This is a genomic window from Companilactobacillus sp. HBUAS56275 (assembly GCF_036913655.1).
Lineage (GTDB): Bacteria > Bacillota > Bacilli > Lactobacillales > Lactobacillaceae > Companilactobacillus > Companilactobacillus pullicola.
Genome location: NZ_JAYKKK010000006.1, coordinates 1 through 57671, shown reverse-complemented (window position 1 = coordinate 57671; position 57671 = coordinate 1). Strand labels below are relative to the sequence as shown.

Genomic DNA, 57671 nt, shown 5'->3' with positions numbered 1-57671 from the left:
TAACACGTTGATCAGCTGTGGCGGACTTCAATAATTCAATTACTGAATGTACACCGTAAACTAATTCGTTTTCGTCTAAATTGTTACTACTGTTATTACGTTTATTCGAATTTTCTGTCATCTGCTTCACCCACTTCTACTTCATTTATGCACCATTGTGCTAATTCTACAACCCGGTCTTTGTTGCCGGTAATATCTAAATAACCAAAAAGTGCTTCAAAACCAGTAGACATATGATAAGTGACGACACTTGTATTCTTAGCTTTAGTATATTTCTTAGCATTACGTCCGTTCTTATAAATTCTGATCTCTTCATCAGAAAGAATTCCTTTATCCATCATTAAAGTAATCAATGATGCTTGGGCTTTCGCGGAAACGTAGTGTTTGGCTTGTTTTTGTAATTCGTTGACCTTGGTAATATTTTTGCCTAAGAGATGTTCACGAATGAAGACTTCGTAGACAGCATCTCCTAAATATGCCAAAGTTACTCCGTTAAATTGTTTAACATCAGTCATTAATATGCCACCGTGTTCCTTGTGGTGTATCTTCGAGGATTACACCCATTTCTTTTAATTGATCACGTAATTTATCGCTTGTTGCAAAATCTTTATCTGCACGAGCTTGGTCACGTTGATCGACCATTTCTTGAATTTCTTTAGAAAGATCTTTTTGTTCGTCTAATTTAATTCCTAAGATACTTGTCAATTCAGCCAAAGTCTTAAGGATCAATTCAACACTAGTCTTGGCTACTTTATCTTGAGTCGAATAGTTATTAGCTAGACTAACTAAGTTAAAAATTTCTGTCAAACCATTTTGAACATTGAAATCGTCGTTCATTGCGGCTTTAAAGTCGGCTACAATTTGTTCAACTTGTGCTTGAATATCATCAGTCTCATCAGTTGCACCATCAAGTCTAAACTTCAAATTATTATAAGCTGTCTTGATCTTCTCAAGATTATCAGCTGCTTTTTGCAAGTTCTTTTGTGAATATTCAAGTGGACGACGATAATGTGTTGATGATAAGAAGAAGCGCAATACTTGTGGATTAGTCTTTTGAACCAGATCATGAACTGTTACAAAGTTACCAAGTGACTTACTCATCTTCTCGTTATTTTCAACTGTGACAAATCCGTTATGCATCCAGTAGTTAACAAATTTTTGACCAGTCTTAGCTTCACTTTGAGCAATTTCATTTTCGTGATGAGGGAATTCCAAATCTTGACCACCACCATGAATATCAAAAGTATCGCCTAAGTACTTAGTTGACATGACTGAACATTCAATATGCCAACCAGGGCGTCCTTCACCCCAAGGAGAATCCCATTTGATCTCGTTGGGGTTAGCTTTCTTCCACAAAACAAAGTCGATTGGATCTTGTTTCTTGTCGAATTCAGCTTCACCGATATGTTCACTGGCACCTTCGACTAGTTGGTCGATATTTTGATCGGACAACTCACCATAGTGTTGGAACTTTCTTGCACGGTAGAAAACATCCCCATCAGATTCATAAGCGTATCCTTTATCAACTAAAGCTTTGATAAAATCAATGATCTCTTGAATATTATCTGTAGCTCGTGGATTAATAGTAGCCTTTTGAACATTGATAGCTGCGATATCTTCATAGAAAGCTTTGATAAAACGATCCGCAACTTGAGGGACAGTGATTCCTTCACGGTTAGCTTCTTTGATCATCTTATCGTCAACATCAGTAAAGTTAGAAACAAATTTTACTTTGTATCCTAAGAATTCTAAATAACGACGCACTGTATCAAAAGCCACAATAGAACGAGCATTTCCGATATGAATATAGTTATACACAGTTGGTCCACAGACATACATTTTTACTTCATTAGGTGTTAATGGTTTAAATTCTTCTTTTTGGCGTGTTAATGTGTTGAATATTTTTAACATAATCTTCACCTATATAAAAAAGGGGTTGAGGCAAAACTAAGTTTTCCTTCAACCTCTTTTTGTTTTATTTATTTTGTATCTTAAAACTCTTGCTTATTTCATTTCAGCTAATGTCTTATCGATATTTGCTAAAGCTTGTTTCTTACCAAATAATTCGATTGTTTCGGCAATTGCTGGACCATGCATTGTTCTTGTAGTTGCAATTCTTGCTGGCATGTAAAGTTTTCTACCCTTAACGCCAGTATCAGCTCTAACTGATTGAATAGCAGCCATAATTTGAGCAGCTGTGAAACGAGGTAATTTTTCTAGCTTACCTTTCAAGTCTTCAATAGCTGTCTTAGCATCGTCATCTTCTAGTTCTTTTTGTTCGTCATCTGTTAGATGTTCTGGTTGATTGAAGAAGACATCTGCCAAATCAATGATTTGTTGTGTATAACTCATTTGTGGCATGTAAAGTTCTGTTAAATGTCTTACCCATTGGATTTCATCTGTTGTTGGATCTTCTGAAACTCGTTTAGCTTCAATCAAGTTGGCTAATACTAAGTCAGTGATTTCACTAACATCAGCATGCTTAACGTATTGGTTGTTGACCCATTCAAGTTTCTTTTGATCAAACTTAGCTGGTGACTTGCTTAGACGATGCTCGTCAAAGATCTTGATAAATTGTTTACGTGTGAACAACTCATCTTCACCAACTGGTGACCAGCCTAATAGAGCGATGAAGTTAAACATAGCTTCTGGTAAGTAACCTAATTCACGATATTGTTCGATGAATTGGAGAATTGATTCATCACGCTTACTTAATTTCTTACCAGTTTCTGTATTGATGATCAATGTCATATGACCGAACTTAGGTGCTTCCCAGCCTAAAGCTTCATAGATCATCAATTGTTTTGGTGTGTTGGCAACGTGGTCATCACCACGAAGAACATGACTGATTTCCATCAAATGGTCATCGACAACAACAGCGAAGTTGTATGTAGGCATACCATCACGTTTTTGAATAACCCAATCGCCACCGATAGTATCTGAACCGATTGAAACTTTACCCTTTACGATATCGTCCCATTCGTAGTTCTTACCAACTGGTACATGGAAACGAACAACTGGTTGTAAACCAGCATCTTCTGCTTCTTTGATCTTAGCAGCTTTTTCTTCATCACTCATACCTTCAAATTCGTATTCGTAATGTGGCATTTGTCCGTGAGCTTCTTGATCTTCACGCATCTGTTGTAGTTGTTCTTCAGTCAGATATGATTTGTAAGCCAAGCCTTTTTCTAGTAATTCATCAATATATTTTTGATAAATTTCTTTTCTTTCTGATTGACGATAAGGACCATAGTCTCCACCAACATCTGGACCTTCATCCCAATCAACGCCAAGCCATTTAAGGTTTTCTAGTTGACTCTTTGTACCACCTTCAACGTTACGCTTTGTATCTGTATCCTCGATACGGATTACAAAAGTACCTTTGTGACTACGTGCGAATAGGTAGTTAAAGATAGCTGTTCTAGCGTTCCCAATGTGTAAGTGACCTGTTGGACTTGGTGCATATCTTACACGAATTTTATTATCTGACTTTTTTGCCATTTCTCTGTTCTCCCCTTTTACTTCTTGAGTTATTCCTATTAGAATTCCTATTACCATTATTACGGTTGTTACGCTTGTTGCCGTTATTACGGTTATTAGAATTCTCTTTAGAATCGCTCTTTTCTTGGATACCATGCATTGAATGCTTAGGTTTTGCAAATATCATTTTACCAGCATCAGTTTGCAATGCACTAGTTACGACGACATCAACATCCTTGTCAATGAAGTATTTACCTTCTTCAACAACGACCATTGTCCCGTCTTCTAGGTATGCGACACCTTGCTCTCTTTCAGTACCCTCTTTTATAACTTTAACAGTCATCGTTTCTCCTGGCAAAACCATAGGTTTCAAAACTTTGGCTAATTCGTTAATGTTAAGTACTTGAACATTCTGAAATTCACTTACCTTACTTAAATTATAATCATTTGTGATGACAGCACCACCGATTTCTTTAGCTAATTTAAGTAATTTCATATCCACTTCTGGAATATTATCATAATCACGCGTTGTAGTTGTGTAGTTGATACCTTTATCCATTTTCATTTCATTCAAGATATCAAGTCCACGACGACCACGTTCACGTTTTTGATTATCACTGGAATCGGAAATCAATTGCAATTCATGAACAACAAAGTCAGGAATCATCAACTTACCTTCCAAAAATCCGGTATGAGCTAATTGATGAATTCGACCATCGATAACAACTGAAGTATCCAAAATTTTATATGGATAATAATCCTTCTTGACTGAACGACGTGTGACTTCACCTTCTGAAGCTAAAGCATCACTTTTTTCAGCCGTTGGAGCTGGATTTGAAGCTGTTTTGTTACTACGTTTAGTGATTGAGAAATTGCTCCAATCATTACGACGGCTTGTACCCATACGGAATCCGATCCAGCCGAAGACGATCATTAAGATGACGGGAATAACATTTGAAAACATGTTACTCATCATATAGAAAGGAATGGAAATGATATTAGCTAATACCAAACCACCGATCAAGAATCCTGCACCATAAATGATCCAACCTGGTGAACGAGAGTTCAAATATTTCTCGATTCTTTGATTTAATTCCAAAATTGGTTTAACAAACAAGAACGACAAGAAATAAAATACAATACATCCAATAAGTCCATCAAAATAACCGTTATTAACAAAAGCAATTCCTGCTAAACCTGAAACTTCCCACAAACTCGGTAAAACGGTAATTCCGACGGCGATACCAAGTAATGCAAAAATTATATTTACTACGATCTTTCGCATATATGCCTCCTATTTAAAATATTTTGTTCATTGCATCAGATACGGTACTGACACCAACAATTTGAATCTTATTATCTTTAGACCAATCTCCCATATTGTTCTTGGGAATAAAAATACGTTTGAAACCTAATTTTTCTGCCTCATTTACTCGTTGGTCGATTCGATTAACTCGACGAATTTCACCAGTCAAACCAACTTCACCTACAAAACAATCAGTTCCTGGGATACCCATATTCTTATAGCTAGATGCAATTGACATTGCCAAAGCAAGATCAATCGCCGGCTCGTCTAATTTAACGCCACCAGTTGATTTCAAATAAGCATCCTGATTTTGGAGCATCAAATTACCACGCTTTTCCAGAACAGCCATAATCACAGATACTCGATTATGATCCAGTCCTGTCGCGGTTCTTTTAGCATTACCAAAAATTGTAGGAGTGATCAAAGATTGAATCTCAACCAAAATAGGTCGAGTTCCTTCCATTGAAACTACTACTGCAGAACCATTAGCATCCGCTAAACGTTCCTCTAAGAAAATCTCAGATGGATTGGATACTTCCACCAGACCCTTAGTCCGCATTTCAAAAATACCAATTTCATTCGTTGAACCAAAACGGTTCTTAACCGAACGTAAGATTCGATAACTGTGATGCGTGTCCCCTTCAAAGTATAGAACAGTATCCACCATGTGTTCCAATATTTTAGGACCAGCAATGGCGCCACCTTTCGTTACATGTCCGACGACGAAAACAGTAATGTTATCCTGCTTAGCAATATTCATCAATTCAGCCGTAACTTCCCTGATTTGAGAAATACTACCGACGGCAGAAGTTATTTCTGGTTCATCCATGGTTTGCACAGAATCAATGATTAAATAATCTGGATGCATCTCGTTGATAGTCTGGCGGATATAGCTCATATCTGTCTGAGGGTACAAATAGAGATTCTTACCAGAAATTCCTAAACGATCAGCTCGCATCTTGATCTGTGAAGCACTTTCTTCACCGGAAACATATAATACTTTACCACCAGTATTCGCCAATTGTCCCGAAACTTGCGTTAACAAAGTCGATTTACCAATACCAGGGTCACCACCGATTAAGATCAAAGATCCGGGAACGATTCCGCCCCCGAGAACTCGATTCAATTCCGACAGTTCTGTCTTGATACGTGGTTCTTTTTCAAATGAAACATTATCAATACTAACTGGCTTTGACTCTAAGTCACTAACTCGACGACTAGGAGTTGCTTTAGCTTTAACAGATTCAGGTTGATCAACTTCTTCAACCATCTGATTCCAAGCACCACAGTTAGGACAACGTCCTAAATATCTAGGTGAGACGTAGCCACAATTTTGACATACGAATTTTGTTTTAGCTTTTGCCAATAAAATAGTTCCTTTCTTATTATATTCCTGAAGAACCAAATCCTCCATTGCGTTTCTTTAATCCACCCTCATCATCATCTGTTGTTAGATAGTTAATGAAGATACCTTGAGCTAAACGTTCGCCCTTTTTAACTTTGTAATCAACGGGGAAAAAGTTAATTAATTGAACAAACAATTCACCCTCGTTGCTCTCATTATTGTAATAATCAGCATCCACTACTCCAATACCATTAGGAATAGATAGGCCACGTTTTAGTGGATTACTGGAACGACTAGCGATGATTAGGACTTCATCTTCTTGCATATAAGCCTTAATTCCAGTTGGTACTAGTACTGGTTTGATTGACTTTTGAATTTCAGCCAACTTGTCATCATCCATCTTGCCTTTATTTAAAATGAACTTTAATACATTCAAAACACCAAATTTCCAAATTGAAGGAACCACGAAATCTTCGGCACTTTCAATATCATATCCAGCAGCATTTTTAGTTTGACGAACTGGTAAATTAATTCCTTTACCTTCGTATTTTTTCACAATTTCAAATCCACGTTTTTTAGTCAAATCGAAAACTCCTTAAGCATTAGATAACTAAAATAATAGCATTTTAACCCATATAAAACTATTCATTCCACTGACTTTCTTCTTATAATAGAGTAATATTAAAATAAATAATTCAGCAGGAGGTAATTTTATGGAATTGAATCATGAAGATGGACGCTTTTATCTTGAAGACAACGGTAAAACAGTTGGTGAATTAACTTATTCCAAAGTTGAGGATAACGTTATTTCACTTGATCACACTTATGTTGACGAAAATTATCGTGGACAAGGACTTGCTGCTAAACTCCTCAATGCCACAGTTGATTATTCAGATCTTAAGGGATTAAAAATCGTTCCTGTTTGTGAATATGCTAAAGCTGCTTTTGAGAAGAGACCAGAACTCAGATTTATATTAACTGATAATTACCAAAAGCTCTTAAAGGGGGAAAAATAGTGAATCAAGATGAATTAAAGAAAGCAGTCGGTGTTAAGTCAGTAGATTACTTCAAAAGCAATATGGTAGTTGGACTTGGTACTGGTTCCACTGTTTATTACATGATTGAAGAACTTGGACGTAGATATCAAGCTGGTGAAATTAAAAATATTGTTGCGGTAACTACTTCTTCTCGTTCTGAAAAACAAGCTAAAGAACTAGGCATCCCAACCAAAGACTTAAACGCCGTTGATCACATTGACCTTACTATCGATGGTGCTGATCAAATCGATAAAAACGGTCAAGGTATTAAAGGCGGCGGTGGTGCTCACCTACTTGAAAAGATGGTTGCTACCAACTCTGCTCGTAACATCTGGATCGTCGATCAATCTAAGATGGCTGATACTTTAGGCAGTTTCCCACTACCAACCGAAGTAATTCCTTTTGGTTGTGAGAAGACCTTTGCTGACCTTGAAAAAGAAGGTTTGAACCCTCAATACCGTCTTAACGAAGATGGCAGTCGTTTCCTAACACACAATAAAAATTACATCATTGATCTAAAAATTGGTGAGATCAAACATCCTCATTTATTAGCAGATTGGTTGGATCACCAAGTGGGAATAGTTGCACATGGACTATTTCTTGATATAGTTAATACTATTATCGTCGGTTACGAAGATGGACCAAAAGTAATCGATAATATCAGATAAAAAGGAGAATTTTTGTATGACAAACGAAATCACATCATCAGACTTAGATAAATTTCAAACTGCATTTGACAATACACCAGGTTCTTCAGCTATCAAAAACGCTGTTGCTAACAATGGTTTATTCAAATCAAGTGAAACTATTGCCTCTAAAGTAGCAATGGACCCTACTTTCTCAGTTGAATTGGATACAGGTTCAGTTGCTGATCAAAAACAATCAGGACTTTGCTGGGTATTTGCCGCATTGAATACAATGAGACACCCACTTCAAAACAATTTCAAGATCAAGGGCTTTGAATTATCACAAGGATACATGCTTTTCTGGGACAAACTAGAAAAATCAAATTACTTCTTTGAAAATGTTATCAACACAGCTGCCCTTCCAACTGGCGACCGTAAAGTCGACTTCCTTATGACTACACCTCAACAAGATGGTGGTCAATGGGATATGGTCATGGCACTTGTTCAAAAATATGGTGTCGTTCCAAAGAGTGTTATGCCCGATACATTCAGTCGTACAAATTCCTCTGAATTAAACAACGTTCTTAATAAGAAATTACGTAAAGATGCTATCATTCTTCGTGACTTTGTTAACAGCAACAAATCTGACGAAGATATCGAACGTAAGAAGAATGAACTTCTAAGCGAAATTTACAAGATTTTAGTTTACACTGTTGGTGTTCCACCTACTAAGTTTGACTGGGCTTACCGTGATGACGATAAGAATTACCACAAGGAAACTGGTATTACACCTCAAGAATTCTTCAAGAAATATGTTGGCTGGGATCTAGACAGCTACATCTCAACTATCAATGCCCCAACAGCTGACAAGCCTTACAATCATGTTTACACAGTTGAAATGCTTGGTAACGTTGTTGGTGGTCGTCAAGTACGTCACTTGAACCTCGAAATCAATGACTTCAAGAAATTAGCCGTTAAACAACTACAATCAGGTGAAACTGTTTGGTTTGGTAGTGATGTTGGTCAAAGTTCTGATCGTAAGATCGGTATTATGGACACAAACATCTACGACCTTGAAGGTTTACTAGATACTGACCTTAAGATGACAAAAGCAGAACGTCTTGATTACATTGAAAGTATGATGACACATGCCATGGTACTTACAGGTGTTGATTTGGATGAAAATGGCAACCCACTCAAGTGGAAAGTTGAAAACTCATGGGGTGAAAAAGTTGGTAACAAAGGTTACTTTGTTATGAGCGACTCATGGTTCGACGAATTCGTTTACCAATTAGTTATCAACAAGAAGTTCTTGAGCGATGACCTTAAGAATACTTTCGAAACAGAATCAAAAGAACCAAAAGTTCTAGCTCCTTGGGATCCAATGGGTGCTTTGGCTTAATTAAATATGCTAAATATGTCACCTTCCACAACAAGGCTGATTGGTCTGGAACGCGGTGGACACTGATTTGAGCCAATTAAAGTTCGTAATTGTCTCAAATACAGGTCTTATACTAAGCGATAAATCGCTAAGTATAATTTCACGGCTGAGACCAATCGGCCTTGTTGCTCCAGGTTAAATAATATTTCTATATTAATATTACTTTTCTAATTCTTTTGAATTAATAGCGTCTAATTGAAATTCCATGTAATTCCGTGGGACTTTAAATTAGGCGCTATTTTTGTATTCCTAATTATTTGGAGAAACAAATAATTAAGTAGGTGATGACGATATTCCCTAATATATAACAAATACTAAATAACAAAATTCTACGCCAATAAAACAATCAAACCACTATTCAGTCCGGAGCAAAAATTGGGAATGCGTTCAGCTATGAAATCATTGTTATCGGCTTTGCCGATTACAATGAGGCCGACTTCGAAGATCCATTATTTTGCACGAAGTGTAAAATAATTAGCTCCGAATCGTGCCCATAGCGTTCCAACAGCATTCCCAATTTTTGCGGAGGACGACATCCTAAGAAATAAAGCGTTAAAATTGCCTATCTTAAGCCATCTATGCTATTGAATTATTTGTAAGTTTAATATAGAGTGCTCTATAACGAAGTTAATATTTGTGAAGGGGTGTCAGTATGAAAAATAATCAATTTGCGATTCGCCCAACTCAATTCGGCGACCAAATTACAGAACTAAAGGAAATTAATTTTTTAGATAAAGATAATGGTAACGAAAATGAACCTATCAAATTATGGAAAAGCTTTTTAAGTAAGGCTTTTATAGAAGCCAAGACTTCTTCCAATTTTGAAGAAAAGTTACGCACTTATATGGCAACTCCAGATCAAAATTTGAGTGAGTATCTAGATTCTGCCATTAACGTCTCCGTCTCAACGTTTTATAACGTGGCATTACAATTATTAAAATTCAATCCTGACGTTGATTTCTCTTTTGAAGATCCATTGTCAGCAATGGAAAAAATTCAATTGCCAATCGCTGATCATCAAGGTGATAACTTTACGATTGATGAATTGAAATCTGCTTGGTACTGGCTATTAGCCACACACAATAAAGATGGTCAAACTTACTTGGATTCCTTAGCAGCAAAAGGGTATTTTACACAATTTTATGGTAAAGTATCAAATCCTATGCTCTTTAACGGAAAAACGCTTCCTGTATTTGATCCACATAAGTTGATCCGTGAAGTTGTTTACGTTGAATCACCTCAAGACAGCGACCATGATGGCAAACGTGATTTATTAAAAGCTGAAATTTTACGTCCTTACGAAACTGAAAATGGATTGAAGGTCCCTGTTCTTTACACTGCCAGCCCCTACAATCAAGGTACCAACGATGAGACTGGTGAAAAGTTAACTCATAACGTTAATGTACCTTTAAAACATAAAACTCCAAATAACTTAAGTTACGAAGACGTCGAATATCACGAATCAAACACAGACCTGCCAATGGCTCGTAATATTAATGGTGAAACTAAAAAGGCTGAGGAAACTTTTTCTAGAGAGAGTTCATATACTTTAAATGACTACTTCTTAGCCCGGGGATTTGCCGTCATCTACATGGCTGGTATTGGAACTAAGGATTCTGATGGCTTAAGAACCACTGGTGACCCTGACGAAACAATTTCTACTATTTCTATTATTAAGTGGTTAACTGGTGACTTACCTGCCTTTACTAATAGAACCGATAATATTGAAATCAAGGCTTGGTGGTCTAACAAAAAAGTCGCCATGACCGGACGCTCTTATTTAGGAACTTTAGCTACTGCCGCTGCCACAACTGGTGTCAAAGGGTTGAAGACAGTTATCAGTGAAGCTGCTATTTCCAGCTGGTATGACTACTATCGTGATGGTGGTTTAGTTATTGCTCCTGGTGGCTTCCCTGGTGAAGATGCTGATGTCTTAGCTGAAGAAACCTTTAGCCGTCGTTTACAACCTGGCGACTTTAATGAAGTTAAAGATAAATGGAATCAACAGATTCAAGACATTGAAAAAGGACAAGATCGTGATACCGGCGATTACAATACTTTCTGGGATGCTAGAAACTATCATAAGAATTTCAAAAACATCACCGCTGATGTCTTTATGGTTCATGGATTAAACGACTGGAATGTAAAGCCTAGAAATGTCGAACGTTTATGGAATGGTATCAAGCATAACGGCGTTACGCAAAAGATAATTCTTCATCAAGGTCAACATATCTATATCAATGCTTTCCGCTCAATTGATTACAGCGACATTATCAATCTATGGCTTACTAATGAGCTACTTGGTGTCGACAACCAAGCCAAAGGAATCATCCCTAATGTCATTGTGCAAGATAATGTCAAACCTGAAACGTGGACAGCTTACTCTGATTGGTCAAACGCTGAAAATAAGGCCATTAAGTACAACTTATCAAGTGATAAATTAACTACCGATAGTGTGGTTTCTGATTCATCGACTTTCGTGGATCAACTTCCTCAAAAGGATTTTGAAGCTTACCGCGATAACAACGTTACATGGGAACAAAATCTCATTAATAATGATGCCAAATTAGCTAACCATCAGTTAACTTTTAAAACGGCTCCTTTAGATAAGGACTTATTACTAGATGGCAAGATAAACGTCAATCTAAAAGTCTCTTCCAGTGAAGATATTGGTATGTTGAGTTTCCAAATAATTGATTATGGCAAGACAAAACGTCTTCATGTTTCACCTACTCTGCTATCCAAGAATAGCCTAGCTGGGACTTACGACTGGCGTGAAGATGATTTACGTGAGTTTACGCTCGATAAAGAATCCTCCGCTAAGATGATCACAAAGGGCCATATCAATTTACAAAATCGTGAAAATAACTATAAAGTTAATGAATTAAATCCGGATATCTTCTACAATATAAACGTTGAACTACAACCAACTTTCTACAAGTTGCAAGCCGGTCACCAATTAGGTTTGATTATTTATGCGACCGACTTTGGAATGACGGTTCGTGGGAACCAAAATATTAAGTATACAGTTCAATTAGATCAATCCTCATTAGTTATTCCACTTCATGAGGATTAATACCAAAAGTATTAGTTTATTGGAAAACATGGGGAATATAACTAGACCAAAATAAGTGGTTTCATACCCTAATACTTAATGTTACAATTGCCGTTGAACTGTTTATTTTTGGAGATTATTTATATGGAAAAGACACAACTGAATTCATTGAAAAATAACCCCCATTCAAAGATGAGCATTGCTGGATTCTTAATTGCTTTAGGAATCGTTTATGGGGACATTGGTACTTCTCCTCTATATGTTATGCACTCTTTAATGGTTGGGAATGGTGGACTTGCAAAAATGTCCACCAATTTTATCTTAGGAAGTGTTTCCTTAATTTTTTGGACACTAACTTTGGTAACAACAATTAAATATGTTTTGATTGCTTTACGTGCTGATAACAACGGTGAAGGTGGTATCTTCGCTCTTTACACGTTGGTCAGAAAACGAGCTAAATGGTTGATCATTCCAGCTATGATTGGTGGGGCAACCTTCTTAGCTGATGGTATGATGACACCAGCTGTTACCGTTACGGCTGCTATTGAAGGTCTTAAGGGTATTAAGATCAACAATGCTGTGCTTATCAGTACTCAAAACCAAGTAATTATCGTAACGCTGATTATTTTGTCCACCCTCTTCTTTATCCAAAGATTTGGTACACAGATGATTGGTCGGGCTTTTGGTCCGATAATGTTGGTTTGGTTCTCATTCTTAGGTTTGATCGGTATTCTGAATATTTCTTCAGACTGGACTATCATTAGAGCCTTGAACCCTTACTACGCAATCGAATTATTACGGAGTCCTGTTAATATCCGTGGTATTTTCATTTTAGGTAGTATCTTCTTGGCTACAACTGGTGCTGAAGCACTATATTCAGATATGGGACATGTTGGTCGTCCTAACATTTATACAAGTTGGCCTTTTGTTAAAATTTGCCTATTGCTGAGTTACTTAGGTCAAGCTGCTTGGATCATTAATGTTAGAGACAATCACACTCTACAACAAATGGGTTCAGCCATGAATCCGTTCTACCAATCCATTCCTGATAACTTTAGACTTTTCGGAATTTTCCTATCTGCTATGGCTGCTATCATTGCTTCCCAAGCTTTGATTTCTGGTTCATATACTCTAATTTCCGAAGCTACAAAGCTAAGAATGTTCCCAAGACTAAAAACTTATTATCCAACTAATTTCAAAGGACAGTTATATATTCCAACTGTTAACTCAATTATTTGGGTCGTTTGTTTGTTCATTGTCTTCTATTTCAAGACTTCAGAAAATATGTCTAATGCCTATGGTCTAGAAATCACTATTACCATGTTAATGACGACGATTTTGCTACATCAATGGCTCCTGATGAAACGGGTCAACAGGTTATTCACAACCGTTATTATCAGTCTCTTCTTTGTTATTGAAAGTATCTTCTTCGTAACTAATAGTAGTAAATTTATCCATGGTGCTTATATCACTATGTTCATTGCCGCTATCTTGATTGCTGTAATGTTCATTTGGAGATATGGTGAGCGTCTCAAGGATGACAACACTTATCGTAGTCACTTTGCTTCTCTACTAGCCTTCAAGCACCAATTAAATGATTTAAGAAAAGATCCAAGTTATCCACTTTACACAACTAACTTAGTTTATTTAACTAAAGTACATGATGGGTATCGTATTAAGAAAAATATTCTATATTCTATTTTAGATAAGCGTCCTAAACGTGCTCAGGTTTATTGGTTCGTTACTGTTAACGTTACTGATGAGCCTTATACAGCCGCCTACAGCGTTGAAACATTTGATACTGACTACATGGTCAGCGTTCAACTATATCTAGGATTTAGAGTTGATCAAAAGGTTAATGTTTATCTTCGTCAGGTTGTTAACGATATGATGTCAAATGGCGAAATTAAAGCACAACCTCAAAAATACACAACCATCCCTGATCGAGATGTTGGTGACTTCTCATTTGTTATTATCAAAGAGGTCCTTTCACCTGATACTAAGATCAGTAATGTTAAGAAGAGTATTATTCACTTACGTCTCCTCTTACAAAAATTCATTTCACCAGCCAACTGGTTCGGTCTCTCATACAGTGATGTTATTGAAGAACGTGTTCCATTGGTACTCGGAAAAGTTTCACTCAATCGTCTACGTCTAGTTAGAAAAGATCGTTCAGCCTTGAAAGATATCAAGATTGACGAAGAAATTGATGACGATGACGAGGATGAATAGATAGCAAAAGGGTTCGATACAATCAAGTATCGAACCCTTTTTTAGTCGTTCTTAGTGGCTCTGCCACTTGTTTCGCATGTGTTCTTCGATCACATGCATAAGTCGTTCTAAGTGGCTCCGCCACTAAGAACGACTAAAAAAAATAGGCCTCAGAGATCAAACTGGTCTTTGAAGTCTATTTTCAGTTAGGGTAAAACAATATCTATGTTGCTGGACTGCACCTCACGGAGATGTACAGACACACAAAACACATCTCTTATTAAACGCCTAATCTATAAAGTAACTAACCGCTTTATAGTGGCTTATCACTTTATGGTTCGTATTATAGAGAGTCTTTTATTAGAAAACAATTTAGAACTACTCAAATATATATCCATTGCGTATATCGTTTTCGGACAAAAACAAAGGCAGATGATCAACTTTCAATCATCTGCCTTTGTTAGGATAAATCAATAACCTGTCTTTCGGACTACACCTCGACGAAGATATTAACTACTAAAACATATCTTTTCATTTGGTAGAGGGACTGTCTGAACATTCAGATAATCCTTCTTCTTTATTTATGGTGCACATTATATAACCCTTATTTTCGAAAAACAATTTAAATTCATCAATATTTATATCTATTCTGTATATCTTTTTGAATGCAAAATCAAAGGCAGATGATCAATTTACGATCATCTGCCTTTGTTAGGATATATCAATAACCTGCCTACCGGACTACACCTCGACGAAGATATTAGTAACTGAAACATATCTTTTCATTTGGTAGAAGAGCTATCTGAATATTCAGATAATTCTTCTTCTTTATTTTTATGGTGCCTATTATATATCGATTTTTTTAAACTACAATCAAAAAGTCGCCATATAGATATTCATTTTGTCCATGATTTCATTTGAAAATTAGCAACTTTTAAGTCTTGATTTATACGTCTCGTAATAATCAAGACTTATAAAGATATCCTCTTACAAATTCTATTTATAATCGCAGGTAATCAAGACCAAAAGAATAATTCTAAATGAAAAATTCTAAGTCTTGTAATGATTACAAGTTTAAAAATAATTAACAAAGGGATGATTATTATGTTTAGTTACATTGAAATTATCGGCAATGACCTTCAACATCCTTTTATGGGTTTCGTCGATTACGAATTCAAACATAATGTATTTTCAATGACCCTTGTACGAGGAATGAGAAGACTCTCTCATATTATTATTCCTCTATCAGAAGTTACTGATATTAAAGTTGAAAGAATTTATGGTGCCGATCGCATCAGTTTTACTTACGATTCCAAAGAATATGTTTTTATTAACACCGGTTTCGGTGAAAACGACTATTTAATCGATCACGTTACTAAAGCGACTCACAGTAAAAGCTAATTTTTAAAATCACTGAGAATTCATTTCCCAGTGATTTTTTGTTATGCAAAGATTAACTTAGCAAATGATTGATCCCATATGCAACGCCATTGTCGTCATTACTCTTAGTTATATATTTACCATACTGTTTAATTTCATCTGGAGCATTGTCCATCACAATAGGCCAGCCAACATTCGTCAACATTGGTAAATCATTATGTCCATCGCCAAAGGCCACCATATCCTCTTTAGCAAGCTTTTCTAGCTTCTGGATGTATTTAATGCCCTTAGATTTCTGTGCCAAATTACTGGTTATTTCTAAGTAATTATCTCCAGAACGTTTGATACTGACATCCGGGATGTGCAAACGTAACAATGCCGTATTTAACTTATTCATCAATTCTAAATCAAAAGTTATCATCATGATTTTATATAGTTTGGTATCCGACAACTTATCAAAGTCAGTTACAGTTGCTTTCTGACCGGTCAACTTCGATTCGTATTCGATACCACTATCTATTTTTTCAGCATACCATTCATTTAAACCATAACAACTACAACTGACAGCTGAAAAGTTATTTTGGATTACTTTCATTAATTGCCAGAAACTAGACATATTAAGTGGATTATCATTCAATACTTTGAAACCATTATCTGTCTTCTGATAAATTAAGCCGCCATTAAATCCAATTTGAGGCTCCGTTAAGCCTAATTTAGTAATCGCAGCTTCCATTTCCATTGGTGCTCGTGCTGAAACTAAAGTGAATGGTATCCCACTATCTTTTACAGCGTTGGCGTTTGTATCGCTAACGTTGCCCTGACTATCCAATAACGTTCCATCCATATCTGAAAAAATATGTTTGATCATTTTACTTTCCCCCAAAAATAATAGGCACAACAACTCAATAGAGTCATTGTACCTATTTAATATTCTCTTATGCAAATGATGTTGCGACACTTCCGATAACAATTAATAAAATTCCTAGAACTGTAAATTTCATCTCACGACTACTCTTTTGTTCACGAAGAATAAAGATTCCACCGAAGGTACTGATTACAACATTCAATTGTGTCCAGATAAAGGCTGAAGTATTACCATTTGCTTTAGCTGAGAAGATATAAGCAAAAGCGGCAATTCCCCAAGCAATTCCGGCAAAAATATTTAAATACTGTTCTTTTTGTTTAAAGGATCTTACATCTGTAAATAATGCATAGATTATGGCACCTACTAAGATTCCTAGCATTTCTGGTAAGAAAATAGCTGTACCACTTTGATCTCTAACGATTGGCATATTAGGAAATGAAGAATAGATCCAAAAACCTACGGTTGTACACAATAAGAAGATGGCATCTTTTATTTCCAATTTATTTCCTTCAGCACTGTCGTTTACTGAAGTTAACAAGGCTCCACCAACCACGATCATCAAAGCAATAATTCCAATTATTTTGGACTGCGTTCCTGCCCAGTCACCAAAGATCAACATCCCAATAATAGAATTACCCACTAATTGAAAAACAGTTGACAATGGTACTGTTCCTGAAACTCCAATACGCTTGAATGAAATGAATTGACCTATCTGCCCAATAGTCCACAGAGCTCCACAGAGAACTGAGAACCAAAAAGCAGTGGTATTAACAGTTGGCTGTGTTATCAAGTAAGCAACAAACCCGACGATTGTTGCACCGGCACCAATTCCAAACATCTGGTTAGCAGGAGAACCACCAATTTTACCGGTGATGATTGGCATAAAGCCCCAACCGAACGCTGGTATTAGCGCAATTAAAATATTCATAAAAACTCCCTCTAATTCGCAAAAATATTAGTAATAATCTTTTTTAAAGTGATAAATTTTTTGTATATAAGGAACATTCTCGGTTTCTAATGATACACAACCTAAAACTTGATTCGAGCATTACTACTTTTTTATCCAATTTGTCTACTTGGCATAAAACCAAATAAATATCTAGACCATTTAAATAGTGTACCTCATAATCAAAAAAAAGAAAGCATTTTCTTAAAAAAAATTCTAACCCCATTTCCACCAATATTTGCTAAAAATATCACATACCATGGTGATATTTAACGTCCTTTTTCTTAAATTTTTAGAAAAAATAATAGCATCTATTTATTAAGAATCCTCCATTCTATAGACTATGGAAACCTTAATAATAGATGCTATTTTGAATTTTTAATTAAGTGAAATATATAATAAGGAGATTCTTATTTAAGTTTGATTGCATTGGGAATATATTTAAACTCCCGTCCTCCACAAAAATTAGGAATGCTACTCTTCCTTGAACCCAAACTCGTAGTCCTTATACAATCATATAAAACTACGAACTCTATTCAAACACCGCAATTTTAAATAATATTATTTCTTTTTGCGATTAGAACTTACAATGTTCAACTTGTCATCGAATTCATAAATCAATGGCGTTCCATTTGCTACCTCAACACCATCAATATCTTGATCACTAATACCCTCAATATACTTAATCAAAGCTCGTATGGTACTTCCATGAGCTACGATCAATTGATCTTTGCCATCTAACAATTTAGGTGCAACTTGATCAACATAGTAAGGAACTATTCTGCAATAAGCATCATAAAGACTCTCTGCTAACGGCATTATACGTGCTTCGTAATATTTATACGGTCCAATGTTAGGATCAGCATGATCGAGTTTTGGTGGAATTGCATAGAAACTTCTTCTCCACAAACGAACTTGCTCAACACCAAATTCTTTTCTCGTCGCATCTTTATTTTGACCACGTAGAGCCCCATAGTGACGTTCATTTAAGCGCCAACTTTTTGTGATTGGCACATAGTTAAGATTTAAGTCATCTTGGATAATATAGGCGGTAAGGATTGCTCGCTTTAAAACTGATGTATGAACGTGTTCAAATTCAAATCCTTGTAGTTTTTTAGCAGCTACATGTGCCTGAACGATTCCTTCTTGTGTCAAACCCACGTTATTCCAACCAGTATATTGATTCAAAGCGTTAGCCGTGCTTTCACCGTGTCTTACCATAACAAGTTTTACCATATTATGACATTCCAACTTTCATTATAGAATTACCTTTTAATCTTAGCACAAAACGTTATTCTTATTAATCTATCAACGAATTATCTATCCCACGATTACATTCGGCTTGCAATGTAACATGGGTAATATTGAATTGATCTTTCATCATTTTATCGACGATATCATAAAGTTTATCTAAGTCTTTCATATTACAATTCTTATTAACATTAATATGAGCATCTAGCATAATATGATTTTCATCAATCATCCACAAATGCATATGATGAACCCTGACGATTTCAGGAACAGTCAGAATAGCCTTTTGAACGGCGTCTAAATCAATTTTAGGACTAGCTTCCATAAGAATATTAACCGTCTCCGAAACAACACTGTAGGCCTCTTTTAATAGCCAAATGGCAATAACTATTGTTATAACTGGATCTACCCAATTCCAATTGAAAAGAATAACGAATATGGACGCTATAAAAACACCTACTGATGAAAGTGTATCTGATAGCATGTGTAAGAATGTTGCCTTGATATTCAGATTATGCTTTGATCCAGAAAACAAAACTAACATTGAAATCATATTAGCTAATAAACCAATCACTGAAACGATCATCATCAAACGGCCATTGATCTCTTGTGGTTGAGAAAGTCGTCTAAACGATTCAAAAACCATCATGATGGTAATAACTACTAAAACAATTGAATTGACAAAGGCTGCTAAGATCTCGGCTCGCTTATAACCAAAAGTTTTCTGCGTATCATTTTTCTTACGACCAATCACATTGGCAACAAAGGAAATAATAATGGATAAAGAATCTTCCAAATTATGAAATGCATCGGAAATAAGTCCTAAACTACCTGAAAAGAATCCACCAATGAATTCTGTAATTGTGATTATGATATTTAGTGCGGTGACATAAAAGAAACGTCTGCCTGTTACTTTTCCATGTTCCATATTGTTGCCTCCCGCCCCTATCATAACAATGTTTATGCAAAATATAAAAAATAGTGCTATATACAAAACGAAGCCAACTCTAATTCAGAATTGGCTTCGTTGATTATTTATTTTAGTATCCTTTACTTAGCTGTTAACTTAGCAACAACTTTAATGGGATGAGCGATATCGATAATATCAGAGAATCTATTTGTAATATAGTCTCTCATACCGTCACGTGCTTCTTTTTTAGAAACATTATGACAAACACGCTTTTCCGCAATTTCTTGTCCCTCTTTACTCAAGAAATTACAAGTAACTTCATAATCGCCATGATTACTGAATAGCATCATCATTGCGACCCCCTTCTATAAAAATTAACATCTCATTAACATCGACCAGATATTTATACCACTTTTCAATAGTCGGTTCAACACTTTAATTTAAAATTTCTTTTTTAAGAAAGTAATAGCATTTTTTAGTAAATTAATTCATAGTTACTAATTATGATATTATGGTCATAACTAATAATTATCTATCCATTCGTCGGGGAGAATCATCATGAACAGCCATAATAATAATTCAAATAGAAATCTGACACGGGAGTCACTTCGTCGTAAACGCACGCCCTTTTACAAAAGAAAGCCTTTTATTATTTCTTTAATTTTAGTTATTATTTTAATAATTGGTCTACTTATCTTCTGGAAGTCTAGTTCAAACAATGACAAGACTCACTCCACACAACCTTCTCATAAAATAGAAAAGGTTAAGCCTAAAAAAGAAACCAAGAAAAAGACTTCTAAGAAAACAACCACTAAAAAGCCTAAAAAACAAAAAGCTGCAAATGAAATCACAGCAAAACAGCAAGAAAATGACAATAAGCAAAATAATAACGAACAGAAAAAAACTACTAATCAGATAAAAAATGCCGGGACATATAATGATTTAACTTACGACACAGATTGGTATACCTTCAAAATTTCTAATGACGTTAAATTGATCAAAGATAGCAACGGCGACGCGGCTTTGCTCGTTAAATACAACTATACTAACAAGACTCAAAGCAACGAAATTCCACAGAGAGTTCAAAATACCGCCATTATGTTGAAACAGGACAATCAACAATTAACAGCCACAACTGCTAAGGGTGATTACGCTACGATAGTTAATTCAAGTAATAATGGGCTTGTCCAGTCTGGTAAGAACTTCGATGGAGCCTTATTGGTTAAAGTAAATAACACTGACTCAGACGTCACCATGTACTTTAAGAACATTCAAACTAATGGTTGGCTAGATACTACACAACCACTTAAATTGAAATAGAAAAAGAGCTAGCTTAGGCTGGCTCTTTTTCTATCTTAAAATCTTTTAACTGTGCATATGCGATAAAAAATGTGATTAAAAACAAAACGGCGATGACATATAACGACGACATGGAAAACTGCATTTTAGCAGCTTCAGCCATTAATTTATTAGAAAACATCGGGAACATATCACGTAAAGCGTGTAATAGAATAACAATTGAGAGATTCTTTGTTTTTACGTAGATTGTACCAAACAACAAACCTATCGCTGCCGCAAAAATCACTTGGCCTGATACATAACCGATCGGCAGTGACTTTAGATTCATCGTATGGATCAAACCAAACATAATACTAGAACCAATAACCGCTCCTAAAACGTTATTGTGGAATAACTTTAAAAATAGGCTGATCAAAATACCTCTAAAAATATATTCTTCCGCCAAACCAACTAGCAGGCATAGGACAATAACTTTCAATTTGATAGCCATGTCCGGTACCGCCAATGTTGCTGAATCCAAGACCGCAATCAGAATAATTGCAGGCATCGCTGTATATAGCTGTGCCGACCAATTCTTAGTATTGAACCAATTAATTTTTTGTTGAAAAAAGAATCTATTTAGTAGAAACGCTATTACAAATACCAAAAGATCACTCAACATTTGCCAATAACTGTTAACAGAATGGCCTCGAATGACTAATGCCAGTAAAAACATGACGATAGGAAAAATCAAACTGGCTATGATAATCTTTACAAGATTACTTTTTATAAATTTCATTTTTTCTCCTTTAAAGTTATTCTTTATTAATTATATAGAAAAAGTACTTGACATGAAACGCGTTCGATAAACTATTCTTTAGACGTTGAGATACGAGTTACGCAAAACCTCATTTTGTTAAAAGCTCACCCTTTACGTATTTCACGACAAGCCAAAAATATTTATTTGTAAAAAAACTCATCCGTCAGCAGGATGAGTTTTTCAGTATCGAGACTATTTGATTAATTTTTTTATCGGTAACAGTGTCTCCCTTGTAGTCCCAAGAAAAATTTAAGACCAACTGTCCTTGATCCGTGTTAACCACCAGCAAACGTTCCTTACGACTCAAGGGATGATTAATTGGACCACCTGTTATATTTTGAGTATTCATTATATCTTTACCATCAGAAACGGCAAAAGACCTAATTTGCGATAATGGTAAATACTTGTATTGTTGTACAAACGGCAAATAAATTAATTTTATCCGTTTATTCCAAGTTCCATCATCAACATAATATATTCCTTTAGTATTGATTTTCCAGCCATTGTAGAAATGTTTCAATGACCGTGGGTAAATCACCATACTATCAATTAAAAACGCAACTATGCCGCATAAAGTCGACATCAACGGTTTATTGGGGAAGATCGAAATAACCACTACTCCCACTGCGACACCAAGAAAAATACTGCCTAACAGTGGTTCGAAACTGATTTTTCTAGCGAAACTAAATTCGTTTTCCATATCAATCACCTTGACTGTTTATGACTATGTCTAAGATAGAACTAATTGATCAAATAATCCAAATATAAGTTTTGAAAATGGACACTTTGTAGGGATCAATAATCAACTGAGGTGAACTAAGTATGCCGTCGTCCGCAAAAAATCTGTGGGCCCACAGATTTTTTACTACCTACTGTATTTCTGATTCTATTATTATTTAAAACTACTGTGTTTAGGTAGTCCTCAATTTTATATACTGAAATAAAGTTTATGAGACCTAACCTTGAAAAACATTTAATATATAGGTATCTTTCATCAAATACTAAATTTACTATTTAATACTCCAGAAATATATAAATAGAATCGGACACCAGTCCGGAGCAAGAATTGGGAATGCGTTCAGCTATGAGATCATTGTTACCGGCTCTGCCGGTTACAATGAGGCCGACTTTGGAAATCCATTATTTTGCACGAAGTGTAAAATAATTAGTTTCAAATCGTGCCCATAGCGTTCCAACAGCATTCCCAATTCTTGTGGAGGACGGCAATTTCCCACTATTCAACATAGAACCATGGTTATCAATCAAAACAACACTCAAAACAAAAAATAGCTCAGTCAAAAAATTGACTAAGCTACAGAATTACTTCTTGGGATTTCTCTTAAAAGCTCTACGGACAACCTGAAAGAAGGTCAACGACTTAACAATATGCTCAGGCTTAATATAAACCCTAATAGCACGTAATACTCGCTTAGGGTCTCTAGAAGAAAAAGTAAACATACCATTTTTCTTTGTTTCAATAGCATAACGTGGAATCCACTTACCACCAAACATTACCGAAACAACGACTTGTTTGACTTCTGTCCAAGGGATTTGAATATAGTTTGAAACATCACGGTCATCGTAAAATTCAAATCCTTTATCCCCGACCATGATTTTTCCATAATCGGTCAACCCTAAATGAGAAGTTCCCTCAACAACTAAATCTGATTTTGTATTTAATGATTGGACCATCTGACCGCTCCTTTGTTTTGTTAAAAGTATTATACGGCGGATTCCTTTTATTATCAAAAGTACCGCTACCTTTGTCTAACGAAAATGAGACATCAACTCAAAAACGAATTGATGTCTCATTTTTAATTAGTAAAGCTTTTTGAAAGTTTCGAATTATTACATAACATGTAGAACGTGTAGAAGAACACCTACAACGAACAAGCCAAGAATGATAACAATTGGAGATACTTTCTTCTTTAGTAACCACATGCAGAACAATGTTAGTAGCAAAGCTGCTAAACCAGGGATCAATTGATCCAAGTTATCTTGCAATGTTGTTACTTTATGGGCAGTCAATGATAGACCGTCTTTTTGTTGAATCAAGGCTTCCTTGATTCCTTGTGCACCTGAAGGGATCTTTGACCAATCAATGTATGCACCTTTAGCTAACTTAACAGTTGAAACTGTTGGTGTGAACTTAACAACAACCCAACGGTTAATCAAAGCACCTAGGATAAACATACCTAGAATTGAAGCACCTTTAGTAATGTCTTGTAGAACACCACCAGAAACATCATCTGTAATCTTTGAACCGGCCTTGTAGCCAAGTTCTTGTGTATACCACATGAAGGCCATACGAATAGCATTCCATGCAACGAAGTAGATAATTGGTCCAAGGATATTACCAGTCATAGCCAATGAAGCAGCCAAAGCACCGATAATAGGCTTAACAGTGAACCAGAACACAGGATCACCAATACCAGCCAAAGGACCCATCATACCAACTTTAACACCTTGGATTGTAACATCATCGATAGGAGCACCACTGGCACGTTCCTCTTCCAAGGCCATTGTTACACCAAGAATAGGTGAAGCTAAGTATGGGTGACAATTGAAGAATTCCATGTGACGTTTCAAAGCAGCGGCACGGTCTTCTTTTGTCTTATATAATTTTTTCAAAACTGGAATTAATGAATAAGTCCAGCCACCATTTTGCATACGTTCGTAGTTCCATGAACCTTGTAGGAATGTTGAACGCCACCAAACGGAGATTCTATCTCTTTTAGAAATTTTAACTTGATCTGCCATTTTTATGTGTTCTCCCCTCTTAATAGTTATCTATTATGTCGCCGACTGGATCACCGGTGTTAGAGTTTCCTCCACCATCGTTTGAACCGCCATTGCCACCTGATTTAGATAATTTCAAGTAGATGAGCGCCATAGAAATACCGATAGTACCAAGACCAATAAGTGTTAGATCTGTAACTGTAGCAAGTACGAAACCAATAGCGAAGAATGGCCATACTTCACGACTAGCCATCATGTTGATAACCATTGCGTAACCAACGGCAACAACCATACCACCACCGATTGACAAACCATCTGTCAACCATGTAGGCATAGCATCTAGTAATGATCTAACGGGACCAGCACCAATTGCAAGAATCAATGCAGCAGGAATAGCGATACGTAGACCTTGCATACAAATAGCAACATATTGCCAGAAATCAATTTTAGCAAAACTACCTTCTTCAGCAGCCTTATCCATAATATGAACAATACCAGTTGCTAATGTACGACATAGAATTGTTAGAAGTAGTCCGGCAACAGCCAAAGGAACAGCAATAGCAATAGCTGAACCAACACCCTTTTGTCCTTTACCACCAAGAACAAGAATAATAGCTGAAGCGACAGCTGCCAAAGCAGCATCAGGTGCTACGGCAGCACCGATATTAGCCCAACCTAAGGCGATCATTTGTAATGAACCACCAAGGATAAGACAAGGTAACAATTGACCTGTAACTAAGCCGATTAAAGTACATGCGATAACTGGTTGGTGAAAATGGAATTCATCCAAAATACCTTCCATACCAGCTAGGAATGATACCAAAACGACAAGAATAATCTGAATAGCATTTAATTGCATGATTATTAATCCTCCGTTTTATTTCTTATAAAAGTTAAATCCCTATTTATTTTTATCCAATTCTGCTTGGGCTTTCTTCATAATATTATCAAGATTGTCCTCAGAATCTGTTGGAACCTTACGAACATCAAACTTGATGCCTTGTGATTCCAATTTCTTAAATGTATCAATATCATTTTGATCGAAAGCCAAAACCTTATTAGGTTGAACTTTACCAACTGAGTGAGCCATTGAACCAACATTGATTGTTTTCAATGGAACTCCACCATCGACAGCCTTTTCAACATCTTGTGGTGTTTCGAACAATAGTAATGCACGTTCGCCACCAAAATGTTTATCATCTTTGGCAATTTTGATCATTTGCTTGATTGGGATAACGTGAGCATGAACACCAACTGGTGCAGCTTGCATAATCAATTGTTTACGCAAGTCATCCTTTGCAACGTTATCTGAAACGACAATAATACGTGTTGGTGATACTGACTTAGACCATGCAGTAGCAACTTGACCATGCAATAGACGTGAATCAATACGAGCCAAAACATATTTCATTGAACCAGGTTTACCACCTGAAACGCTTTGTTGTGGAGCAGCTTTAGGAGCAGCTTCCTTAGGTTGTAATGATTCTGGACGAACCTTTACACCATCTTTTGCTGTTTCAATGATATGAGCAGCAATTTCATGTGCAGAATTCATTGACATACGTGAAGCATAAGCTTCGATCAACATAGGCAAGTTAAGACCAGCAACGATAGCCCACTTATCCTTATGTGCTTCGAACAAACCATTTACTTGGTTGAATGGTGTTCCACCCCAAAGGTCAACTAAGAACAAAACTTGCTCTTGATCTTCCAATTTGGAAACAGCATCTTCCAATTTTGCCTTAAGGTCATCAGGCCCCATGCTTGGTTGCAATGTAACGGATTGAACATCTTTTTGTTCACCGAAAATCATTGATCCAGACATCTTAATGCCGTCGGCAAAGTCACCATGGCTTGCAATAATAATTCCAACCATGTTTCTTCCTCCTTATGTTTTATATAATTAAAACGCTTACTTCAACCACCCAATGCGGTCGCCTAAAAAAATAGAATAATATCCTAATAAACCGTTTTAATCTAGCCCACCCTTCATGTGAACCCTTACATAATATCATTTTTTCAGAAAAAAAAACAGTCCTTTTAAAAAAAAGTCTAGACCACATCCAAAATAAATTATCTTTGTGATTTTTAGAGATTTTCCATCGTCCTTTTGGCATATTAATTAGAGCTAATTTAACAAGCTTTCTGATTTTTTATACTTAAAATAAAAATTTTATTTCTGTTCTTTTTGTCCATTTTTGTGGCTGCTTGTGATATTTGAAAGCCGTATTTCATTTTCAAATACTTTCAGTTTTATCGTCCTCTGATACCGAAAGCATGGTAATCTCGTTATTTTCTTTTATATAAATACATTTTTGATAAATGAATTTTCACTTGTTACTTTTGTGTGACATGCTACATCACTGTTAATTTTTAAAATTTTACTATGTAATTTTTTAAGTAAAACAAATCTCATTTGCTGAAATGGTCTGTACCAATGTCTCTTGAATATTTAATTTTTAATATAGAATAAAGAACTTTTTAAAACCAAACAAAAGCAATAAAAAGCGTGATTTTTTTAAATTAATAGGATAATTCACATTTTTGAAACTTCTTTTTGATTATATAGACTCCCCCAACTTGCCATTGACTTAATAACTGGTTCTAAAGTCCTGCCAAACTCCGTCAATTGATAATCTGTTCGCAATGGTTTCAACTGATAAACAGTTTTCTTAATTATTCCATCTTGTTCTAAATCTTTTAACTGTAAGGCAAGCATTCTCCTGGAACAGTCTTTTAGTTCATGTTGTAACTGTCCAAAATGACAAATTTCATTCTGAAACAGATGATAAAGGATCACACTTTTCCATTTGCCAGATATTATTTGCAACGTACTTTCTACTGGACAACCTGCATTGCAATCATAAATATGTCGTTTCATACCCTCACTCCAATCAATCCACACATAAATTACCGTTTTTTAAAATTTGAAGCAACAACATATGACTAGTAACAAAAATTTCACGATTGTTAACTTTCTTCATGCGATTAATACTAAATATCGAGGAGGATTTATTATGAAAGCTATCGGATTTACAGAACATCTACCTATTCAAGATAAGGACAGTTTGATCGAATTTTCGCAGCCTATTCCTGAGGTTAAAGGACACGATCTATTAGTAAAAATATCGGCAGTATCGGTCAATCCGGTTGATGTTGGTGTCAGGAAAAGTGGCTATCGAAAACTTAGTCACCCTAAAGTAATTGGTTGGGATGCTGTTGGAGTGGTCATTGACACTGATAAGGAAGTTACTCTCTTCCATAACGGTGAAAAAGTATTTTATGCTGGCTCCTTTATCAGACCTGGCAGCAATAGTGAATACCAATTGGTTGATGAAAGAATCGTCGGCCACGCTCCCAAAAATTTATCAGACGCTGAAATTGCTGCTATGCCGTTAACATCATTAACCGCTTGGGAGGCACTTTTTGAACAATTAGAAATTTCTCCATATAATAAGGAAACAAACTATCAAAAAACAATCCTGATTATTAACGGAGCTGGCGGTGTTGGTTCAATTGCTACCCAACTAGCACACTGGTCGGGTTTAAAAGTAATCGCCACTGCATCCCGTACTGAAACCATTTCCTGGGTGCGACAAAATGGTGCAGATTTGACTGTTAACCACCGTAAAAATTTGATTACTGAAGTCCACAAATTAGGATTCAAATATGTTGATTACATTTTAGAATTGAATGATCTTGATGGACACTGGGAAGAAATGGCTCAACTCATCAAGCCAAATGGTCGGATAACTTCAATTACTGAGAATCGCCGTCCAATTGATCTCAAGAAATTAACTAAAAAGAAAGCTAGCTTCTCGTGGGAATGGATGTATTCCAAATCCTATTACCAAACACCTGATATGATCACACAACATGAAATTCTTGAGAATATTGCCCAATTACTTGATAACAAGACCATTCACAGTACTTTGACCAAAACTTTGTCCCCTATCAACGTTGATAACTTGAAGAAGGCTCACCAATTAGTAGAAACGAATCATATGATTGGCAAGATCGTTATTAGTAATTAAAAAATCCAGCCGAACCTGCATTCATTTACTTATAGAAACGTTTACTTCAATTACTTGTGGATTTTTTCACAACTCTTCAAGTATAATGATAGTTACAGAAATCACAAAGGAGTGAACTTGATGAAAATTATCATCGCAGGTGCGGGTGCCATGGGTAGCCGCTTTGGAATTATGCTTCATAGAGGGGGCAACGACGTAACCCTAGTTGATGGTTGGCCAGCACACGTTGAGGCTATCCGTCAAAACGGTTTAAAGGCTAACTTTAATGGTGAGGATATTACAGAACAAATCCCTGTAATGCTTCAATCAGAAGTCAAAAGTGACACTAAAGCCGACTTGATTATTTTATTCACTAAGTCAATGCAACTTGCTCAAATGTTGCAAGATGTTAAGCCGCTTATTGCTGAGAATACAAAGATTCTTTGCCTTTTAAATGGTATTGGGCACGAAGATACTATCGAAAAATATATTCCAATGGAAAATATCTTTATCGGTAATACTATGTGGACTGCCGGTCTAGTTGGACCTGGTGAGGTTAAACTATTTGGTAATGGTTCTGTCGAACTACAAAACTTAGGCCAAGATCAAGAAGATGCCGCTAAGGACTTAGCTAAAGTTCTTTCAGAATCTGGTTTAAACGCTAAATATTCAGACAATATTCACTATTCAATTTATCGTAAAGCTTGTGTCAACGGAACTATGAACTGTCTTTGCTCAATTCTTGACGTCAACATGGCTGAATTTGGAGCTACTAAGCCTGCCCATGACATCGTCGTCACAGTAGTAAATGAATTTGCTGCTGTTGCTAAACACGAAGGCGTTGACCTAGATGTTGATGAAGTCGTTGCCCATGTAGAATCTTGCTTTGATCCTGAAACAATCGGTAAACATTATCCATCAATGTATCAAGATTTGATCAACAATCATCGCTTAACAGAAATCGACTACATCAATGGAGCCGTTTCTCGTAAAGGTAAGAAATATCAAATTCCTACTCCATATTGTGATTTGTTAACACAACTAATTCACTGTAAAGAAGATATTCTTGGTGCTAAATAGTTAAATCACAGGAGGATTATTATGAAACAAAAACTAACAGCCAAAGTTTTTCTAAACAAAGTACTATCAGGAACCGCAACCGGTATTATTATCGGATTGATTCCCAATGCCGTTTTAGCTGCTATCTTAAAACTGTTCGGTAACAATCCTTTTGCACTTGCCATCGGTCAAATGGCAATTATCTTTCAACTTGCAACACCACTATTAATTGGAGCCCTAATTGCCCTTCAATTTGAATTCAAACCAATGCCTATGATGGTTGTTGGTGGAGCTGCTTTCGTTGGTTCCGGCGTTATTAAATTTAATGCCAAAGCTCAAGCCTACATCGGAGCTGGTACTGGTGACATCATCAATACCATGCTAACAGCCGCTATTGCTGTCGGATTGATTTTATTGATCGGTGAAAAATTTGGTTCCGTTGCTATCGTCTTAACCCCAATTGTTGTTGGTGTCGGCGCTGGTTTAATCGGATTTTATCTCTATCCATACGTCACTGACATTACTAAGGCTATCGGTGATGGAATCAATTCATTCACTAATTTACAACCTATCTTGATGTGTATCCTAATTAGTTGTGCCTTCGCTACCATCATTATTTCGCCAATTTCTACCGTTGCTATCGGTATGGCGATTCAATTAAATGGTATATCTGCTGGTGCTGCTGCTATGGGTGTCGCCGCTACAACCATCGTTTTAGTTGTCAACTCATGGAAGATCAACAAACCAGGTGTAACAATTGCAATTGCCCTAGGAGCTATGAAAATGATGATGCCAAATCTATTCAGAAAGCCTATCATCCTTATTCCTTGTTTGATAACTGCTGCCATCTCCGCTATCCCTGTTGCTTTGTTCTCCATTTCGGGAACACCAGCTTCAGCCGGATTCGGTTTAGTTGGTCTAGTTGGTCCCTTAGCATCAATGGAAGCTGGCCTAAATATCGCCTTATTGTTAATTAGTTGGTTAGTAATTCCAGTCATCGTATCATTAGTTTTACAATTTATTTTAGAAAAAGTACTTCACCTATACGATCGAAAAGATGTTTTTGAATTCTTAGGTTAAAAAAATAGAGCCCACACATTGTGTGAGCTCTATTTTTATTTAGTCGTAACTTTAACGACTTCATTATCTAACTTAACTTCTTGATTCAAAACATCGTACTTCATGTAGGCAACACTTGGCATATTAGTAATAATTACCATCATGTCCGTCTTCTTACCTGCATCAGTAATCTTCTTCAAGTCAACTTGTGCAAGTTGATCTCCATGTTGAACCTTTTGACCATCAGAAACCTTAATTTCAAATGGTTCACCTTTCAATTGAACGGTATCGATTCCCATGTGAACTAATACTTCTAGTCCATTTTCAGTCTTGATACCTAAGGCATGTTTAGTTGGGAAAATAGTTGTGATCGTACCATCAACTGGAGCCACAATCTTTCCATCGGTTGGAACGACTGCATAACCGTCACCTAACATCTTTTGAGCAAAGGTTGGATCAGAAACTTTTTCAATATCTTCTAGCTCACCGTTGGCGACACTATAAAAGACATCTGTTTCACCAGCTTTAACATCACTGGCTGGTTCTGATTTAGGTTCTGGTTCTTTTTTTGCAGTTGTTGGAGCAGATACAGCAACATTGTTGTCATACAATTTCTTCAAGGCGTCGGCAACAAATTGTACTTCTGTACCAACAACAATTTGAATATTAGTTTTATCCAAGACATTGATTCCTGAAACGTTGGCACTCATAATCTGTGACTTATTAGCTTTTGACGTATCGTCCAATTGTAAACGCAAACGAGTCGTACAATTATCGATCACTTTAATATTATCGTGACCACCGATACCAGCGTAAATTTTCTTAGCAGCAATCATATACTTGTCATCGTCATCAGACGTAACAACTTCGGCACTTTGATCACTTGAATCAACATCTACTGGTTCACGACCTGGTGTCATCAAGTTGAATTTCTTAATAGCAAAATCAAATACAAAGTAATAAATAACTGCCATCACAACACCTTGAACCAGCAACATATAAGGTTTGTTGGCGATTGGCATATGGAAACTCAAAATGTAATCAACTAGTCCAGCACTAAAAGTAAATCCGGCTGTCCAGTGCATGAAAGCAGCAAAGAACATTGATAAACCAGTTAAAACGGCATGGATAACATACAATGGCCAAGCAACAAACATAAATGAGAATTCCAAAGGTTCAGTAACACCGGTAAAGAATGATGCAAAAGCACCGGCCATCATCAAACCAGCAGTGGCCTTCTTACGCTCTGGCAAGGCATTCTTGTAGATAGCTAAAGCCCCTGCAGGAAGTCCGAACATCATAACTGGGAAATAACCAGCTAAGTACATTCCGGTAATACCTTTAGTACCCTTGTTGGCCCAGAAATTACCAATATCATTAATACCAGCAATATTAAATTCAAATACCTGATTTAAAGCTTGGTGCAATCCGGTTGGAATCAATAAACGGTTGAAGAAACCAAATAATCCAGCACCAACAGCACCCAAACCAACAAAGAATTTACCAAAATTAATCAAAGCATCATATAGAAATGGCCAAATGAATAGTAAAACAACTGAAATTAGTAACATTACCAAAGTAGATAAAATTGGAACTAATCTCTTACCACTAAAGAATGATAAAGCCATTGGCAATTTAGTTTCATGAAAACGATCGAACAAGGCTGCAGCAATTAAACCAGCCACAATACCAATAAATACATTTCCAGCAATCGCATTAAAGGCTGGATTGACATCCTTAACGTTAATCCCTTTTAATAAAGCAACATTTTTAGGTGAAAGTACATAAACTGGCACGATATAGGCAACCACACCGGCCATAGCTGAAGCACCGTCTTTGACTTTGGACATCCCAATTGAAAGTCCAACTGCAAACAACAATGCCAACTGACTTAAAATGGCTGTACCACCAATTTGTAAGAATTGTGATAATCCCCAATTCTGTGGTAACCAATGACCGATACCTTCAAGCAACGCTGCAGCTGGTAAAACAGCTACTGGAAGTTGAAGTGATCGACCCATTCGTTGAAGATAGGTTTTCATTTTCCTATTTTCCTCCTTATAAACATAAACATTTTTAACAAAGCTAATAATACTGGTATAGATTCAATACTGCAAGCAATTTATTAATAAAATGTAGAATGTAAGCTATTTAACCGTTTACACCAAAACAATGGACTAGACATTTACAGAATTGGTATACTCCACGATGTTCATAATTAAAATAATCTAATAGTTTTAATAATATTGACATAATGTATAATTCTTGCTATCTTTAGATTACGATATTTGAAGGAGTGAACTTTAACTGAAGACAAATCTTATATATTTCTTGCATCGGATTCGAAGCTGAGTTTTAGCACATTACTTATAAGCAATGCGCTTTTTTTGACCCCAAATTTAAAATTCGAGGAGATGTAAATTGAAACCTAAACCTTATCAAATAGGCTTTGAAAAACTCAAAGAAACATATAACACAAATGAATTTAAACAAGGATTAACTACTTCTGAAGCTAAAAAACGTTTGGCAGAAGATGGTCCTAACAAACTGGAATCACACAAAACACCTAAATGGAAAATGTTCCTACGTCAATTCAACAATATGGTTATTTACGTGCTGATTGCTTCGGTGCTCATTACAGTCTTGATGGGACACTATTCAGACTCGATCATCATTGGATTGGTAGTAGTTATCAATGCTATCATCGGTTATTACCAAGAAGCCAATGCTTCTGATGCCTTAGAAAAAATCAAACAAATGTTATCGATTGAGGCGACTGTTTACCGTGATGGACAAAGAAAAGACGTTCCCGCTGAAGATTTAGTCGTCGGGGATACAGTTTTCTTAGAAGCTGGAGATAACGTTCCTGCCGATCTTAGAATTATTGACTCTGATAATCTAAGAATTCAGGAATCCGCTTTGACTGGTGAATCCAACTCTGTTGCCAAGATTGCTGAAGAATTGTCCGGTGACAACATTCCTTTAGCTGAACAAACTAATATGGCTTTTGCTTCAACTGCTGTAACCAACGGTAGTGGTAGTGGGCTAGTAGTCGGTACGGCTTCTGATACTGAAATTGGTAAAATTTCTCAGGAAGTTAGTGCTGTCAAACAAAGAAAAACACCTCTAATGCAAGTTATCGATAGTTTGGGAACTAAGGTTTCATATGCCATCGTAGCTGCTTCAATCTTGATATTCATTATCGGTTTGATTTTTGATACCTATGCTCTACCCGTTTTAGCTTTAGCGGTTGTTGCCATGATGGTTGGTGCTATTCCTGAAGGTATGCCTGCCACAACTTCAGTTATTTTGGCTAAAGGTGTTAGCGACATGGCTAAAAAGCAAAATACCATTGTCAAAACTTTGCCGGCAGTTGAAACACTTGGTTCAGTAGACGTAGTTGCGACCGATAAAACTGGGACTCTAACTAAGAACGAAATGACTGTTACTGATATTCTGATTGATGATCAAGAATTAACTGTTACTGGAACCGGCTATGAACCAACTGGTGAAATTTTGGATCACGGTCAACCAGTTACTATGAATTCAAATTTAAAATTACTTTTACAAGCTGGATATTACGCCAACGATACCGACCTACTACATGAAAATGGTCAATGGCAAATTAATGGTGAACCCACTGATGGGGCTTTCCTAACGCTTTATCACAAGATTTTTGCTTATGACCAACCTCGTGAATTCGAGGAAGTCGATATTTTACCATTCGATTCCGATTATCGTTATATTGGTAAATTAGTAAAAAATGAACAAGATGAACGTATCCTTTTCGTTAAGGGTGCTCCTGATAAATTGTTAGATATGGCCCGCAAACAAGATTCTAATTTCAACTACGATACTTGGTTAGAAAAAGTTGAACGCTTCTCTAAAGAAGGTAAACGTGTGATTGCCGTTGGTTATGAAAAAGAACCCGACTCTACTAACAAAATCACACATGAAATGATCGTCGACGGTCTTAATTTCTTAGGCTTAGTTGCGATCATTGACCCTCCTCGTGAAGAGGTAATTGAATCGCTTAAAGTCATGCGTAGTGCTGGTGTTGAAGTTAAAATGATTACTGGTGACAATGCCATTACTGCAAAATCCATCGGTCAAAGTTTAGGCTTAGCTGATGAGATCAATGCCATTACCGGTACACAGTGGGATGCTTTATCAGATGATGAAAAAGTTACTGCTGCAGATAAGAATCAAGTTTTTGCTCGGACCACACCAAGTAACAAGTTAGAAATTATCGAAGCTTTACAAAAGAACAATAAAGTAACCGCCATGACTGGTGACGGTGTCAATGATGCTCCTGCCTTGAAACGTGCCGATATTGGTGTAGCCATGGGTATTAAGGGTACCGATGTTGCTAAAGATTCCGCCGATATGATTTTAACTGACGATAACTTTGCAACTATGTCATCGGCTATCAAAGAAGGACGTCGAATCTTCGATAACATTAAAAAGAGTATCCTCTACTTGTTACCAATCTCCTTTTCTGAAGGATTGATTGTCGCCTATGCTATCCTGACAAAACAAGAAATTCCACTTCAACCAACGCAATTACTATGGATCAACATGGTTTCAGCTATCACTATTCAATTTGCCTTGATCTTTGAGCCAGCCGAAGAAGGCATTATGAAACGGAAACCACGAAAAACCGGTAGTAAATTAATGAACCGTCATGATGTTTTCCAAATGACTTACGTAGCAATCCTTATTGCTGCTGTCAGTTTGATAATAGATATCTACCTTAATAACAAAGGTGTTGGCGAAGTTATTTCAAGTACAACAATGGTTAACACTTTAATTATTGGTAAGATCTTCTATCTATTTAATATTCGTACTCCTAAACTGGCTTTATCAAAAGAACTATTCTCTAACTCAAAAGTCTTCGTATTCGTTGGATTGATGATACTATTACAACTCTTCCTAACGTATACACCGTTCATGCAAGAAATATTCTCAACTGGCCCTATCACCTCCCTTGAATGGGGACTCGCTATTGCCGCTGGGGCAATTGTATTAGTAGTTACAGAAATAGATAAGTTAATTAGACTTAAACTCCAGAAATAATAAAAAGATCAATATACGTAGAAATTACGTCATATTGATCTTTTTTTACTTCTCTGAAACTAGTGGATATTTATTATCTAATACGTATCCAAAACCACGTACTGTTTTAATGCAATCCTTAGTCGCAGATCTTGCTGCTAATTTATCTCTTAAATGGCTGATGTGAATATCAACTGTTCGACTAGAGCCGGCCGAATCATAGCCCCAAACCCCTTCTAACAATTGGTCACGACTCAAAACCTTTCCACGATGCTGAACTAGGTACCAAAACAAACTAAATTCCTTAGGTGTCAATCCTATGTCATACCCTTGGTGCGTTACTTTATAATGCTTAAAATCAATCACAATATCATTGTATTTAACTGTCTCAGTCCGATACTCTTGTTTCTTGTTCTTTTTTAAATCATTTGTAATCGAAAAACGATCATATACCCAAAATAACTGTTTTACCTTAGCGACCAATTCTGGATATTCAAAGGGTCTAGTAATAAAACTATCTATATTAATATTGTAAAAAAGTGACCGTTTCTTCTTATCTTTAGCTGGTGCCAAAACAATGATTGGACCTGAAATTTTATTACGTAATGACTTTAGTATCTTCAATGACTGACTCATGCTGGTAATAGATGAATCCCAAAGCAAACCAGCGACTTCTTCATTTTCGACCAGTTTTTCTACTTCATTTGGATCAGTTACATTTCTAATAAACCATCCCTGATTATTAAAATAACCATTGATTTCAATAAAAAGTGACAACTTATTGCTCAACAATACTAGCGGTTGCATCTTATTTATACTTCCTTCCGGTCATTTAATATTGCAAGGGCTGAGACTGCGCAATATTAAAAAGTTTAGAAAAGGTAAATTTTCTTAACAAAAACTAACAACAGCCACTTAACATTTTGATTATAACAATGGAAATAATGTAGGTCATTCACATTGCCTAAATTCATCCATTGTATTTGAATATATACACTTACAATTATTGTTATATTAAGTGGAACCCTTACACCCCTTGCACCAGACAGTTTAAAGACCAATTGTATATTTTTTTGACAACTTTACACAATCTTTACATTAAATAAACAATATTTATACACAGCCGCATTATATTTATATTGTTCGATAAAGAAATTAACCAATACGACTTTGAATAGGGGTTTTAAAAATGAAAAAGAAAACTATCATTTCATTAGTATTAGGAATGGCTGCATTGATGCTAATCCTAACTGGCTGTGGAAATAGCAGTAGTAAGGATTCTTCAGCTGCTTCAAAGAGCAGTAGCAGCAACGAAACATCTGGAAAGGTTACTGCTGTTGGTTCAACTGCCCTACAACCACTTGTTGAAAAGGCTGCAGCAAACTTCCAAAAGAAAAATAGTAAGATCAACATCACCGTTCAAGGTGGGGGTTCTGGTACTGGATTGAGCCAAGTTCAAGACAAATCAGTTCAAATTGGTAATTCTGATATTTTTGCCGAAGAAAAACAAGGTATCGATTCTAAGAAACTTGTTGATCATCAAGTAGCCGTTGTAGGTATGGCTCCAGTTGTTAACAAAGATGCTAACGTTAAGAACCTTACAATGGATCAAGTTAAGAAAATCTTTACTGGTAAGATCACTAACTGGAAAGAAGTTGGCGGTAAAGACGAAAAGATCACCGTTGTTAACCGTGCTAAAGGTAGTGGTACTCGTGCAACATTCGAAGCAGCTGTTCTAAAAGGTGAAGAAGCTGTTAAATCTCAAGAACAAGACTCAAACGGTACTGTTCAAAAGATTGTTGAAAGTACACCAGGTGCTGTAAGTTACCTAGCATTCTCATACATTAATGATAAGATCCAAGCTGTTTCAATCGACAATGTTAAACCAACAGATGCTAATGTTGAAACAAACAAATGGAAGATCTGGTCATATGAACATATGTATACAAACGGAGCTGCTAAAGGTGCCGTTGCTAAATTCTTAGACTACATGAATTCAGACGATGTTCAGAAATCATTAGTTAAAGATATGGGATATATCAGTATTCATAATATGAAAGTTCAAAAAGATTCAAAAGGAACAGTTAGTTCTAAATAAACAAACAGAGGGGACTTCAACCTTGTAAATCTTGGTCGAGGTTCTTTTTGTATATAGGAGGATTCCCTTATGGATGATATTCAAAAGAAATTACAAACAAAATCCAAAGCCACCTTTCAAGACTACTTTGGTAAGGGAATTTGTTATCTATGCATCGGCTTAATTATTCTGTTAGTTACATGTATCCTTTACTTTATTGCCTCAAAAGGTTTGGCTACATTTACCACAGATAAAGTAAACGTCTTTGATTTTCTAACAAAGACTAATTGGAATCCTGGTGCGCTTGACAGCAAAGGACGTCCCGATATTGGTGCCTTGCCTATGATTGTTACCTCATTTAGCGTGACACTTTTGGCAGCCATAATAGCTACTCCTTTTGCCCTCGGTGTAGCCATCTTCATGTCAGAATTTTCAAGTAAAAATGGTAGTAAAATTTTACAACCCGTTATTGAATTACTAGTTGGTATCCCCTCTGTTGTTTACGGATTCATCGGTTTATCCGTTGTTGTTCCTTTCATTAGAGGAATCTTTGGTGGAACAGGATTTGGTATCCTTTCAGGTACTTTAGTTCTCTTCGTAATGATTTTACCAACCATCACTTCCCTTTCAGTCGACAGTTTGAAATCTGTACCCATGCATTATCGTCAAGCCTCATTAGCTCTTGGAGCAACCAGATGGCAAACAATCTACAAAGTTGTTTTACGCGCCGCTATTCCAGGAATCTTAACCGCCATAATTTTCGGGATGGCTCGTGCTTTCGGTGAAGCTTTAGCAGTACAAATGGTTATTGGTAACGCTGCATTAATGCCAAAAAACTTAATTTCACCTGCCTCCACCCTAACAAGTAAATTGACCACTGATATTGGTAATACAGTCATGGGAACCTTACCTAACAACGCCTTATGGTCCTTAGCCTTGATCCTTTTATTGATGTCATTGATTCTCAATTTAATCGTTAAATTCATTGGAAAGAGAGGTCGCTTCTAAAATGAATGCAAAAAAAAATGACCGCATCGCTAGTGTCATTATCTACATTATCGTTGCCGCCGTAATCCTATTATTAATTGCGATCCTCGGATATATTCTTTTTAATGGTGTTCCTGATATCTCTTGGCACTTCCTAACTTCTGCCGCACAGTCTTTCAGTGCTGGTGGTGGTATCCGTGACCAACTCTTTAATTCCCTTTATCTATTAGTTTTAACAATAATTGTCTCCCTACCTATTGGTTTAGGTGCTGGTATTTATTTATCAGAATACGCCGCTGACAACTGGTTCACTGATTTGATCAGAACTAGTGTCGAAGTTTTGAGTTCCTTACCTTCTGTTGTTGTTGGTCTGTTTGGTTACTTGCTATTCGTAATCAAATTGCAACTTGGATTCTCAATTCTATCTGGTGCCATTGCCTTAACTTTCTTCAATTTACCTCTATTAACAAGAAATATTGAAGAATCATTACACAGTGTTCCCAATTTGCAAAGAGAAGCCGGTATGTCATTAGGCTTATCAAACTGGAAAACCACAACTAAAATTATTTTGCCTGCTGCTCTACCAGGGATTCTAACTGGTTTGATCCTAAGTGCTGGTAGAATCTTCGGTGAAGCTGCCGCATTGATTTATACGGCTGGTCAAAGTGCGCCAACCGTTGATTATAGTAATTGGAATATTTTTTCCGCTACAAGTTTTTTAAATCCCATGCGACCAGCTGAAACTTTGGCTGTCCATATTTGGAAGGTCAATACTGAGAGTGTTACCCCAGATGCAAATTTAATTTCCAGTGCTTCATCTGCTGTACTTATCATCGTTATCCTTCTATTTAACCTAGGGGCTCGTTTCTTGGGTAATAAATTATACAAGAAAATTACTGCCACGAAATGAGGAACCAAACATGAAAGAATACAATTTAGACGAATCTTACATAACTGATATTAATGAAAAGTTGGCTCTTTCTACAAAAGACATTCAAGTCTATTACGGGAAAAGCCAAGCTATCTTTAACGCCAGTTTAAAATTTCCACGTTATAAAATTACAGCTTTGATTGGCGCTTCCGGTTCCGGTAAATCTACTTATCTTCGCTGTTTAAATCGTATGAACGATAAAGTTGCTACCGTCAATGGTGAAATTTCTTATCGTGGTGTTGATATAAATTCTCCTAAAACTAACGTTTACGAAGTTCGCAAACATATCGGTATGGTATTTCAAAGACCTAATCCGTTTGCTAAATCTATTCGTGAAAATATCACGTTTGCATTAAAGAATGCTGGAATTACCAAGAAAAGCGAACTAGAAGAACGTCTCGAAGAAAGCTTAAAGGGTGCCGCTCTTTGGGATGAAGTCAAAGATGACCTCAACAAAAGTGCTTTGGCTCTTTCCGGTGGCCAGCAACAACGTCTCTGTATTGCCAGATCAATTGCCATGAAACCTGACATCCTGCTTTTAGACGAACCAGCCAGTGCCCTAGATCCAATTTCCACTTCTAAAATTGAAGACACTTTAAAAACTTTGAGCAAAGATTACTCCATTATCATCGTTACTCATAATCTTCAACAAGCCTCACGTATTAGTGATTACACAGCTTTTCTACATTTGGGACACATTATCGAATACAATTCGACAGTCAATGTCTTTACTAATCCTAAGATGCGACCAACTGAAGATTACGTTTCTGGTAATTTTGGATAAAAAGACACTCATATTAACCAAAATGGTTAGTACGAGTGTCTTTTTTATTTTTAAATTTTTTTATGCCTTATCTTTCAAAATCAACTGATATTTATCTGTTTGTTCCGTCTTTTTAATAATGTACTTAGTAATGATCAAATGTTGCAAATCCTCACGTTGTTTCTTATCTTGGCTCATAAACAGACGGTGTATCTTATGATTAAATCCAGTAACCAAAGCCATCCAGCCATTAGTGGCGGCTATCGACCAATCCGACCCACTACCAAATACTTGGGATTGGTGGACTTCATCACAGAATTCAAAGGCTTTTCCCGTTACCTCAATATTATTTGCTGAAGATTGAACGTTTTTCTGCAAATCTTCTAAATTATCAACTGACATACAATACCCTCATTTTTATAAAAATAAAAAGACGAGATAATTTTTATCCCGTCTTTTATTTTACTTGTTTATCAAATAATTATATAGACCGTACATTGTAGAATCTTCTAAAGGTATTTTTTTACCATCATCTGTCACTTCGACTATTTTGACATAATCTTCAAAATCAGGTACCTCTAACTGTTGAATAGCTACAAATTGATCACCATTCTTGTACTCTTTTACTTTTTCAACATTACCATCTAAATAAGTTATCTTTAGCATTAATCATTGTCTCCTTGAGCTCTCAAAATTTCACCCAATGAAGGTTGTTCCTTAACGTCAATATGATACTTCTTAGCATAAGCATCTACCGCTTCTTGACCGTACATCTTAGGATCTAAAGGCATAAAGGCTGTTGCAATCGGATCATCTGGCTTGATTATAGCGTTAACAACGATTGGTTTCTTATTGCCTGCTGCTTGTAATTCCTTAATCTTATCAAAGATTTCATTAACGTCTTTAATTGATTTAACTGTGAAGCCGATACCACCAAGTCCTTCAGCTACTTTAGCCCAATCGGCATCGGTCAAATCTACTCCGTACAAGTGTTGTTTTGAGGCAACTTGTTCATAGTAAATGAAACCGAGTCTCTCATTTGAAAGAATAACGTTAACAACTGGCAATCCATATCTAGCTTCAGTAATCAAATCAGGAGCTACCATTGAAAAGCCACCATCACCTGAAAGTGTCCATGCTTGTCCTTCTGGAACACTCAAAGCACCAGCTAATCCAGCAGGTAATCCAAAGCCCATTGTTGCGAATAATCCTGACAAAGCAAAACGTTGATTCTTGTTCATTGGCAATCCACGAACACCGAACTCAGTTACATTCCCTGTATCAACACCATAAGTATCGTTAGGACCAGCCATTTCAGCAATCTTACTTGTTACTGTCTCTGGATTTAAACCTTCACTATCATCTTTAGCAAGTTTATCTAGCCATTTGTCCCAGTTAGCCTTATTCTCTTGGTTAGCCTTCAACCAAACACCAGCTGGCAAAGTTTCTTTGGTATCAATCAATCCTTGCAAATAACTCTTTGCATCGGCGATTACTGCATAATCCACATCAACTGTTTTACCAATATCATAAGGGTTATTATTTACATCAATAATTTTAACGTTCTCTGGCCAGAATCTAGCAAATGGGAATTCTGAACCAATGAATAAGATCAAGTCGGTATGTTGTAGAGCTTCAAATCCCGATTTACTACCTAAGCGTCCGAAGGTACCAATAAAGTTAGGATGATCTGTACCGATTACACCTGTTGCGGGAACAGTATTCATGACTGGAATATTAAATTGTTCTGAGAATTTAGTCAAAACATCTTTAGCACCTAGTAGTCCACGTCCAGCATAAACAAGTGGATGCTTGGCTTCTTTCAACATCTTCAAGGTATTCTGGATATCCTCTGGGTTAACTGTTTGTGTATAAGTATTCTTTACAATCTTTGGTGTCTTAGCGGGTGCATAGTCAATTTCTTCATTTGTCAGATTTTCTGGCAAAATAACAACTGCTACACCATTTTGACGATATGCTTCACGAATAGCTTGATTAATTACATAAGGAATCTGATCAGCTGTTGTAACGGTACGGTTATAGACTGAAACATCGCTAAACATTGGACCTTCATCCATTTCTTGGAAGTAATTAGTATTCATATTTTCCTGTGGAACTTGTCCTATCAAGGCCAAAACAGGAACGTGATCCATTTTAGCATCATACAATCCGTTGAATAGATGTGTGGCACCAGGGCCAGCGGAACCAAATGCAACACCAATTTTACCTGTGAATTTAGCATCAGCGGAAGCAGCGATTGCACCTACTTCTTCGTGACGTACTTGAATATATTTCACCTTGTCTTTTTCTAAGTAAAGTCCCTCAACAGTATGGTTAATTGAACCACCAGGTACACCATAAACATGGTCGACTCCCCAATCTTCAAGAACTTTTACTAATGCTTGTCCAGCTATCATTTTTGTCATATTTTCCACTTTCCTCTCGAAAACTTTAATCAACATTATGCATAACTATATAAGTTGCCTGCAACCGTTATCATCGAATACTTTTAGATAAAAATCAAATAATTAATCTTGTTATATTTTTAATTTATATAATTTTGCCAATAAAAAAAGCAAGGCATCTGCCCTGCTTCTTGATTTCCATTAATTGTTGAAAAATTGTGATACGACTAAGAAAACTATTCCACCAACAATTACCCCAATACCAATAATGAGATAATTCCATAGTCCTAATACCCCTAACAAGATTAAGACAATCCCAATTATTGGATGATGTAACAACGCAATTCCTGTCTTGATAAATAACCAAATAATCACAAGAATTGCCACCCCAATAGCAATTAATATCGGTGCCGAGCTACTAGTAGCGCTGGCTGCCATTAATGTAAGCATTATTAGCCTCCTTTTGTAATCTAGATTATATCATTAATAAATCTCCCTCGGTACTGTTTATACAATTAAATATATTCTAAAAAATTATGGAATTTACTGTAAATATTATGAAAATAATATTACAATCAAAGCTTAAGTATTTCAGTTAGATTCAAAGGAGTTTTAATTTGATATTTAAACAAAATGACCACCGCAAATGGCTTGCCCTGACTTACATCATTGTCTTCTTTTTACTTGAAGTTATGATTGTGAGCAACAATGCCTTCATCTTAGGGATAGATCACTCTATTCAAAATATCCTTGGGAACATGGTATCTGCACCCAGTACCAAAATATTTTCTACAATTACATTTCTAGGTAGCCCGATGATGGATGTTATTTATCTATTATTAATCATGTTGATTCTTTTCATAAGGGGTCGAAAAGATTCTAGTTTATGGATCGGTTTCATTTTAATCAGTGGTAATATTATTGCTTTTCTAGTTAAAATTACCGTTAGACGACAGAGACCCTTGGATAAAATAATTCCAGCTTCTGGATATAGTTTCCCAAGTGGTCATGTGTTTGGTACCACCTTAGTTATTCTAACATTGATTTTTCTCGTCTTACCGGCTATTAAGAACATGACGACCAGAAAAGTCATTAAAGGATTATTAATTGCCTGGCTAATCATAGTCGCAATTTCTAGGGTATACCTACGCGGACATTTTCCCAGTGATGTTATTGGAAGTGCTTTGTTAGCAGGAACCTGGTGGGAATGCTGTGAACTATTATATCTAAGATATTATGATTCTATCGGTCATTCATCCCATACAAAATAAAAAATGCTCAATCAGTTGGAAAGGCTGATTGAGCATTTTTCTTATCGATTAACGATTTCTTTAATAGCTGACAACAATTTTGTAATATCTTCATCGTAAACTTCACCAATATTACCAATTCTAAATGTTGGTACTTGTGAAATTTTACCGGGATAGATAACAAAACCATCTTCCTTTAATTCTTGATAGAATTCATGAAAGTCAAAATCATCACTTGGATAAATAAATGATGTAATAATTGGTGATTGGAATTTTTCATCAATTAAAACCTTGAAACCAAGTTCTTCCATACCAGAAGCTAGATGTTTTTGATTGTCAACATAACGTTGATGGCGGGCTACCACGCCACCCTCTTCATCTAATTCCTTAAGAGCTTCAGCAAAGGCATGCACAACGTGAGTAGGAGAAGTGAATCTCCACTTACCATTGTTACGCTCCATTTCAATATATTGACCATATAGATCAAGTGATAATGTTCTAGAAATTCCTTTTGTAGCTTCCAAAATTTTCTTTCGAGCAATAACAAATGAGAATCCAGGCACACCTTGAATACATTTATTAGAGCTACTGATCAAAAAGTCAATTTTATTAGCTTTAATATCAATTGGAACTCCACCAAAACTACTCATTGCATCAACAATTGTAATTATGCCTCGATCACTAACTTGAGGAATGATCTCTTCAATAGGATTCAAGATACCTGTTGTAGTTTCACAATGGATCATTGCAAAGTGAGTTACATCTGGATTTTCATCCAAAACCTTTGTAACTTTTTCTAGAGTAATTGGTTGTCTCTCATCAACTACTAGGTCAACGTGATTGATACCATAAATATTAGCCATTTCACTAATACGTTTTCCGTAAGCACCGTTGACGGCAATAAGTAATTTATCATTATCCGAAATTGTTGAACTAATCACAGATTCAACTCCATAAGTACCACTACCTTGGATTGGAACTGCTGAATATTCTTCTTCGATAACTTGTCCAACGCTCAATAGTGAATGACGAAATGATTGTGTGATTTTTTTATAATCATCATCCCAAGTACAATAATCAAAATCCATTGCACTTTTTACTTTTTCACTAGTAGTCAATGGTCCGGGTGTTAAAAGCAAATATTTTTTTACCATTTTTTATCCATCGATTCATTTAAATATTCAATAATTTGAACCAAATCATAAATACTATCAATTATAAAATCAGTATTAACAGATTCAAATTTACGTTTTACTTCATTACGTTTAGCAACTTGTTGCTCATTATCCAATTCATCAAATTCAACCTGTGATAATCCCATTAAACTACTGCCTTCGACTATCCCAACTGTTTTGACACCAGCATTACGACCTTCTTCAATATCTACTAAAGTATCCCCTACTTTAATTACCTTATTAGGATCATCAATATTGAATTTTTTCATAATCAATTGGATCATTGCAGGAGAAGGGCGTCCTTGGTTATTAACATCTTCTGACGTCACTACCATATCAGGAGTATAGCCATATTCCGCAGCCTTATATTCAACAATCTTCATCATTTCCGCAGTGTAACCAGTAGTAGTTGCAACATTAATTCCGTAGTCCTTTAGATAATTAAAGGTCTTTAATACGCCTGATTTCAATTCGGTATACTCTTTTAAGTAATGAATCAATGATTGTTGAAAACCGGCATATATTTTTTTACGGTCATCATTGTTGGGTAAAGCTGAATACTTCTCTTGCCACTGCTGTTTAACATCATCAAGTTCTAGGATCTTGCCAATGTGATCCCACTTAGCCATCCCCATATCTCGACGAATTTCTTCATCACTTAACTCTATTCCAGCATCTTTAAATGCTTTTTTAAAAGCGATGACTGGCGCTAAACTTCCATAATCAACGGTTGTTCCCGCCCAATCAAAAATAATTGCTTCAATCATAAAAAATTCTCTCCCTAACTTAACGGTCTAAATAGAAATGTCTAATTTTAACCGCAATAAACTCAAGCAAAAATGTTACTAAAATAATTAAGTAAACGATAAAACCTACTTCGTGGAAATCAAAACTCATACCACTGGCAACGAACAATTGATAACCAATTCCTCCAGCACCAGCAGCTGCACCAACGGCAATTGCATTTGCAAAGTTAATCTCTAAACGAATAAATGTCCATGAGACAAATGAAGCCATGATGGTTGGCCAAATAGCTTGAAATACAATTACCCAAAATTTACTACCTGTAACCTTTAGTGATTCAATAGTTGACTCATCAATTCCTTCAATACTTTCTGAGTATGCCTTTGTTAGGTAAGCAATACTATGAAAACTCAATCCTAATATAGCAGCAGTAGATCCTAATCCACATACGATAGAAAAGATCATTGCCCAGATAATAGTTGGAATAGCTCTTATAACAGCCATAATTACTCTGATAGTTGTTCCCAAGTAGATATTAGTTAGATTCTTAGAAGCCAAAACCGCAAAGAAGAATCCAAAAACAGCTCCTATAATGGTTGTCATAATTGAGATAAGTAAACTTGTTCCTAAGCCTTGTAATAATTCGCCTAGTCCATCACTACCAGCATTAGGTTGTAAAAACATTTGATGTAAAGTTACTGACAATTCTTTCACAGCTTCATTAAGACGCACATTGGCTGTATCTAAATGCGTTAATGTAAAACCTGTAATCACCAGTAAAGAAACAAATACTAATAAAATCATTATTCGAGATAAACTAGTTTCGTGTAACTTAATATTAGGTGAACTTGGTAATTGAGGTTTTTTGATTACCCTATCTTCGCTATCTATCATAAGATCACCTTCCTAATTTGATTTGAAATCAGTTCCAGTCCAATAACAACAATGATAATGGACAAAACAGTCATTCCAGCGGCATCAAATCTAAAGCTCTTGTAATACAAGTCGAAGATGAAACCAATTCCTGTACCAGTTAAGATACCGACCAACGTAGCATCACGAACGTTATTCTCTATCATATAAAGAATCCAACTTAGAACACTTGGCAAGATTTGTGGCAAAACAGCTTGAAATATTACTTGAAAGTAACTTGCCCCAGTAGCCTTCAAAGCTAGCATTGTCTCACTTGCCTCATCTTCAATAATCTCCATAAAGGCACGAATCAAGAAACCTATGGACATCAACAACAAAGCTAAGAATCCAGTAAAGTCACTTTGTTTAAATGAGAAAAGTAGAATCATTGACCAAGCAACCAGTGGAATATTTCTAAAGAAAGATGCTATTCCACGCACGATCAATTGCACGCCCCCATTTATACCAGTAACTTTGGAACCAATTAGAGCTACAAAGATGGAGATAATAGCGGCCACTACAGTTGAAGAAATAGCCAACAACACTGTTTGCATCAATTTTTGCCAAATCTTGGGTAAATATTCTACTGAGTTAGCTGTCGGTTGGAAATTAACACCTAACCACCCAAAAGCTCTGGGAACTGCCATTAGTCCGCTCAAATTATCAAAGTTTAAGAACCAACTACCTAATATATAGGTACCGCCAATAATTGCGATTATCGCGGTTTGATACCAACCTTTGCGAGTTAAATATTTTGCAGAAGATTGCATTATTCAAGCTCCTTTGTAATATCTTGATCATAAAGCGTCCTCAAAATATCCTCTGACAACAAATCAGCAGCCTCATCAAAGACAAGTTGTCCTTTACGAATACCAATAATTTGGTCAGCATATTTTTTTGCTATATTAATTTGATGTAAATTAGCAACACAAATCAAATTGTATTCTTCAGTTAGGTCTTTAAGTAATTGCATTACAGTTTGTGCAGATGCTGGATCCAATGAAGCAATCGGTTCATCACACAAAATAACTTTAGGATGTTGAATCAAAGAACGAGCAATCCCAACCCGTTGTTTTTGACCACCACTAAGTTCTGAACATCTTTGTAAAGCAAAATCTTCCAAACCAACTTTTTTCAGCAATGACATTGCTTCTTCTTTTTCGGCCTGTGTATAGCGACCAAAAACGCCAGCCAAAGTTGATTTATAACCTAAGCGACCATGTAAAACATTTTCAATGACTGTCAATCGTTCTACCAAATTGTAATTTTGAAAAACCATTCCAATTTGACGACGATATTTTCTTAATTGTGCTTTGTTGGCTGAACGAATGTCACTACCATCAAGAAGGATTTCACCATTGTCATCTTTGATCAATTGATTCAAACTTCTTAAAATAGTAGTTTTACCAGCACCCGAGGGACCAATAATAGCCACAAATGTTCCTGGTTCAATGCTGAAAGATATATTTTTTAGAGCTGGATGATCTTTTTGGTAACTTTTATCTAAATTCTTAACTTCTAACATAGGCCGCCTCTTTATTTACCAACTAGTTCATGAGTAGGTTTGTACCATTCGTCATCAACTTTTAGAAGAACAGTTTTGTCTGATTTCTTTTGCCATAGAGTTGGTGTTTTACCTTTTCCGTCAGAGAATAGGTCTTTATTGTTTGTAATGTCTTTTGATGTAAAGTGCTTTGTAATAGCATCGATATCGTCTTTACTTAGAGCCTTTGAATTTACAACGAAAGGTCCATTTTGAACTGGTAATACTGAAAGGTTAACTAATTCCTTACCTTTAAATTCTGCGAATGGTGCATCAGCGTCACTTCTAACTGTGAATGTTGAACCAACTTTGTCATAACTACCTGATGTAACTTTTAAGAATGGTGTAAGGTCACCATCATCAAATGCAGCAACGTCAGCGTCACCCTTTAGCAAGTTAATAGCTAAACCTGGGTGAGTACTACCGTAAAGAACTTTATCGAAGAACTTGCCACCTTCTGATAGTTGATCCTTATTCTTTAACTTAAAGTGCTTTTGAATTTCGTCAGTTGGTACGGCAAAACCTGAAGTTGAACTTGTTGAAACAAATGATGCTTTCTTACCTTTAATGTTATCAATACTGTACTTGCCATCTTTCTTGTATTGGTCCGCCTTGTCTTTTTGAACCATCAAGTATGAACGATAACTAGCACCCTTTGTTGTACCCTCAGGGCCAGATTGTAGAAGCAATGGAACAACTTTGTCATTCTTAGCATGTGCTTGAATATAACCATCGGCACCCATGAATGCTAATTGTGCTTTACCTGAAGCAATAGCTTCAATGGCAATATTGTAATCTGTTGTTGTTTGAATATTAATTTTCTTACCAGTTGCTTTGTGTAATTCTTCCTTCAATGCTTTTCTTGAAGCACTGAAGTTTTTAGCTGATTCATTTGGATAGAAAACCATTGTGATTTCCTTACTACTGTTGCTACCAGCCTTTGGTGAAGCTGCACTCTTTGAAGAACAACCAGCTAAAACACCGGTTAATAATAAAAATACCCCTAGAAAAGCGGTTAATAATCGCCCTTTTTTCATAACTAACTCCCAACTTTCTCTATCATTTTTTCGAACAGTCTAAGATTAACAAAGCTATGTAAAGTAACGATTAATTTTCTGTAAAATATATTTTTATATGCTTTACACAATTTAAACAATTTATATACAATTGAGAAATTCCGGCAATTTTTAATACAGCGTTATAATGGATTTAAAATAAAGTGGGAGGTAATTTTATGGCAACAAATATTCCTTATATCGAATTAGCAAACGGAGTCACGATTCCTCAAGTTGGTTTGGGCGTCTTTCAAATGAGTGATGAAGAAGTTCTCAATAGTGTTAAATGGGCTATTGAAAATGGTTATAGACACATCGACACCGCCAGTTTTTACGATAATGAAGAAGCAGTTGGTAAAGCTATCAAAGAAACTGGTATCGACCGCAAATATCTTTTCATAACTACAAAAGTTTGGAATGACGTTCGTGGATACGATGCAACTATTGCTCAGTTCAATAAATCCTTAAAAAAGCTAGATATGGATTACTTAGACCTTTACTTAATTCACTGGCCAGCACCAGGATTTGAGGAAAATTGGCGTGCAATGGAAGATTTATACAAACAAGGTAAAATCAAAGCTATCGGTGTTTCTAATTTTAAAGCACATCACATCGAACAATTGATGAAGACAGCTACGATTGCTCCAATGGTTGACCAAATTGAAACTCATCCCTATTTCCAAGAAAATGATCTGCATGAATACTTAAAACAACACGACATTGCTCATGAGTCATGGAGTCCACTAGGTGGCGGCGTTAATAAAGTTATTGATGATCCGGTCATTAAAAAAATTGCTGATGACCATAAAAAGTCACCAGCACAGATAGTTTTACGTTGGCATATTCAACGTGGAGAAATCATTATTCCTAAATCTACTCACGAAAATCGTATTAAGGAGAACATCCAATTGTTCGACTATCACTTCAATTTGAGCCCTGAAGAAATGAAACAAATCGCCCAACTAGACAGTGATAAACGTGTTGGAGCCGATCCAGACGATAAAGAATTTTTAAAAGAATCAACAACTTTTTCAACTCAAAATCATTAATAGACGAAAAAAAGACCATCCTCACGGATGATCTTTTTTTAACGAACCGTTTCAATCCAACGTTTCATCAAATAAATATTGATAACACTGAAGATCACGATCCAGATGCAAGCAATGCCTGAACCAATCCACAATGAAGATGTCACTTGTTTTACTGTATTAATTTCAAATCCACTTTGGAAGAATGCTGAAATGATATTAACCATAATGTAGTTAAAGCCCCAAAGTGATAGGCCAATAACTACCAAGTAAACTAAGAACAAGACAAATTTTTGTCTACCAAATGGTAAAAAGCCACTAACTAAATTAATAATAAAATGAATTAAAGTAATCCCTGACCAAACTACGATAGTTGCTAAAGCCATGAATAATAGAAACTGGAATCCTGCTAATATATCGCTGGAACTAATCTGCTCTCTAAACTGAGTATACTTAGAGTAATTAATCGCCATCGCAATCAAATCCATTACTACATTGATAATTGTTTCTACGATCCACAGATAAACAGTGGCTAAAAATGTCGTTAATATATTGCTTAAATATAACTTTGTATCTGAAATCGGTATTAGCCGATAATTGCTACTCGTCAGTACACGTTCATTTGTACGTGAAAGCAAAATAATACTAACTAAATTTACAATCATTAAACTTATTGCAAAAATTACCGGAATGAATTCAAAACTAGTGTAACCCATTTTGAAAAGATTAATGAAAAAGATAACTACGATAGCTATGGCATCAATAATTAAAACCCAATTCATTAATTTGAATTTATCCCATATCAGATTCTTACTTATGCCCCAAAAATCACTCATCGAGCTAATCCTCCTTCATAAACCTTTTCGTAATACTCCTCAATACCGAGATGATATTTCATTTGAATATTCTCAACGGAATCAACTTCATAAACTGTTTGATCTTTAATGATTACAATGTCATCCAATAAACTAGCAATCTCAGTTACATAGTGATCACTAATAATAATAGTAGAATCTTCAGTTTTCCAACGAAGAATACTGCTGATTATTTTCTTACGTGACATACTGTCAATTCCACTCAGAGGTTCATCCAACAAATATAAATTTGTTTCTCGAGATAACGTTAGAGCAATCACTAATTTTCCTAACGTACCTGTGGATAAAGAAGATAAACGTTTAGTAGCGTCTAAACCTAAGTATTCAGCAATCTCTGCATACTTATCATTGGAAAAATCAGCATAGGCATTACGATAAAATCTGACAATATCACTGATTCGATCACTTCTATGAAAGCCATTCAGACTGTCGCTTAAGCTAACTTGTGATTTAATCTTACTTTTTTGAGTCATCCCATTAACAGAAATTGTCTTTTCATTACTAGCATTGACACCAGCAATTAGGCGCATCAGTGTCGTCTTACCGGACCCATTCTCACCCAATAATCCGATGATCTTACCACTATCTAATTTCAAATTAATATGATTCAAAATGGTTTTATTGTTTTTACGATAACTAAGATTATCAATTTCTAAAATTTTACTCATGGTCATCATCCCTCTGCTTAACATAGTCAATAAAGCTACTGATTATCTCGTCGTCACTCATCTTTAATGCGTGCAATTTATCATATGTTTCATCCAATGTACTTTTCACAATACGATCCCTCAATTTTCCAATAATTGTTTCGTCGCTCGTTATAAAATTACCTTTACCACGTTGTGGTGCAATAATATTCTCTTCGGTCATTTCTTTTAAAGCTTTTTGTACAGTATTAGAATTGGCCGTAAATTGAACAGCCAATTGGCGTACTGACGGTAATTGTGAACCCAATTCATATTCATGGGTAATAATCTTATGGTATAAAATTTCTTTAATTTGAAGATATATCGGAATGTTATCAATATATTCCATTACTTTTCCTCCACACTGTCCTACTACACTAATACAGTACATCCTAAATAAATAAAAATCAACTATTTTATTTATTTCGATAAAAATAAAATTTTGAACAAAAAAACAGCATTTATTCAGCATCTACAATCCGTAACTGACATATTGTAGAAAAACTAAATAAATGCTGTTTTTGCTTATCCTTAATTACTCTTGTGCTAACGATTTTTTCAAGGTTTGTTTCAATAATAACGGTGAAATCAAAGTAACTAAAATAATCACCAGAATAATTGCTGAATAATCAGTATTGTTCAACAATCCCGCTTGATGGCCAATTTGGGCGGTAATCAATCCCATTTCGCCACGAGCTATCATACCTGTCCCAATAACAGAACTGCTCAAATTATCAAAGCCACTAATTTTAGCTCCCAAGCCACAACCGATCCATTTAGTTAAAGCTGCTAGAATCACAAGAACAATCACCAAAACTAAATTCTTCAAAAAATGATTTAAGGTCATGTTCAGTCCAACGCTAACAAAGAAGACTGGAATAAAGATCGAATTCCCTAAAGGTTCCACATGGTCAGCCAAAATGCTTTTGTATGGTGTATTAGCTACGGCAATTCCAGCAAAGAAAGCACCGATAGCCCCGCTTAAACCAACAATATTAGCCAACCAAGCCATACTCAAACAGATAATCATCGACATAATCGTCACACTTGATGGTACGATCAATCTCTCACCTAGATGCATTAAATATGGTGCAATCCACTTTACCAACAAGAAAGTTCCACAGAAGAAAGCTAATTGTTCCAACATGATAATAAGAATTCCTGGTTGCTGCCCACCGGCGTGGATACCTTGGGTGGCTAACAAACTGATCATCAACGACAACAATAAAACACCAATGATATCATCTGCCACTGCCGCTCCCAAAATAGTTGCACCCTCACGAGTTGATAGGGCTTTATATTGTTTTAATACAGCTACTGAAATAGAAACTGACGTTGCGGAAAAAACTACACCGATAAATAGGGCTTCCAAGAAGGAAAAGCCGAATAGATAAGTTACGCCACCCATGACTACCACTGGCAAAACAACTCCTGAAATAGCAACGATGACAGCTGGTCTTAAATACTTTCGTAGCAATTTCAAGTCACTCTCTAGCCCACCTAAGAACATTAAAATGACAACACCAATATCAGAAAAAGCACTAACTAATCCATCCAGTTTGATCCAATCAAGTATTGCTGGTCCCAGAACAATTCCGACTAACAATTCGCCAATAACTGCTGGTATACCGATTCGATTAGCAAAATGGCCAGCTATTGTAGTTGTAATTAAAATTAGACATAATGGCCCTATAAAACTCATTTAATCCCCCCCCATTTTTAAATATTTGAAATAAATTTATTAAATTTGTTAATATCCATTCTACTACTTCATCAAATCAAAAAAAATGTAGAGTGAAATTGAAATACATTCCATCTCTACATTTTATTATTTCAAATACTTAAAAACTTGTTGACCGGCTTGACGCCCAAATATCACTGTTTCAGCAATTGAATTGCCACCGATTCGATTATTTCCATGTAGTCCGCCGACTACTTCACCTGCTGCAAATAAGCCTTTAATAACCTGATTATCGGTATTTAGAACTTGTGTATTGTGATTAATGGCTACGCCACCCATTGTGTAATGGACTGCTGGAGCGATGTGGATTGCAAAGAATGGTCCTTGAGAGATTTTTCTTTCCATACCCGTGCTACGTTTAAATTCACTATCTCGCTTAGATTCAACGGCCTGATTCCATTTTTCCACCGTTTCCTGCAAGTTTTGTGGATTCAAATTCGTCTTCTCGGCTAATTCAGTTAAATCTTTACCATTTTCTACTAAACCTACGTGATCATAGAACTCGATTGCCTTGACGCGTTGGCGAATGCTTGTATCAAAAATCAGATAAGCTCCGGTACCGCCTAGATCATCAATCGCCTGGGTGACGTTCTTTCTGGTATCCAATTCATTAACAAAGCGTTGGCCTTGCTTATTGACTAAAATTGCACCTTCACCTCGAACAGCTTCCCCGATCAAAAAGGCATGTGGAGTATCTTGTTGAACGGTAGGATGAACTTGAACTTGATCCATATCAACTAATTTTGCCCCTACTTTTTGAGCCAACTTGATACCATCGCCAGTTGCTCCAGGTTGATTGGTTGTCTTTAGACTGGTCAAGTCGGCACGATATTTCTTTAGCAAATCTTTTCCAGCACCAAATCCACCAGTTGCCAGGATAACGGCTTTAGCATGGATTTCAACTTTTTGATCCGTAGATGCTTTAACACCGATAACTTGGCCATCTTTCATCAACAATTCATTAACTTTGATACCGTCGAATACTGGAATTTGATACTTATCCACCAATTTCAAAAGTTCTGTTACTAAGTATCCGCCAATCGGTGCCAATGAACTAGGACGATGGGTTCTCATAGTCTTCATTCCACCAGTGATCGTTAGATCATCTAATTCAATTCCATGTTGAGCTAACCAGTCAATTGCTAAAGCACCATGCTCTGTGAAAAATTTTAATAGTTCAGGATTATTTTGCTTGCCACCACCGACAAAGGTTTCATCGTAAAAATCTTGATAACTATCCACAATTTTATGATCCAATTGAACAAAGGTTTCAGCAGCATTCATTCCTGAAGATGCTCGGGTCGTATTGCCACCAAGTTTATCCATCTTCTCTAAAATAACTGGGGACAGTCCTAATTCGTAAGCCTGGATCGCGCTGGTTAATCCGGCACCACCAGAACCAATAATTATTACATCATAATTATCTTTTAACTGATCGATTTTAGTTGGTGTAAAAACAAATTTTTCTGCCATTTTATTTCTCCTCAATATTAGTCATATCAATTGGAACAACCCATTTATCAAACTGTTCTTCAGTCACTAGACCTGACTTAAGTGCAGCCTCTTTTAGAGTTGTTCCCTCAGCTTGAGCTTTTTGAGCAATTTCGGCACTCTGATGATAACCAATATGCGGTGATAAAGCAGTCACAGTCATTAATGAACGATCCACTAATTCTGTCATTCGGTCTTCATTGACAGTCAAACCAGCAATCATCTTATCGGCAAAACCATACATCGTTCCCGTCAATAATTCAGCTGACTCTAAAAAGGCGCTGATCAAAACTGGCTTATAAACGTTCATTTCAAAGTTACCTTGACTAGCAGCCATTGTGACGACAACATCATTTCCCATCACTCTGACAGCAGCCATTGTGATAGCTTCAGCTTGAGTAGGATTAACTTTGCCTGGCATGATAGATGAACCAGGTTCGTTGGCAGGAATATTCAATTCGCCGTAACCAGATCTGGGACCACTAGCTAGAAAACGAACGTCGTTGGCAATTTTCATCAAATCACTAGCTAATGTTTTGATGGCACCATGAACAACATTCAATCCAGAGTGTGCGGCTAACCCATAGAATTTATTCGTATCGGCAGTAAAAGGATGATCGTAAACTTGACTCATTTGTTCCGCAATCTTATCAGCAAAACCAGGGGCCGCATTCAAGCCAGTTCCTACGGCAGTTCCCCCCATCGCTAGTTCACTGAGAGTTGGATTCAAATCTTTTAAGTATGATAAATCATGTTCCAACATGCTGACCCAGCCACTAACCTCTTGGCCAAAAGTTAACGGTGTAGCATCTTGCAAATGAGTACGACCTATTTTAACAACTTTCCAATATTTTGATTGTTTTTGTTTTAATTCATCAATCAAATGTTTAACTGATTTTTCCAAATTATCCACAGCCATTGCAGCCGTGATATTCATTGCTGTAGGAAAAATATCATTTGAGCTTTGACCATGATTGACGTCATCGTTAGGTAAAATTTTCAATGTTGAATCGATTTTTTGAGCAACATGCGCCACTACTTCATTCACATTCATATTAGTTTGCGTACCAGAACCAGTTTGATAAACAACCAATGGGAAATCTTTTTGTAATTCTTCATCCTTTAAACTCAACAATTGATCGATACTCTTAACAATTAAATCGGCTTTCTCAGAACTGATCGCGTGAGCTTCGTTATTGGCAATCGCAGCGGCTTTTTTAATCTGCAACAGCGCCTTGATTATTTCCAAAGGCATCTTCATACCTGTGGAAAAGTTATTGCGACTACGCTCTGTCTGTGGTCCCCAAAGAGCCTCTTGGGGTATCTTTACTGCACCTAAAGTGTCTTCTTCAATTCTATAGTCTGCCATCAAATTCCTCCAAATAATTTAATACACTAATTATAACGAATTTATCATTTTAGAAAAACTACAGGACTGTAGTATAAAAATTTAAATTGGAGTTCTTATTAAATGTGCTTAAACTGCCGTCCTCCACAAAAATTGGGAATGCTGTTGGAATGCACTAGGCCTTGTCAAGTTGACACTTTTTTCGAGTAAATAATATAACTTTAAGAGATGGACTCATTCCAATATTCCTTTGGAGTGAGTCCATTTCTTGTTTCTGATCTATCTAGAGTATCAAAATAGTTCATTCCGTCCTTCACCAAAAGTTTTAACTCTTCCAATGTTTTAGGCGTCTCATGTAGATTGATCCATCTCAATTTGAAATCATTCCACCAACGTTCTATTGGAGAATTGTCGTAAGGCGTTCCTGGCCTGGACATACTATGAATTGATTCATGTTGTATAAGAAATATATTAAACCTTTTTGACGAGAATGCTGATCCTCGGTCCGTATGGACCATCGGATGGACGTCACCCATAGATTTAAAAGCTTTTTTAAATGTACTGATTTCTGAGTCAGTATCCTCTGATGGACTTATATGATAACTAATCATTCTACGGCCGTAGAGATCCAATACGCCACTTAACTGCACTTTGTGTTTATGCTTTATTCCATATTCAAGTTGGGTTGAATCAGCTAACCAAACTTGATGTGGTTGAGACACCTTAAAGTTTTGATTTAATATGTTGTCTTTAATATATTCTTCTTCATTGTCTTTTTGACTTT

55 protein-coding genes (1 of these 55 running past the window's edge) are annotated in these 57671 nt (G+C 36.1%); 17 read left to right on the top strand and 38 right to left on the bottom strand.

Translation table 11 applies throughout. The features are described from left to right. The 7 genes from rlmB to U8526_RS11305 form a co-directional block, all read right to left on the bottom strand. Positions 1–121, bottom strand: the 5' portion of a protein-coding gene (gene rlmB, locus U8526_RS11335; RefSeq protein ID WP_334342082.1) for a 23S rRNA (guanosine(2251)-2'-O)-methyltransferase RlmB. Its footprint begins 668 nt before the window's first position; 121 of the gene's 789 nt are visible here — the first part of the coding sequence; the start codon lies at positions 119–121; its stop codon lies beyond the left edge, outside the window. Continuing rightward, the gene (locus U8526_RS11330; protein ID WP_054642513.1) at positions 102–515 is read right to left on the bottom strand and encodes a Mini-ribonuclease 3; all 414 of its coding nucleotides are present in this window, start codon (positions 513–515) and stop codon (positions 102–104) included. The genes rlmB and U8526_RS11330 overlap by 20 nt, the downstream gene beginning before the upstream one ends. Beyond that, positions 508–1911 (bottom strand): cysteine--tRNA ligase, encoded by a 1404-nt coding sequence (gene cysS, locus U8526_RS11325; RefSeq protein WP_334342081.1) that lies wholly within the window; start codon positions 1909–1911, stop codon positions 508–510. The genes U8526_RS11330 and cysS overlap by 8 nt, the downstream gene beginning before the upstream one ends. A gap of 93 nt (positions 1912–2004) precedes the next feature. Further along, positions 2005–3501: a glutamate--tRNA ligase gene (gene gltX / locus U8526_RS11320; RefSeq protein ID WP_334342080.1), complete on the bottom strand. Its 1497-nt coding sequence runs from the start codon at positions 3499–3501 to the stop codon at positions 2005–2007. Beyond that, positions 3482–4765: a PIN/TRAM domain-containing protein gene (locus U8526_RS11315; protein ID WP_334342079.1), complete on the bottom strand. Its 1284-nt coding sequence runs from the start codon at positions 4763–4765 to the stop codon at positions 3482–3484. Before U8526_RS11315 ends, gltX begins: the two co-directional genes overlap by 20 nt. A gap of 13 nt (positions 4766–4778) precedes the next feature. After that, positions 4779–6152 carry a DNA repair protein RadA gene (gene radA / locus U8526_RS11310; RefSeq protein WP_334342078.1) on the bottom strand — a complete coding sequence of 458 codons (1374 nt, stop codon included), beginning with the start codon at positions 6150–6152 and terminating at the stop codon, positions 4779–4781. 19 nt (positions 6153–6171) lie between these two features. Further along, positions 6172–6714 carry a dUTP diphosphatase gene (locus tag U8526_RS11305; protein WP_334342077.1) on the bottom strand — a complete coding sequence of 181 codons (543 nt, stop codon included), beginning with the start codon at positions 6712–6714 and terminating at the stop codon, positions 6172–6174. 130 nt (positions 6715–6844) lie between these two features. Here U8526_RS11305 and U8526_RS11300 point away from each other — a divergent pair, with 130 nt between their 5' ends. The 6 genes from U8526_RS11300 to U8526_RS11275 all read left to right on the top strand — a co-directional run bounded on the left by U8526_RS11300 (position 6845) and on the right by U8526_RS11275 (position 15902). Beyond that, positions 6845–7147 (top strand): GNAT family N-acetyltransferase, encoded by a 303-nt coding sequence (locus tag U8526_RS11300; protein ID WP_334342076.1) that lies wholly within the window; start codon positions 6845–6847, stop codon positions 7145–7147. Then, positions 7147–7836 carry a ribose-5-phosphate isomerase RpiA gene (gene rpiA / locus U8526_RS11295; protein ID WP_334342075.1) on the top strand — a complete coding sequence of 230 codons (690 nt, stop codon included), beginning with the start codon at positions 7147–7149 and terminating at the stop codon, positions 7834–7836. Before U8526_RS11300 ends, rpiA begins: the two co-directional genes overlap by 1 nt. Positions 7837–7852: 16 nt before the next feature. Further along, positions 7853–9196 (top strand): aminopeptidase C, encoded by a 1344-nt coding sequence (locus tag U8526_RS11290; RefSeq protein ID WP_334342074.1) that lies wholly within the window; start codon positions 7853–7855, stop codon positions 9194–9196. A 691-nt stretch (positions 9197–9887) separates the two neighbouring features. Beyond that, the gene (locus tag U8526_RS11285) at positions 9888–12311 is read left to right on the top strand and encodes a Xaa-Pro dipeptidyl-peptidase (RefSeq protein ID WP_334342073.1); all 2424 of its coding nucleotides are present in this window, start codon (positions 9888–9890) and stop codon (positions 12309–12311) included. Positions 12312–12434: 123 nt separating this feature from the next. Further along, a complete protein-coding gene (locus tag U8526_RS11280; protein ID WP_334342072.1) occupies positions 12435–14522 on the top strand; it encodes a KUP/HAK/KT family potassium transporter in 2088 nt (695 codons plus the stop codon). A 1083-nt stretch (positions 14523–15605) separates the two neighbouring features. Then, positions 15606–15902, top strand: a complete 297-nt coding sequence (locus U8526_RS11275; RefSeq protein ID WP_334342071.1) for a hypothetical protein — start codon at positions 15606–15608, stop codon at positions 15900–15902. Positions 15903–15954: 52 nt separating this feature from the next. Here the strand turns inward: U8526_RS11275 and U8526_RS11270 are convergent, their stop codons facing one another. From U8526_RS11270 to U8526_RS11250, 5 genes are all read right to left on the bottom strand, one after another. Continuing rightward, positions 15955–16749: a Cof-type HAD-IIB family hydrolase gene (locus U8526_RS11270; protein WP_334342070.1), complete on the bottom strand. Its 795-nt coding sequence runs from the start codon at positions 16747–16749 to the stop codon at positions 15955–15957. A gap of 67 nt (positions 16750–16816) precedes the next feature. Beyond that, the gene (locus U8526_RS11265) at positions 16817–17674 is read right to left on the bottom strand and encodes a GRP family sugar transporter (protein WP_334342069.1); all 858 of its coding nucleotides are present in this window, start codon (positions 17672–17674) and stop codon (positions 16817–16819) included. Between the two features lie 579 nt (positions 17675–18253). Further along, on the bottom strand, positions 18254–18928 hold the full coding sequence (locus U8526_RS11260; protein ID WP_334342068.1) for a 2,3-bisphosphoglycerate-dependent phosphoglycerate mutase: 675 nt from the start codon (positions 18926–18928) through the stop codon (positions 18254–18256). 64 nt (positions 18929–18992) lie between these two features. Then, positions 18993–19871 (bottom strand): cation diffusion facilitator family transporter, encoded by an 879-nt coding sequence (locus U8526_RS11255; protein ID WP_334342067.1) that lies wholly within the window; start codon positions 19869–19871, stop codon positions 18993–18995. Positions 19872–19993: 122 nt separating this feature from the next. Beyond that, the gene (locus tag U8526_RS11250) at positions 19994–20206 is read right to left on the bottom strand and encodes a hypothetical protein (RefSeq protein WP_334342066.1); all 213 of its coding nucleotides are present in this window, start codon (positions 20204–20206) and stop codon (positions 19994–19996) included. Between the two features lie 205 nt (positions 20207–20411). On the opposite strand from U8526_RS11250, the gene U8526_RS11245 reads away from it, so the two are divergent. After that, entirely contained in the window at positions 20412–21173 is a 762-nt protein-coding gene (locus U8526_RS11245; RefSeq protein WP_334342065.1) for a DUF5067 domain-containing protein, read from the top strand. 13 nt (positions 21174–21186) lie between these two features. On the opposite strand, the gene U8526_RS11240 is transcribed toward U8526_RS11245, so the two are convergent. From U8526_RS11240 to U8526_RS11210, 7 genes are all read right to left on the bottom strand, one after another. Then, positions 21187–21930 (bottom strand): CPBP family intramembrane glutamic endopeptidase, encoded by a 744-nt coding sequence (locus U8526_RS11240; protein ID WP_334342064.1) that lies wholly within the window; start codon positions 21928–21930, stop codon positions 21187–21189. 184 nt (positions 21931–22114) lie between these two features. Further along, positions 22115–22651, bottom strand: coding sequence for a hypothetical protein (locus U8526_RS11235; RefSeq protein WP_334342063.1), 537 nt, complete (start codon positions 22649–22651; stop codon positions 22115–22117). 620 nt (positions 22652–23271) lie between these two features. After that, the gene (locus U8526_RS11230; RefSeq protein ID WP_334342062.1) at positions 23272–23643 is read right to left on the bottom strand and encodes a DUF956 family protein; all 372 of its coding nucleotides are present in this window, start codon (positions 23641–23643) and stop codon (positions 23272–23274) included. 156 nt (positions 23644–23799) lie between these two features. Further along, positions 23800–24711: a PTS system mannose/fructose/sorbose family transporter subunit IID gene (locus U8526_RS11225; protein WP_334342061.1), complete on the bottom strand. Its 912-nt coding sequence runs from the start codon at positions 24709–24711 to the stop codon at positions 23800–23802. A gap of 19 nt (positions 24712–24730) precedes the next feature. Next, entirely contained in the window at positions 24731–25549 is an 819-nt protein-coding gene (locus U8526_RS11220; protein WP_334342060.1) for a PTS mannose/fructose/sorbose transporter subunit IIC, read from the bottom strand. Positions 25550–25591: 42 nt separating this feature from the next. Continuing rightward, positions 25592–26566 carry a PTS sugar transporter subunit IIB gene (locus tag U8526_RS11215; protein ID WP_334342059.1) on the bottom strand — a complete coding sequence of 325 codons (975 nt, stop codon included), beginning with the start codon at positions 26564–26566 and terminating at the stop codon, positions 25592–25594. Between the two features lie 660 nt (positions 26567–27226). Beyond that, positions 27227–27571, bottom strand: coding sequence for a winged helix-turn-helix transcriptional regulator (locus tag U8526_RS11210; protein WP_334342058.1), 345 nt, complete (start codon positions 27569–27571; stop codon positions 27227–27229). Between the two features lie 136 nt (positions 27572–27707). On the opposite strand from U8526_RS11210, the gene U8526_RS11205 reads away from it, so the two are divergent. From U8526_RS11205 to U8526_RS11195, 3 genes are all read left to right on the top strand, one after another. Further along, a complete protein-coding gene (locus tag U8526_RS11205) occupies positions 27708–28724 on the top strand; it encodes a zinc-binding alcohol dehydrogenase family protein (protein ID WP_334342057.1) in 1017 nt (338 codons plus the stop codon). A 120-nt stretch (positions 28725–28844) separates the two neighbouring features. After that, positions 28845–29783 (top strand): 2-dehydropantoate 2-reductase, encoded by a 939-nt coding sequence (locus U8526_RS11200; RefSeq protein WP_334342056.1) that lies wholly within the window; start codon positions 28845–28847, stop codon positions 29781–29783. A 21-nt stretch (positions 29784–29804) separates the two neighbouring features. Next, positions 29805–30842 (top strand): PTS sugar transporter subunit IIC, encoded by a 1038-nt coding sequence (locus U8526_RS11195; RefSeq protein WP_334342055.1) that lies wholly within the window; start codon positions 29805–29807, stop codon positions 30840–30842. A 35-nt stretch (positions 30843–30877) separates the two neighbouring features. Here the strand turns inward: U8526_RS11195 and nagE are convergent, their stop codons facing one another. Next, positions 30878–32863, bottom strand: a complete 1986-nt coding sequence (gene nagE, locus U8526_RS11190; protein ID WP_334342054.1) for an N-acetylglucosamine-specific PTS transporter subunit IIBC — start codon at positions 32861–32863, stop codon at positions 30878–30880. 379 nt (positions 32864–33242) lie between these two features. Between nagE and U8526_RS11185 the strand changes: the two genes are divergently transcribed. Further along, complete coding sequence (locus U8526_RS11185; RefSeq protein WP_334342053.1) at positions 33243–35897, top strand: HAD-IC family P-type ATPase; 2655 nt, start codon at positions 33243–33245, stop codon at positions 35895–35897. Positions 35898–35942: 45 nt separating this feature from the next. Here U8526_RS11185 and U8526_RS11180 read toward each other — a convergent pair whose 3' ends face one another. Next, the gene (locus U8526_RS11180) at positions 35943–36683 is read right to left on the bottom strand and encodes a response regulator transcription factor (RefSeq protein WP_334342052.1); all 741 of its coding nucleotides are present in this window, start codon (positions 36681–36683) and stop codon (positions 35943–35945) included. A 382-nt stretch (positions 36684–37065) separates the two neighbouring features. On the opposite strand from U8526_RS11180, the gene U8526_RS11175 reads away from it, so the two are divergent. From U8526_RS11175 to pstB, 4 genes are all read left to right on the top strand, one after another. Then, on the top strand, positions 37066–37974 hold the full coding sequence (locus tag U8526_RS11175) for a phosphate ABC transporter substrate-binding protein (protein WP_334342051.1): 909 nt from the start codon (positions 37066–37068) through the stop codon (positions 37972–37974). A 69-nt stretch (positions 37975–38043) separates the two neighbouring features. Continuing rightward, positions 38044–38961, top strand: coding sequence for a phosphate ABC transporter permease subunit PstC (gene pstC / locus U8526_RS11170; RefSeq protein ID WP_334342050.1), 918 nt, complete (start codon positions 38044–38046; stop codon positions 38959–38961). Position 38962: 1 nt separating this feature from the next. After that, positions 38963–39850: a phosphate ABC transporter permease PstA gene (gene pstA, locus U8526_RS11165; RefSeq protein ID WP_334342049.1), complete on the top strand. Its 888-nt coding sequence runs from the start codon at positions 38963–38965 to the stop codon at positions 39848–39850. Between the two features lie 10 nt (positions 39851–39860). Then, on the top strand, positions 39861–40655 hold the full coding sequence (pstB, locus tag U8526_RS11160; protein ID WP_334342048.1) for a phosphate ABC transporter ATP-binding protein PstB: 795 nt from the start codon (positions 39861–39863) through the stop codon (positions 40653–40655). 60 nt (positions 40656–40715) lie between these two features. Here pstB and U8526_RS11155 read toward each other — a convergent pair whose 3' ends face one another. The 4 genes from U8526_RS11155 to U8526_RS11140 all read right to left on the bottom strand — a co-directional run bounded on the left by U8526_RS11155 (position 40716) and on the right by U8526_RS11140 (position 43489). Then, complete coding sequence (locus tag U8526_RS11155) at positions 40716–41036, bottom strand: hypothetical protein (protein ID WP_334342047.1); 321 nt, start codon at positions 41034–41036, stop codon at positions 40716–40718. Positions 41037–41096: 60 nt separating this feature from the next. After that, positions 41097–41300: a hypothetical protein gene (locus tag U8526_RS11150; protein ID WP_334342046.1), complete on the bottom strand. Its 204-nt coding sequence runs from the start codon at positions 41298–41300 to the stop codon at positions 41097–41099. Beyond that, positions 41300–43060: a thiamine pyrophosphate-binding protein gene (locus U8526_RS11145; protein ID WP_334342045.1), complete on the bottom strand. Its 1761-nt coding sequence runs from the start codon at positions 43058–43060 to the stop codon at positions 41300–41302. The genes U8526_RS11150 and U8526_RS11145 overlap by 1 nt, the downstream gene beginning before the upstream one ends. A 180-nt stretch (positions 43061–43240) precedes the next feature. Continuing rightward, complete coding sequence (locus U8526_RS11140) at positions 43241–43489, bottom strand: hypothetical protein (protein WP_334342044.1); 249 nt, start codon at positions 43487–43489, stop codon at positions 43241–43243. A gap of 167 nt (positions 43490–43656) precedes the next feature. On the opposite strand from U8526_RS11140, the gene U8526_RS11135 reads away from it, so the two are divergent. Further along, on the top strand, positions 43657–44310 hold the full coding sequence (locus tag U8526_RS11135; RefSeq protein ID WP_334342043.1) for a phosphatase PAP2 family protein: 654 nt from the start codon (positions 43657–43659) through the stop codon (positions 44308–44310). 41 nt (positions 44311–44351) lie between these two features. On the opposite strand, the gene phnW is transcribed toward U8526_RS11135, so the two are convergent. Genes phnW through U8526_RS11105 form a run of 6 tightly spaced genes read right to left on the bottom strand, consistent with a single transcriptional unit; the run spans position 44352 to position 49700 of the window. Then, positions 44352–45443, bottom strand: coding sequence for a 2-aminoethylphosphonate--pyruvate transaminase (phnW, locus tag U8526_RS11130; protein ID WP_334342042.1), 1092 nt, complete (start codon positions 45441–45443; stop codon positions 44352–44354). Next, positions 45437–46231 (bottom strand): phosphonoacetaldehyde hydrolase, encoded by a 795-nt coding sequence (phnX, locus tag U8526_RS11125; protein ID WP_334342041.1) that lies wholly within the window; start codon positions 46229–46231, stop codon positions 45437–45439. The genes phnW and phnX overlap by 7 nt, the downstream gene beginning before the upstream one ends. Positions 46232–46250: 19 nt before the next feature. Then, positions 46251–47102: a PhnE/PtxC family ABC transporter permease gene (locus tag U8526_RS11120; RefSeq protein WP_334342040.1), complete on the bottom strand. Its 852-nt coding sequence runs from the start codon at positions 47100–47102 to the stop codon at positions 46251–46253. Beyond that, a complete protein-coding gene (locus tag U8526_RS11115) occupies positions 47099–47890 on the bottom strand; it encodes a PhnE/PtxC family ABC transporter permease (RefSeq protein ID WP_334342039.1) in 792 nt (263 codons plus the stop codon). Before U8526_RS11115 ends, U8526_RS11120 begins: the two co-directional genes overlap by 4 nt. Further along, positions 47890–48645, bottom strand: a complete 756-nt coding sequence (gene phnC, locus U8526_RS11110; RefSeq protein ID WP_334342038.1) for a phosphonate ABC transporter ATP-binding protein — start codon at positions 48643–48645, stop codon at positions 47890–47892. Before phnC ends, U8526_RS11115 begins: the two co-directional genes overlap by 1 nt. 11 nt (positions 48646–48656) lie before the next feature. Next, a complete protein-coding gene (locus U8526_RS11105) occupies positions 48657–49700 on the bottom strand; it encodes a phosphate/phosphite/phosphonate ABC transporter substrate-binding protein (protein ID WP_334342037.1) in 1044 nt (347 codons plus the stop codon). 197 nt (positions 49701–49897) lie between these two features. On the opposite strand from U8526_RS11105, the gene U8526_RS11100 reads away from it, so the two are divergent. Further along, positions 49898–50767, top strand: a complete 870-nt coding sequence (locus U8526_RS11100; RefSeq protein ID WP_334342036.1) for an aldo/keto reductase — start codon at positions 49898–49900, stop codon at positions 50765–50767. Positions 50768–50805: 38 nt separating this feature from the next. Here U8526_RS11100 and U8526_RS11095 read toward each other — a convergent pair whose 3' ends face one another. From U8526_RS11095 to U8526_RS11065, 7 genes are all read right to left on the bottom strand, one after another. Further along, positions 50806–51582 carry a hypothetical protein gene (locus U8526_RS11095; RefSeq protein WP_334342035.1) on the bottom strand — a complete coding sequence of 259 codons (777 nt, stop codon included), beginning with the start codon at positions 51580–51582 and terminating at the stop codon, positions 50806–50808. Continuing rightward, positions 51579–52289 (bottom strand): ABC transporter ATP-binding protein, encoded by a 711-nt coding sequence (locus tag U8526_RS11090; protein WP_334342034.1) that lies wholly within the window; start codon positions 52287–52289, stop codon positions 51579–51581. The genes U8526_RS11095 and U8526_RS11090 overlap by 4 nt, the downstream gene beginning before the upstream one ends. Then, complete coding sequence (locus tag U8526_RS11085; protein WP_334342033.1) at positions 52282–52656, bottom strand: GntR family transcriptional regulator; 375 nt, start codon at positions 52654–52656, stop codon at positions 52282–52284. Before U8526_RS11085 ends, U8526_RS11090 begins: the two co-directional genes overlap by 8 nt. Positions 52657–52842: 186 nt before the next feature. After that, positions 52843–54009 carry a cation:proton antiporter gene (locus U8526_RS11080; protein ID WP_334342032.1) on the bottom strand — a complete coding sequence of 389 codons (1167 nt, stop codon included), beginning with the start codon at positions 54007–54009 and terminating at the stop codon, positions 52843–52845. Between the two features lie 126 nt (positions 54010–54135). After that, complete coding sequence (locus tag U8526_RS11075; protein ID WP_334342031.1) at positions 54136–55521, bottom strand: flavocytochrome c; 1386 nt, start codon at positions 55519–55521, stop codon at positions 54136–54138. A gap of 1 nt (position 55522) precedes the next feature. After that, complete coding sequence (locus U8526_RS11070) at positions 55523–56908, bottom strand: class II fumarate hydratase (RefSeq protein ID WP_334342030.1); 1386 nt, start codon at positions 56906–56908, stop codon at positions 55523–55525. A 200-nt stretch (positions 56909–57108) separates the two neighbouring features. Next, positions 57109–57671 (bottom strand): DDE-type integrase/transposase/recombinase (locus U8526_RS11065; RefSeq protein WP_334342029.1); only part of this gene is annotated, 563 nt, incomplete at its 5' end.

Bases quoted from the DNA above. Each gene is read 5' to 3' on its own strand.
- U8526_RS11140 (WP_334342044.1), bottom strand. From the start codon at position 43,489: ATGCTTACATTAATGGCAGCCAGCGCTACTAGTAGCTCGGCACCGATA.
- phnW (WP_334342042.1), bottom strand. From the start codon at position 45,443: ATGGTAAAAAAATATTTGCTTTTAACACCCGGACCATTGACTACTAGT.
- pstA (WP_334342049.1), top strand. From the start codon at position 38,963: ATGAATGCAAAAAAAAATGACCGCATCGCTAGTGTCATTATCTACATT.
- pstC (WP_334342050.1), top strand. From the start codon at position 38,044: ATGGATGATATTCAAAAGAAATTACAAACAAAATCCAAAGCCACCTTT.
- U8526_RS11105 (WP_334342037.1), bottom strand. From the start codon at position 49,700: ATGAAAAAAGGGCGATTATTAACCGCTTTTCTAGGGGTATTTTTATTA.
- U8526_RS11090 (WP_334342034.1), bottom strand. From the start codon at position 52,289: ATGAGTAAAATTTTAGAAATTGATAATCTTAGTTATCGTAAAAACAAT.
- gltX (WP_334342080.1), bottom strand. From the start codon at position 3,501: ATGGCAAAAAAGTCAGATAATAAAATTCGTGTAAGATATGCACCAAGT.
- U8526_RS11240 (WP_334342064.1), bottom strand. From the start codon at position 21,930: ATGAAATTTATAAAAAGTAATCTTGTAAAGATTATCATAGCCAGTTTG.
- U8526_RS11150 (WP_334342046.1), bottom strand. From the start codon at position 41,300: ATGCTAAAGATAACTTATTTAGATGGTAATGTTGAAAAAGTAAAAGAG.
- U8526_RS11075 (WP_334342031.1), bottom strand. From the start codon at position 55,521: ATGGCAGAAAAATTTGTTTTTACACCAACTAAAATCGATCAGTTAAAA.
- U8526_RS11220 (WP_334342060.1), bottom strand. From the start codon at position 25,549: ATGCAATTAAATGCTATTCAGATTATTCTTGTCGTTTTGGTATCATTC.
- U8526_RS11260 (WP_334342068.1), bottom strand. From the start codon at position 18,928: ATGGTAAAACTTGTTATGGTAAGACACGGTGAAAGCACGGCTAACGCT.
- U8526_RS11275 (WP_334342071.1), top strand. From the start codon at position 15,606: ATGTTTAGTTACATTGAAATTATCGGCAATGACCTTCAACATCCTTTT.
- U8526_RS11195 (WP_334342055.1), top strand. From the start codon at position 29,805: ATGAAACAAAAACTAACAGCCAAAGTTTTTCTAAACAAAGTACTATCA.
- cysS (WP_334342081.1), bottom strand. From the start codon at position 1,911: ATGTTAAAAATATTCAACACATTAACACGCCAAAAAGAAGAATTTAAA.
- U8526_RS11115 (WP_334342039.1), bottom strand. From the start codon at position 47,890: ATGCAATCTTCTGCAAAATATTTAACTCGCAAAGGTTGGTATCAAACC.
- U8526_RS11120 (WP_334342040.1), bottom strand. From the start codon at position 47,102: ATGATAGATAGCGAAGATAGGGTAATCAAAAAACCTCAATTACCAAGT.
- U8526_RS11205 (WP_334342057.1), top strand. From the start codon at position 27,708: ATGAAAGCTATCGGATTTACAGAACATCTACCTATTCAAGATAAGGAC.
- U8526_RS11085 (WP_334342033.1), bottom strand. From the start codon at position 52,656: ATGGAATATATTGATAACATTCCGATATATCTTCAAATTAAAGAAATT.
- U8526_RS11080 (WP_334342032.1), bottom strand. From the start codon at position 54,009: ATGAGTTTTATAGGGCCATTATGTCTAATTTTAATTACAACTACAATA.
- U8526_RS11315 (WP_334342079.1), bottom strand. From the start codon at position 4,765: ATGCGAAAGATCGTAGTAAATATAATTTTTGCATTACTTGGTATCGCC.
- U8526_RS11215 (WP_334342059.1), bottom strand. From the start codon at position 26,566: ATGGTTGGAATTATTATTGCAAGCCATGGTGACTTTGCCGACGGCATT.
- U8526_RS11255 (WP_334342067.1), bottom strand. From the start codon at position 19,871: ATGGAACATGGAAAAGTAACAGGCAGACGTTTCTTTTATGTCACCGCA.
- U8526_RS11285 (WP_334342073.1), top strand. From the start codon at position 9,888: ATGAAAAATAATCAATTTGCGATTCGCCCAACTCAATTCGGCGACCAA.
- U8526_RS11175 (WP_334342051.1), top strand. From the start codon at position 37,066: ATGAAAAAGAAAACTATCATTTCATTAGTATTAGGAATGGCTGCATTG.
- U8526_RS11200 (WP_334342056.1), top strand. From the start codon at position 28,845: ATGAAAATTATCATCGCAGGTGCGGGTGCCATGGGTAGCCGCTTTGGA.
- U8526_RS11290 (WP_334342074.1), top strand. From the start codon at position 7,853: ATGACAAACGAAATCACATCATCAGACTTAGATAAATTTCAAACTGCA.
- phnC (WP_334342038.1), bottom strand. From the start codon at position 48,645: ATGTTAGAAGTTAAGAATTTAGATAAAAGTTACCAAAAAGATCATCCA.
- pstB (WP_334342048.1), top strand. From the start codon at position 39,861: ATGAAAGAATACAATTTAGACGAATCTTACATAACTGATATTAATGAA.
- U8526_RS11300 (WP_334342076.1), top strand. From the start codon at position 6,845: ATGGAATTGAATCATGAAGATGGACGCTTTTATCTTGAAGACAACGGT.
- U8526_RS11070 (WP_334342030.1), bottom strand. From the start codon at position 56,908: ATGGCAGACTATAGAATTGAAGAAGACACTTTAGGTGCAGTAAAGATA.
- U8526_RS11250 (WP_334342066.1), bottom strand. From the start codon at position 20,206: ATGATGATGCTATTCAGTAATCATGGCGATTATGAAGTTACTTGTAAT.
- U8526_RS11225 (WP_334342061.1), bottom strand. From the start codon at position 24,711: ATGGCAGATCAAGTTAAAATTTCTAAAAGAGATAGAATCTCCGTTTGG.
- U8526_RS11245 (WP_334342065.1), top strand. From the start codon at position 20,412: ATGAACAGCCATAATAATAATTCAAATAGAAATCTGACACGGGAGTCA.
- U8526_RS11270 (WP_334342070.1), bottom strand. From the start codon at position 16,749: ATGATCAAACATATTTTTTCAGATATGGATGGAACGTTATTGGATAGT.
- U8526_RS11155 (WP_334342047.1), bottom strand. From the start codon at position 41,036: ATGTCAGTTGATAATTTAGAAGATTTGCAGAAAAACGTTCAATCTTCA.
- U8526_RS11230 (WP_334342062.1), bottom strand. From the start codon at position 23,643: ATGGTCCAATCATTAAATACAAAATCAGATTTAGTTGTTGAGGGAACT.
- U8526_RS11235 (WP_334342063.1), bottom strand. From the start codon at position 22,651: ATGGAAAACGAATTTAGTTTCGCTAGAAAAATCAGTTTCGAACCACTG.
- phnX (WP_334342041.1), bottom strand. From the start codon at position 46,231: ATGATTGAAGCAATTATTTTTGATTGGGCGGGAACAACCGTTGATTAT.
- U8526_RS11145 (WP_334342045.1), bottom strand. From the start codon at position 43,060: ATGACAAAAATGATAGCTGGACAAGCATTAGTAAAAGTTCTTGAAGAT.
- U8526_RS11280 (WP_334342072.1), top strand. From the start codon at position 12,435: ATGGAAAAGACACAACTGAATTCATTGAAAAATAACCCCCATTCAAAG.
- U8526_RS11330 (WP_054642513.1), bottom strand. From the start codon at position 515: ATGACTGATGTTAAACAATTTAACGGAGTAACTTTGGCATATTTAGGA.
- U8526_RS11095 (WP_334342035.1), bottom strand. From the start codon at position 51,582: ATGAGTGATTTTTGGGGCATAAGTAAGAATCTGATATGGGATAAATTC.
- U8526_RS11180 (WP_334342052.1), bottom strand. From the start codon at position 36,683: ATGCAACCGCTAGTATTGTTGAGCAATAAGTTGTCACTTTTTATTGAA.
- nagE (WP_334342054.1), bottom strand. From the start codon at position 32,863: ATGAAAACCTATCTTCAACGAATGGGTCGATCACTTCAACTTCCAGTA.
- U8526_RS11265 (WP_334342069.1), bottom strand. From the start codon at position 17,674: ATGAATATTTTAATTGCGCTAATACCAGCGTTCGGTTGGGGCTTTATG.
- U8526_RS11210 (WP_334342058.1), bottom strand. From the start codon at position 27,571: ATGAAACGACATATTTATGATTGCAATGCAGGTTGTCCAGTAGAAAGT.
- U8526_RS11100 (WP_334342036.1), top strand. From the start codon at position 49,898: ATGGCAACAAATATTCCTTATATCGAATTAGCAAACGGAGTCACGATT.